The sequence below is a fragment of the Streptomyces sp. JW3 genome (assembly GCF_052216785.1).
Taxonomy (GTDB): Bacteria; Actinomycetota; Actinomycetes; order Streptomycetales; family Streptomycetaceae; genus Streptomyces.
The window spans coordinates 1-57671 of the sequence record NZ_JBQOUX010000016.1 but is presented as its reverse complement, the minus strand read 5'-3'; the positions used below and the strand labels follow the sequence as shown (position 1 = coordinate 57671).

Below are 57671 nucleotides of genomic sequence, written 5' to 3'. Positions count from 1 at the left end.
GGTCCGCGCGGCGCTGCGGGCCCGGCGCGCCGAGCGGCTGGCGGCGCGGCGGAGTGCCGCCGGGGCCGGGAGCGACCCCGGCCGGTTCCGCCGGCACCGGTTCGCCAGGGCGGCGTGAGGGCCGGCCGTGAAATCCGGTGCCGCGGTGTCAGACCCGCGTGCGATGCTCGGCGGTGTGGAGAACAGGTCCGTCAGTCCCGTGTTCGTCGGCCGCGCCGCCGAGTTGGCCGTGCTCGGCGACGCGCTCACCCGGGCGAGCGCCGGGAAGGACATGGGGAAGGACACCGGGACCGCCGCCGGAGGCGAGCCGCAGGCGCTGCTGCTCGGCGGTGAGGCCGGGGTCGGCAAGACCCGGCTGGTCGAGGAGTTCGCCGCCGGCGCCCGGCGCCGGGGCGCCGTCGTCGCCGTCGGCGGCTGTGTCGAGATCGGCGCCGACGGGCTGCCGTTCGCGCCGTTCTCGGCCGCCCTGCGCGCCCTGCGCCGCGCCCTGCCCGCCGACATGGCCGAGGCCGCCGCCGGCCAGGAGGAGGAACTCGCCCGGCTGCTGCCCGAACTGGCCGAGCAGCCGGCCGCCGCCCGCTTCGCCCGGCCCGACGAGGAGAGCACCGCCCGCCTCTTCGAGCTGACCGCCCGCTTCCTGGAGCGGATCGCCGCCCGTCAGCCCGTCGTCCTGGTCCTGGAGGACCTGCACTGGGCCGACGCCTCCACCCGCCATCTGCTCGCCTACCTGCTGCGCACCCTGCGCCGCGGCCGCCTGGTCGTGCTGGCCACCTACCGCTCCGACGACATCCACCGCCGCCACCCTCTTCGCCCCCTGCTCGCCGAGCTGGACCGGCTGCGCACGGTGCGCCGCGTCGACCTGGCCCGCTTCACCCGCGCCGAGGTGGCCCGGCAGATCGCCGGCATCCTCGCCGACGAACCCGACCTGCGCCGGGTCGACGACATCTACGAACGTTCCGACGGCAACGCCTTCTTCGTCGAGGAACTCGCCGTCGCCGCCCGCGAGGGCTGCTGCGACGGCCTCACCGACTCGCTGCGCGACCTGCTCCTGGTCCGGGTCGAGGCGCTGCCCGACTGCGCCCAGCGGGTGGCCCGGATCGTCGCCGAGGGCGGCTCCACCGTCGAGCACCGGCTGCTCGCCGCCGTCGCCCGGCTCACCGAGGACGATCTCGACGGGGCGCTGCGGGCCGCCGTCAACGCCAACCTCTTGCGGCCCGCCCCGGACGGCGACGGCTACCGCTTCCGGCACTCCCTGGTCCGCGAGGCGGTCTCCGACGACCTGCTGCCCGGCGAGCGGGCCCGGCTCAACCGCCGCTACGCCGAGGCGCTGGAAGCCGACCCGACGCTGGTCCCCGCCGACCAGCGGGTGACCCGGCTGGCCAGTTACTGGTACCGCGCGCACGTCCCGGCCAAGGCCCTGCCCGCCGTTCTGGACGCCTCCGTCGAGGCCGGCCACCGGCACGCGTACGCCGAGCAACTGCGGCTCCTGGAGCGGGCGATGGAGCTGTGGGACCAGGCCCCCGAGGAGGTCCGGGCGGACCCGTGCCCGCTGACCGGCCCGGAGACCCGCCGAGCCTACGGCTGCGATCCCGACGTCACGGCGCTGACCTTCCTGGACGTGATGGCCGAGGCCGCCGTCGCCGGCTGGCTGAGCGGGGAGCGGGAGCGCGCCCTGAAGATCACCAAGCGGGCGCTGAGCCTGCTGGAGGAGGAGCCGGACCCGCTGCGCGCCGCCTGGTTCTGGACCCAGCGCTCCGTCCTGATCCAGGCCCAGGGCCGCGGCGACGGCTGGCACGAGCTGGGCATCGCCCAGGACCTGGTGCGCGGTCTGCCGCCGTCCGAGGTGCACGCCGAGGTGCTGTCCATGGCGGCCAACTGGTCGATGCTGCGCGACCCCGGCCCGGCCGCGGTCACCGCCGCCGAGCGGGCCGTCGAGTACGCCCGGATGGTCGGCGCCGCCGACATCGAGCTGAACGCCCGGCTCACCCTGGGCGGCCTGATGGTCGACGCGGGCCGGACCGAGGCCGGGCTCGCCCAGATGCGCGAGGTCCAGGAGCGGGCGACCGCGGGCGGCCGGTCCGCCGTGGCGGCCCGCAGCCACATCAACCTCCCCTCCCACCTGGAAGGCATCGGCCGCTCCCGGGAGGCGGTCGCCCTGCTGCGCCGAGGGGTCGAACTCACCCGTGCGGCGGGCCTGCTGGAGTCCGAGGCATGGGTGTGGGGCAACCTCGCCGAGTCACTGATCTCCCTGGGCGACTGGGACGAGGCGGTACAGGCCGCCACCCGGGCCCGCACGGTCACCCTGGCCCCCAAGCCGCGCGGCAGCGCCCTGCTGCACCTCGCCGCCGTCGGCCTGGCCCGCGGGGACACGGCCGGCGCCGCCCGGCTGCTCGCCGAGGCCCGCGCCACCTTCGGCGCCCACGACCCGGTACCGCAGAACACCGTGCCGCTGGCCACCCTGACCGTGGGGATCGCCGCCGCCGAGGCCCGCGCCGCGCTGTTCCGCGCCCTGGACGCCGGTTTCCCGCCCGGCACCCAGCGGTACGCCTGGCCGCTGCTGGCCGCCGCCGTCCGCGCGCTGCCCGCCGCCGAGGAGGGCCGCGCCGAGGTACTCGCCCGCCTGCGCCCGGCCGCCAGATCGCTCACCACCGGCGCCCCCGTCTGGCACGCCCACGCGGAGTGGGTCCGCGCGGAACTCGACCGCGCCGAGGGCCGCGACGCCCCGGCGGTCTGGACCGACGCGGTCACCGCCTTCGAGGCCCTGGAGCGCCCCTACGACCTGGCCCGGGTCCGGCACCGGCTGGCCGAGGCCCTGCTCACCGCCGGCGGCGACGACGAACGGCACCGGGCCACCGAGCTGCTGCGCCTCGCCGGTGCCGCCGCCGACCACCTGGCCGCCCGCCCGCTCGCCGACGCGGTGGCCCGGCTCGCCCAGCGCGCCCGGCTCGGCCTCGGCCACCCCGGCGAGCCCGCCGACCCGGCCGGCCGGCTCGGCCTGACCGCCAGGGAGCGCGACGTGCTGCGGCTGGTCGCCGACGGCCGCAGCAACCGCCAGATAGCGGAGAAACTCTTCATCTCCCCGAAGACCGCCAGCGTGCACGTCTCCAACATCCTGGCCAAACTCGGCGTCTCCGGCCGCGGCGAGGCCGCCGCCCTGGCCCACCGGCTGGGGCTGTTCCCGCCCCTCTCCCCGCCCCTCTCCCCGCCCGTCTCCCAGTCCGTCCCGCTCGCCTCGGGCACGGCGGGCTGAGACGTACGCTGGAGGACACGGCCGAGGAGGTCATGTGTTCAACGCTTTCGAGGATCTGTTCGCACCCGGTCGCAAACACACCCGGGACGAGCAGAACCGGCTGGAGCTGACCCGGGAGGACGTCGGCGACGGCGATCCCGGGCACGGCCCGATAGACCTCACGTCGGGAAAGGTCGTGGTACGGCGGCCGGAGCCGCCGGAGGCCGGACCCGACGAGGAGTGAGCGGCGGGCCGCTCAGGTCACCGCCAGCTCCAGGATCCGGTCGTCGCCCTGCCCGGGGTCGCCCCGGCCGTCGGTGTTGCTGGTCACCAGCCACAGCTTGCCGTCGCCCGCCGCGACGACCGTGCGCAGCCGGCCGTACTCGCCCTTGAGGAAGGACTGCGGATCGGCCGCCGCCTTGGTGCCGTCCAGCGGCACGCGCCACAGCCGCTCGCCCTTCAGCCCCGCCATCCACACCGACCCGGCGGCGTAGGCGATGCCGCTCGGGGAGGCGTCGTCGGTACCCCACTGGGCGACCGGGTCCAGATAGGCGTCGTCGTCGGAGCGGCCCTCCGCCCTCGGCCACCCGTAGTTGCCGCCCGGCGTGATCGCGTTCAGCTCGTCCCAGGTGTCCTGGCCGAACTCGGCGGCGAACAGGCGCTGTTTCCCGTCCCAGGCCAGGCCCTGCACATTGCGGTGGCCGTAGGAGTAGACCGGGGAGCCGGCGAACGGGTTCCCGGGCGCGGGCTCGCCCTCCGGGGTCAGCCGCAGGATCTTGCCGCCCAGCGACGCCTTGTCCTGGGCCAGCCCGGTGTCGCCGCTCTCGCCCGTACCGACGTACAGCAGCTTGTCCGGGCCGAAGGCGATCCGGCCGCCGTTGTGGATGAAGCCCTTGGGGATGCCCCTGAACACCGTGTCCGGGGCGCCCAACTGCTCACCGGCCGGTTTGCCGGCGTCGTAGAGCATGCGGACGATCCGGTTGTCGGAGGCGGAGGTGTAGTAGGCGTAGACCATCCGGTCCGCGGCGTAGTCGGGCGACAGCGCGATGCCGAGCAGCCCGCCCTCCCCGGCCGGCGACACTCCGGACACCTCGCCGAGCACGGTCTTCTCGCCGGTGTCCGGATCGACCCGGGTGATCGTACGGTCGTCCCGGGAGGACACCAGCAGGCCGCCGTCGGGCAGCGGGGCCAGGCCCCAGGGGCTGTCCAGGCCGGTGGCGACGGTACGGGTCACCTCGACCGAGCCCTTCGCGGGGGGCGTCGGCTCGGCGGGCGATGATTGCCCGGACGTAGGGGAGGCAGGGGACGTACCGGTGGGGGAGGCGCTCCGGTTCCAGCCGTCCCCTCCGTCTCCGCCCCCGCCCCCGTCGTCGGAGGAGCAGCCGGCCGTCAGCAGCAGCGCGGCGGCGGCCAACATGGCCGGCACGGCTCGACGTCGCACGATCACGGTCCCTTCGACGCGGTGGTTCTCCCTGTCATACACCGCTCGTGCTCTTCACGTTCCCGATCGCCCCGATCCCGAACCGGTGCCGGCGCCGGTGCTGGGCCCGAAACGTCAGTCCCAGGAGCCCACCGCCCCCGGCAGCGCCGCCACCTCCGTCAAGTCCTCCGGCGTCAGCCGCAGCGCCGCCGCGGCGGCGTTCTCCGTCACCCAGCGCTCCCGCTTGGCGCCCGGCACCGGGATCACCTGCCCGCCCTGCGCCAGCACCCAGGCCAGCGCCACCTGGGCGGGCGTCACGCCGGCGCCGTGCCGGGCGGCGACCCGGCGCAGACCGGCCACGATCGGCTGGTTCGCGGCCATCATCTCGGCGGTGAAGCGGGGATGCCGCGCCCGCAGGTCGTCCGGTTCGAAGCCCTCGCCGGGCGTCAGCGTGCCGGTGAGGAAACCGTTCCCCAGCGGCATCGCGGCCAGGAACCCCACCCCGCGCGCCGCGCACCACGGCAGCAGCGCCTCCAGCGCCTGGGGCGACCACACCGACAGCTCGGCCTCCACCGCGCTCACCGGGAACACCTGCTGCACCCGCTCCAGTTGCCGGATCGTCGCGTCGTGCAGCCGCGCCCCCGCCCGCCGCGACGAACGGGCGCCCACCGCGCACAGCCCGAGCGCCCGCACCTTCCCGGCCCGGACCAGCTCCGCCATCGCGCCCCAGGTCTCCTCCACCGGGATCTCGGGATCGGCCCGGTGCAACTGGTAGAGGTCGATCACGTCGGTCTGGAGGCGGCGCAGCGACGCGTCGCAGGCCCGCTTCACATACCCGGGGCGGCCGTTGGCCACGATGTGCTGGTCGCCGACGAGCAGCCCGGCCTTCGTCGACACGAAGGCGTCCGGCCGCCGCTCCTTCAACACCCGCCCCAGCAGCAGCTCGTTGGTGAACGGGCCGTACATGTCGGCGGTGTCCAGCAGACAGGAGCCCAGGTCCAGCGCCCGGTGCACGGCCCTGAGCGACTCGTCGCCGCGCTGCCGGGAGGTGCTGTACGCCCAGCTCATCGGCATGCACCCGAGTCCGACGGCGCCCACCGCGAGTGCCGCCGCGCCGATCGTCCTGCGCTCCACGTGGTCGTGACCCTCCCTCTTGTGGCCACCCCAACCTAACCTCTGCCGGTCAAGGCCCCTGACATAGCCTCCTGGCATGACTGCTGAAGTGTGGCTGCCCATCCCGCCGGACCGGATCGACGGGCTCCCCGCGGGGCCCAGGTACCTGTTCTGGGACGGCGGCGACGACGGTGACCAGGACTTCCCCGGCGACCCCGCGCACTGTGCCTTCTACGTCGTGCCCTACATGAAGCCGCACCCGGTGCGGGTCAGGCCGCTGGAGCATCTGCGCCACGTCCAGGTCGTCCAGACGCTCACCGCCGGTGTCGACGACGTCATGGCCAAGGTGTCCGCGATCCCGCCCGGCGTCCGGCTCTGCAACGCCCGCGGCGTGCACGAGGCCAGCACCGCCGAACTCGCCCTGACCCTGACCCTCGCCTCGCTGCGCGGCGTCCCCGGCTTCGTCCGCGCCCAGGACCAGGGGGAGTGGCGCGGCGGATTCCGGCCCGCGCTCGCCGACAAGAACGTGCTCGTCGTCGGGTACGGCGCGATCGGCGCGGCGATAGAGGACCGGCTCGTGCCCTTCGAGGTCGCGCGGGTGGTGCGCGTCGCGCGCTCCGCCCGCACCACGGAGCGCGGCCCCGTGCACCCACTCGCCGAACTGCCCGCCCTGCTCCCCGAGGCGGACGTCGTCATCCTGTCCACGCCGCTCACCGAGGACACCCGGCACCTGGTGAACGCCGGTTTCCTGGCCCGGATGAAGGACGGCGCCCTGCTGGTCAACGTGGCCCGCGGCCCCGTGGTCGACACCGAGGCGCTGCTCGCCGAGCTGGAGACCGGCCGGCTCACCGCCGCCCTCGACGTCACCGACCCCGAGCCGCTGCCGCCGGGGCACCCGTTGTGGCAGGCGCCGGGCGTGCTGATCAGCCCGCACGTCGGCGGTCCCACGTCCGCCTTCCTGCCGCGCGCCAAGCGGCTGCTGGCCGACCAGCTGACCCGTTTCGTGAACCAGGAGCCGCTGCGCAACGTGATCCTGACGACGGGAGCTCCCGGCGCGTGACGCGGGGCACCGAGTGTCACCGGCGCGTATTTCACGCCGTATTGGCGCGCACGGCGCGCGCGTAGCGACAACGGCGCACTCCGCTTCGGGCACCCTCTGCGTTCCTTCGGGAGCGGTGGGTACCCGCATATCCCCTGGTCGTCACGGAGCGTAGAGAACCTATGTCCCTGAGTGACGAGACTGGTGTATCGTCCCGACGAGGGGTTGCGCCGCGCACCGTTCGGCGCCGGGGACGGACATGGAGACTGCGAGGGGGGCGACGGGCGATGCACGGCCTATGGACCAACGATCCGACGCGGCGGAGCCGCTGCCGACGGCCCTGGTGCACGGCGGCGCGCAGACGCGGTCGGCACGGCCACCACGGCGGCCGGCACGGTCATCACCAGCACCACAGTCATCATCACCACAGCCACCACAGCCACCACAGCCACCACAGTCAGCACAGGCACCACAGTCAGCACAGGCAGAGCCAGCACAGCCACCATCAGCGCGGGCCCGGCGGCCGTCGCGGGCCGGCCGGCCCGGCGCGGACCGGGAGGCCCCGGTGATGTCGCCACCGTCTCCCGCCCCCGTCCTGGACGGAGCGCCCCGGGCGCACCCCGGCCCGGCTCCGCGGCCCGCCCGGCCGCCGGCCCGTGACGGCGGGTCCAGGCTGGCCGGCCAACTGCTCCTCGCGCTGGTCTGCGCGGCCTACGCGATCGGCTCCGCGCTCGGCTGGGGCTCGCACCGGCTCGCCCTGTTCATGGGCGACTTCGGGCTGGGCGCCGCGGCCGCCGTCGCGGCCGTCTCCTGCTTCCTGCACGCCCGCGGCCGCCACGTCCGGTTCCGGCCGGCCTGGCTGCTGTTCGCCCTCTCCTCGGCGATGGCCTGCGCGGGCAACGCGGTCTGGGGATGGTACGAGGTCGTCCTGCAACGGCCGGTGCCCAGCCCCAGCTACGCGGACCTGTTCTTCCTGTGCTTCGCGCCGCCCGCCATCGTCGGCCTGCTGGTGTTCGCCAAACGGCCGGTGACCAAGGCCGGCTGGGTCTGCCTGGGCCTGGACGCCTGGCTGATCGGCGGCTCGCTGCTGACCCTGGCCTGGAGCCTGGCGCTGGCCCAGGCCACCGAGGCCGACGGGTCCAGCGTGGCGCACACCGCGCTGTCGCTGGCGTACCCGCTGCTCGACATCGCCCTGGTCAGCATCGTGCTCGCGCTGCACTTCCGGCGCTCCCCGGTGTACCGGTCCGCGGTCAACACCGCGATCGGCGCGCTGGCGCTGACGGTGATGTGCGACGCCCTGTTCACCTCGCCGCTGCTGCACAACGACTACCGCTCCGGGCAACTGCTCGACGCCGGCTGGTTCGCCGGTTCGCTGCTGCTGGCGTACGCCCCCTGGGCCGCCGCGCGGCCCGGCCAGCGGCGGACCGCCGAAGGAGACGAGGCGGCCGCCGGACCCGGCGGGGCGGACGATCCCGACGGGCACACCCGCGTGGTGCACGAGCACGTCCCCGGCCAGCGCGTCACCGCCCGCCGGCCGGTGCCCGCCCCCGCCGGCGAGCCCAGCCGCTATCCGCCGGCCGCCCGGCCCATCGCCGGGTCGCTGGCCGCCCTGACGCCCTACCTGGCCGCCGCCGTCTGCACGCTGAGCATCCTGTACAACGTGCTGAACGGCCACAGCGTCGACCGCGTCGTCCTGCTGACCGGGGGCACGGTCGTCCTGGCGCTGGTGGTGCGCCAGGGCATCATGCTGCTCGACAACATCACCCTCACCCAGGAACTGGCCCAGAAGGAGAACCACTTCCGCTCCCTGGTGCAGGGCTCCAGCGACGTCATCATGATCGCCGCGCCCAACGGCGTGCTGCGCTACGTCTCCCCGGCCGCCGCCGGGGTCTACGGCCGCCCCGCCGAGGAACTCGTCGGCGGGGAGCTGGCCGACCTGATCCACCCGGAGGACCTGGGCTGCGTGGTGCACGAGGTGCGCCGCTTCCTCGCCGCCAGCCCGGCCGAGGAGCCCACCACCCGCATCGAGTGCCGCTTCCGCTCCGGCGGCGGTGACGGACGCGACGGCGGCTGGCTCAACGTCGAGTCCACCGTCAACCGGCACCACGGCGGCCTGATCTTCAACAGCCGGGACGTCACCGAGCGGGTCCGCCTCCAGGCCCAGCTCCAGCACAACGCCGAACACGACCCGCTCACCGACCTGCCCAACCGGGCCCTGTTCACCAAGCGCGTCCAGCAGGCGCTGTCCGGCCGCCGCGCCTCCGACCGGGGCGCCGCGCTGCGCGGCACCGCGGTCCTCTTCATCGACCTCGACGGCTTCAAGGCCGTCAACGACACGATCGGGCACCAGGCCGGGGACGAACTGCTCGTCCAGGCCGCCCGCAGACTCCAGGAGGCGGTCCGCCACGGCGACACCGCCTCCCGGCTGGGCGGCGACGAGTTCGCGGCCCTCATCGTCGCAGACGGCGGCACCCGGGACCGGGCCGCCCGTGAGGGACACATCCTGGAGCTCGCCGACCGCCTCAGGCTGACCCTCTCCCAGCCCTACCTCATCGACGGCAACGACGTCCGGGTCAACGCCTCCATCGGCGTCGCCTTCGCCGAACCCGGCCTCGGCGCCGGCGAGCTGCTGCGCAACGCCGACCTGGCGATGTACCGCGCCAAGGCGGCCGGCAAGGGCCGCGTCGAGCTGTACAAGCCGCAGATGCAGCAGGACGTGGTCCGCAAGGCCGAGCTGGCCGGGCGGCTGCGGGCCGCGCTGCACGACGGCGAGTTCGCGCTGCTGCACCAGCCGGTGGTGTCCCTGGCCGACGGCCGGATCGTGTCGGTCAGCGCCCAGCCGCGCTGGCGCTCCTCGCAGGGCGTCCTGTTCACCCCCGCCGAGTTCCTCCGGGTGGCCGACGAGGGCGACAGGACCGCCGAGCTCGACCGCTGGATGCTCCAGGAGGCGGTCGAGCAGGCCGCCGAACGCGCGGCGGCCGGCGTCGGCGCGCCGGTGGCCGTCCGGATCGGCGCCCGCCGGCTGCTGGACCGCTCGATGCCGCTGGGCTCGGTGGAGGCCCTGCTGACCCGCTACGGGCTGCCGTCCGGCGCCCTGGTGATCGAGCTGTCCGACACCGACCCCCGGGTCCCGGTGGACGAGCTGGAGCGCCGGCTGAACGCGCTCAGGCGGGCGGGCGTACGCATCGCGCTGGACGGCTTCGGCAGCGGCCACGCGGCCATCACGGCCCTGCGCCGGCTCCCGGTCGACATCCTGAAACTCGACCGGAGCCTGGTGGAGGGCGTAGTCGAGTCCGCCCGGCTGCACAAGATCACCCGGGGCATGCTGCGGATCGCCGCCGACCTCGGGCTGAAGTCCGTGGCCGACGGCGTGGACCTGCCCGAGCAGGTGGTCGCGCTGCGCGCGATGGGCTGCACGCATGGACAGGGCATGGCGTTCTCCGGGCCGCTGGACGAGCACCGGCTGCGCCGGGCCCTGGCCACCGGCCGCTATCCGGTGCCGCACGGACCGGCCGAGCCGGTCTTCGCGGGCGGCCCCGGCGGCTGTCCGACCGGCGCCACGAGCACGCTCACGGGAGGGGTCAACGGGACCGTCGGCACCGGTCTCACCAGCCAAGTCTCCGGCGGCGTTGCGGCCGTTCTCGGGGGCGGCACGGCCCTGCGCTCACATAATGAGACTCCCGTCCCACCCACTTGACAGTGGGTGTGTGCCGGGGGGAGGGTCAGTTCCATGCGCACCCGAATTCTCGTACTTGGTCAGCGCGTCGGCTGAAGCTGGTGACGTCCGGACGACCCGGAACTCCCAGCGACCCACACCCGGCGCGCTCCCCTCGCTTGCCTTTTGGCACGAGGGGTTTTTTGTTGCACAGGCACCTGCCGCACACCGTACAAATGTCGTCAAACCCTCAGCAGTGAATCCCTCAGCATCGAGAAGAGAATGCCGATGACCGAGCAGGCCACCGGGGCCCCTCACCCGCAGCCGCGGCCCCGATCCGGCGGACAGCCCGCCCCCGAGCACGTCACGGGCGCGCAGTCCCTCATCCGCTCCCTCGAGGAGGTCGGGGCCGACACGGTATTCGGCATTCCCGGTGGCTGCATCCTCCCGGCCTACGACCCGCTGATGGACTCCACCCGCGTCCGGCACGTCCTGGTCCGCCACGAGCAGGGCGCGGGCCACGCCGCCGAGGGCTACGCGCTGGCCACCGGCAAGGTCGGCGTCTGCATGGCCACCTCGGGCCCCGGCGCGACCAACCTCGTCACGCCGATCGCCGACGCGCACATGGACTCGGTGCCGCTGGTCGCCATCACCGGCCAGGTCGCCTCCAAGGCGATCGGCACGGACGCCTTCCAGGAGGCGGACATCGTCGGCATCACCATGCCGATCACCAAGCACAACTGGCTGGTCACCGACGCCGACGACATCCCGCGGGTGATCGCCGAAGCCTTCCACGTCGCCTCCACCGGCCGCCCCGGCCCGGTCCTGGTCGACATCGCCAAGGACGCCCTCCAGGCGAAGACCACGTTCTCCTGGCCGCCGGTGATGGACCTGCCCGGCTACCGCCCGGTGACCAAGCCGCACGCCAAGCAGATCCGCGAGGCCGCCAAGCTGGTCACCGCCGCCAAGCGGCCGGTCCTCTACGTCGGCGGCGGCGTCCTCAAGGCCGGCGCCACCGCCGAGCTGAAGGTGCTGGCCGAGCTGACCGGCGCGCCCGTCACCACCACCCTGATGGCGCTGGGCGCGTTCCCCGACACCCACCCGCAGCACCTGGGCATGCCGGGCATGCACGGCTCGGTCGCCGCCGTCACCGCGCTCCAGAAGGCCGACCTGATCGTCGCCCTCGGCGCCCGCTTCGACGACCGCGTCACCGGCAAGCTGGACAGCTTCGCCCCGCACGCCAAGATCGTGCACGCCGACATCGACCCGGCCGAGATCGGCAAGAACCGGGCCGCCGACGTGCCGATCGTCGGCGACGCCCGCGAGGTCATCGCCGACCTGGTGCAGGCCGTGCAGAAGGAGCACAGCGAGGGCCAGCGCGGCGAGGCCGGCGCGTCGAGGTATGCAGCGTGGTGGAAGGACCTGAACCGCTGGCGCGAGACCTACCCCCTCGGCTACGACCAGCCCGAGGACGGCTCGCTCTCCCCGCAGGCGGTCATCGAGCGCATCGGCCGGCTCGCCCCCGAGGACACGATCTTCACCGCGGGCGTCGGCCAGCACCAGATGTGGGCCGCGCACTTCGTCCAGTACGAACAGCCCGGCACCTGGCTGAACTCCGGCGGCGCCGGGACCATGGGCTACGCCGTCCCGGCCGCCATGGGCGCCAAGGCCGGCGCGCCCGACCGGACCGTCTGGGCGATCGACGGCGACGGCTGCTTCCAGATGACCAATCAGGAACTGACCACCTGCGCCCTGAACAACATCCCGATCAAGGTCGCCATCATCAACAACGGCGCCCTCGGCATGGTCCGCCAGTGGCAGACGCTGTTCTACAACCAGCGCTACTCCAACACCGTGCTGCACTCCGGCCCGGACGACGTCAACCCGGCGGCCCGCGGCACCCGGGTCCCCGACTTCGTCAAGCTGGCCGAGGCGATGGGCTGCTACGCCATCCGCTGCGAGGACCCGGCCGACCTGGACAAGGCCATCGAAGAGGCGAACTCCATCAACGACCGCCCGGTCGTCGTGGACTTCATCGTGCACGAGGACGCGATGGTCTGGCCGATGGTCGCGGCCGGCACCTCCAACGACACGATCATGGCCGCCCGGGACGTCCGCCCCGACTTCGGCGACCACGAAGACGACTGAGCGAGAGAGACCGAAGAGACCATGTCCAAGCACACGCTCTCCGTCCTGGTGGAGAACACCCCCGGCATCCTCGCCCGGATCGCCGCCCTGTTCTCCCGCCGCGGCTTCAACATCGACTCCCTCGCCGTCGGCGTCACCGAACACCCCGACATCTCCCGCATCACCATCGTGGTGGGAGTGGAGGACCTGCCACTCGAACAGGTCACCAAGCAGCTCAACAAGCTGGTCAACGTGCTCAAGATCGTCGAGCTGGAGCCGGCCCAGGCCGTGCAGCGCGAACTCGTCCTGGTGAAGGTGCGCGCCGACAACGAGACGCGCTCCCAGATCGTCGAGATCGTCCAGCTGTTCCGCGCCAAGACCGTCGACGTCTCCCCGGACGCCGTCACCATCGAGGCGACCGGCAGCGGCGAGAAGCTGTCCGCCATGCTCAGGATGCTGGAACCGTACGGCATCAAGGAGCTGGTCCAGTCCGGCACGATCGCCATCGGCCGCGGCGCCCGTTCGATCACGGACCGCTCGCTGCGCGCCCTCGACCGGTCGGCCTGACCCCCCTCGGGACCCGGGCGGCCGCCCGTATCCCGAGACCCCGAACCTTCCCTTCCGCTCACCGGCATACGGTGGGACGCGACACCTGCACACAAGGAGAGAACCCAAAGTGGCCGAGCTGTTCTACGACGCCGACGCCGACCTGTCCATCATCCAGGGCCGCAAGGTCGCGGTCATCGGATACGGCAGCCAGGGCCACGCCCACGCCCTGTCGCTCCGTGACTCCGGCGTCGACGTGCGCGTCGGTCTGCACGAGGGCTCCAAGTCCAAGGCGAAGGCCGAGGAGCAGGGCCTGCGCGTGGTGAGCCCCGCCGAGGCCGCCGCCGAGGCCGACGTCATCATGATCCTGGTCCCGGACCCGATCCAGGCCGAGGTCTACGAGAAGGACATCAAGGACAACCTGAAGGACGGCGACGCGCTGTTCTTCGGCCACGGCCTGAACATCCGCTACGGCTTCATCAAGCCGCCGGCCGGCGTGGACGTCTGCATGGTCGCCCCCAAGGGCCCCGGCCACCTGGTGCGCCGCCAGTACGAGGAAGGCCGCGGCGTGCCCTGCATCGCCGCCGTCGAGCAGGACGCCACCGGCAACGGCTTCGAGCTGGCCCTGTCGTACGCGAAGGGCATCGGCGGCACCCGGGCCGGCGTCATCAAGACGACCTTCACCGAGGAGACCGAGACCGACCTCTTCGGCGAGCAGGCCGTGCTCTGCGGTGGCACCGCGGCGCTGGTCAAGGCGGGCTTCGAGACCCTGACCGAGGCCGGCTACCAGCCGGAGATCGCCTACTTCGAGTGCCTGCACGAGCTGAAGCTGATCGTGGACCTCATGTACGAGGGCGGCCTGGAGAAGATGCGCTGGTCGATCTCCGAGACCGCCGAGTGGGGCGACTACGTCAGCGGCCCGCGGATCATCAACGAGGGCACCAAGGCCGAGATGAAGAAGATCCTCGGCGAGATCCAGGACGGCACCTTCGCCAAGAACTGGATGGACGAGTACCACGGCGGTCTGAAGAAGTACAACGAGTACAAGAAGCAGGACAGCGAGCACCTGCTGGAGACCACCGGCAAGGAGCTGCGCAAGCTCATGAGCTGGGTCGACGAGGAGGCGTAAGCCTCGTCCAACGGGGCCGGAGCCGAGTGCTCCGGCCCCGTTGTCCAACCCGTCCAGCCCCGGACGGGTGATCCTTCCGCAGCGGCGCAAGACGCCACTCCGGGCGCCACTACACTGCTGCACTACATACGCGTCAGGCCCACAACGTCGTGCGTCTTCCACGCGGTAGCCAACCTCCACCGCATGCGGCCGTCGGGACGGCCGTCCGCATTGGACTTGTGAGGACTCACGTGAGCTCGAAACCTGTCGTACTCATCGCTGAAGAGCTGTCGCCCGCGACCGTCGACGCGCTCGGTCCGGACTTCGAGATCCGGCACTGCAACGGCGCGGACCGCGCCGAACTGCTGCCCGCCATCGCCGACGTGGACGCGATCCTGGTCCGCTCCGCCACCAAGGTCGACGCCGAGGCCATCGCCGCCGCCGGCAGGCTGAAGGTCGTCGCCCGCGCCGGGGTCGGTCTGGACAACGTGGACGTCTCCGCCGCCACCAAGGCCGGCGTGATGGTCGTCAACGCCCCGACCTCCAACATCGTCACCGCCGCCGAGCTGGCCTGCGGCCTGATCGTCGCCACCGCCCGCAACATCCCGCAGGCCAACGCGGCGCTGAAGAACGGCGAGTGGAAGCGCAGCAAGTACACCGGTGTCGAGCTGGCCGAGAAGACCCTCGGGGTCGTCGGCCTCGGCCGCATCGGCGCGCTGGTCGCCCAGCGGATGTCCGCGTTCGGCATGAAGGTCGTCGCCTACGACCCCTACGTGCAGCCCGCGCGCGCCGCCCAGATGGGCGTCAAGGTCCTGTCGCTGGACGAGCTGCTCGAGGTCTCCGACTTCATCACCGTCCACCTGCCCAAGACCCCCGAGACCCTCGGCCTGATCGGCGACGAGGCGCTGCGCAAGGTCAAGCCGAGCGTGCGCATCGTCAACGCCGCGCGCGGCGGCATCGTCGACGAGGAGGCGCTGTACTCGGCGCTCAAGGAGGGCCGGGTGGCCGGCGCCGGCCTCGACGTGTACGCGAAGGAGCCCTGCACGGACTCCCCGCTGTTCGAGTTCGACCAGGTCGTCGCCACCCCGCACCTCGGCGCCTCCACCGACGAGGCGCAGGAGAAGGCCGGCATCGCGGTCGCCAAGTCGGTCCGGCTCGCCCTCGCCGGTGAGCTGGTCCCGGACGCGGTCAACGTCCAGGGCGGCGTCATCGCCGAGGACGTCAAGCCGGGCCTGCCGCTCGCCGAGCACCTCGGCCGCATCTTCACCGCACTGGCCGGCGAGGTCGCCGTCCGCCTCGACGTCGAGGTCTACGGCGAGATCACCCAGCACGATGTGAAGGTGCTGGAGCTGTCCGCGCTCAAGGGTGTCTTCGAGGACGTCGTCGAGGAGACCGTCTCCTACGTCAACGCCCCGCTGTTCGCCCAGGAGCGCGGCGTCGAGGTCCGGCTGACGACCAGCTCGGAGTCGCCGGAGCACCGCAACGTGGTGACGGTGCGCGGCACCCTCGCCAGCGGCGAGGAGGTGTCGGTCTCCGGCACGCTGGCCGGCCCCAAGCACCTCCAGAAGGTGGTCGCCGTCGGCGAGTACGACGTGGACCTCGCGCTCGCCGACCACATGGTCGTGCTGCGCTACGAGGACCGTCCCGGCGTCGTCGGCACGGTCGGCCGCATCCTCGGCGAGGCGGGCATCAACATCGCCGGCATGCAGGTCGCCCGCGCGACGGTCGGCGGCGAGGCGCTCGCCGTCCTGACCGTGGACGACACCGTGGGCGCCGCGGTGCTCGGTGAGGTCGCGGCGGAGATCGGCGCGACGTCCGCCCGATCGGTCAACCTCGTCTGAGGTGACGGACCTCAAACGCCGGACGGGCTGAACTCCGCGGCCTGTCCGGCGTTTTCCCGTATCCGGATGCCCTTCAGCGCCCGTGCCGCCGGAACCGCCGCCGCCAGCAGCAGCACCGCCCCCGTCACCGCCGCGCCCCGCATCCCGCTGGTGAACGCCTCCCGCGCCGCCGTCGCCAGGGCCTCTCCCGCGGGCCCCGGCAACCCCTTGGCCACCGCCAGCGCGCCGCCCAGCGTCTCCCGGGCCGCGTCCGGCGCCGAAGCCGGCATTTGGTGGTGGTACACCGCCGTACCGATCGACCCGAAGACCGCCATGCTCAGCGCGCCGCCGAACTCGGTGCCGGTCTCCATCAGCGACGATGCCGAACCCGCCCGCTCCACCGGGGCGGCGCTCAGCGCCAGGTCGGTCAGCTGGGACATCACCGCGACGATGCCGCCGGCCAGCACCCCGCAGGCGGCCAGCACCAGCCACAGCGAGTCGGTGTCCGCGCCGGCCAGCAGCGCGTAACCGCAGGCCGCGACCGCGAAGCCGCCCGCCACGACGTGCGCCCGCGGCACCCCCCGCCGCACCAGCCCCATGGCGAGCGGCGCGGCGAAGCCGATCAGCACCGAGGGCAGCAGCGCCCACAGGGCCGCTGCCAGCGCGCTCTTGTCCAGCACCGACTGGATGTACTGGGTGGTGAAGTAGGTCGAGCCCATCATTCCGGCGGCCGACACCAGGTTGAGGGCGACGGCCGGGGTGAAGCCGCGGATCCGGAACAGGGCGGGGGAGATCATCGGGTGGGCCGCCGTGCGCTGCCGGTGCACGAACAGCGCGGCGAAGAGCAGGCCGACGGTCACCGACATCACGTACCGCACGTGCCAGCCCTCGGTCGGTATCTCCTTGAGGCCGTAGACGACCGGCAGGACGGCGGCCATCGACAGCGGCACGCTCAGCAGGTCGAAGCGGCCGGGCGCCGGGTTCCTCGACTCCGGGAGCAGGACCGGGCCGAGGAGCAGCAGCAGGGCCATCGCGGGCAGGTTGACCAGGAAGACCGAGCCCCACCAGAAGTACTCGACGAGTACTCCGCTCAGTACCGAGCCGAGCGCGATGCCGGCCGTCATCACGCCCGACCACAGGCCGATCGCCTTCGCCCGCTGACCCGGGTCGGTGAACATCGTGCGGACCAGCGCCATCGTCGACGGCATCAGCGTCGCGCCGCCGATACCGAGCACCGCGCGGGCCGCGATCAGCGTCTCGGCGCTGTGCGCGTAGGCGGCCACCAGGGAGGCCGCGCCGAACGCGGCGGCGCCGGTCAGCAGCAGCCGGCGGCGGCCGATCCGGTCGCCCACCGCGCCCATCGTCATCAGCAGGCCGGCCAGTACGAAGCCGTAGATGTCGAAGATCCACAGCTGCTGGGGGCCGGTCGGTTCGAGGTCGGCGCTGATGGCCGGGATGGCGAAGTAGAGGACCGACACGTCCATCGAGACCAGCAGCAGCGGCAGCATCAGCACACCGAGCGCGGTCCATTCACGCCGTCCGGCGCGGGGTGGGTTCGTCGTCATGGCGGAGACTGTACGCACGTCTTATACGCTTGTCTACGACGCTTGTTTAAGACGCCTGTATGTATCGACGGGTAGGGTGGCCGGATGGGACACCGTGAGGATCTGCTGGAAGGCGCCCAGCGTTGCCTGCTCGCCAAGGGGTTCGTGCGGACCACGGCCCGCGACATCGTCAAGGAGTCGGGCACCAACCTGGCGTCGATCGGCTACCACTACGGCTCGAAGGACGCGCTGCTGGCGCAGGCGTACGTGGCGATGGTGGAGAACATGTCCGAGGGCTTCGACGGCGAGATCGGGGGAGAGCCCGGCTCGCTGGAGCGGTTCGACTCGGTCTGGTCGAACATCATCGGCACCATGCGGGAGCCCGGGTCGATGTGGCGGCTCAGCATGGAGATCGTGGTCATGGGCGATCAGCTGCCGGTGGTGCGGGACCATCTCGCGCGGGCCCAGCGGGAGGGTTCGCGCGGCTTCGTGGCGATGCTCACGGGCGTGCCCGAGGAGGACCAGCCGGACGAGATGATCGACACGCTCGGCAGTTTCTACAGCACCCTCATGCTGGGGCTGATGGCCCAGTGGACCTTCGATCCGCACACCGCGCCCGAGGCCGGGCAGCTCACCGAGGGACTGCGCCGGGTGATCGAGGGGGCCGTCGCTACAGACGGTGCGCCTTGAGCGCCATGTGCAGCAGCAGCCGGTCCTCGCCGTCGGCCAGGTCCAGGCCGGTGAGCTGTTCGACGCGGGAGAGGCGGTAGTACAGGGTCTGGCGGTGGATGCCGAGTTCCGCCGCCGTGCGGCCGGCCTGGCCGGCCCGGTCCAGGTAGGTCTCGGCGGTGCGGGCCAGTTCCCGGTGCGCGGGGGAGAGCAGCGGCCGTACCGCCGGGTCCCGGGCGGTCTCCGGGGGCAGTGCCGTGAGCAGGCGGAACGGGCCGATCGACGCCCATTCGGCGACCGGCGCGAAGCGGGGCTCGGCGAGGGCCGCGCGGGCCGCCGCCGACGCCTGGCGCCAGGCCGTGCCCAGCTCGGACAGGCCGGCGCGGGCGGCGGCGACACCGGCGGCGGGGCGGGCACCTCCGTGGGCCGGCGCCCGTTCCAGCAGCCGGCCCGCCGCCGCGAGGGCCGGGGCGGACACGTCGACCGAACGCAGCCGCACCAGCAGCGCCAGCGCGTGCGCCGCGCCGCCCCACTCCACCGTGCACAGCGCCGTCGCCCCCGGCACCGTACGCACCGACGGCGCGTCGTCCGGGCCGGCGGCCGGCCAGGGCGCGACGCACACCACCGTGTGCGGCACCTCGGCGCGGGCGCCGAGGGCGGTGCTCAGCTCGGCGATCGCCATGTCCCGCTGCCAGCCCCGCTCGGCGGTCAGCACCGCGCGCAGCTCCCGGCCGAGGTCGGTGCCGTGCTGCGCCTCGTCCGCCAGCAGCGCGCCGATCCGGGCGGTGACCGTCATGGCGGCGGTGAGCTGCGCCGCGGTCGGGCCCGGTTCGGTGTCCAGCAGCCATACGTAGCCGAGGACGACCCCGCGATGCCGTACCGGCAGGCAGATCCTGCCGCGGTGCACCCCCGCCTCCGGGGTCGGCGGGATGCGGACCGGACCGATGGCCCGGGTGATGCCGAACCCCTCGAACCAGGCGCGGACCGCCGGGGTGGAGCGCCGGGTCAGGATCGAGCGGGCGCGCACCGGGTCCAGGGCCGAGGCGTCGAGGTCGCCCTCGCTGTCGTAGGCGCCGAAGGCGATCAGCTCGAAGTCCCGGTTCTCCAGGGTGGCGGGCGCCCCGAGCCGCTCCGAGATCTCGTCGACCAGCTCCTGGTAGTCAGCCTTGGAATCGGACGTCACTCGGGCATTCTGCCCCATCCCGGCCCGTCCTTCATACATCTGTCTGAGATCCGCGGCACGGATGCGTGACAGGTGTCGATGGCCCAGGATCGGGGGCATCCCTAAGTTTCACGGTGGCTGAGCTTGTTCTTTTGGTAAGTGGAGGTGCCCCGTGCTGGGTCCCGTGATTCTCGCCGCGTCGCGCAGCGACCGGATGCGCCGTCTGGTCTCCGCGGCGCCGGTGACCAAGCAGGTCGTCGACCGCTTCATCCCCGGCGAGGACGTCGACGAGATCGTCCCGATCGTCCGGGACCTCACGGCCAAGGGCCTGGAGCTGACCATGGACGTGGTCGGCGAGGACATCACCACTCCCGAGCAGGCCGCCGCCGCCCGCGACGCGTACCTGGAGCTGATCGACCGGCTGGGGCCGCTGGAGCTGGGCACGCGCGCGGAGATGTCCGTGAAGCTGTCCATGTTCGGGCAGGCGCTGCCCGGCGGCCACGAGCTGGCGCTCGCCAACGTCCGCCCGGTGGTGGAGGCCGCCGCCGGGATCGGCACCACGGTCACCCTCGACGCCGAGGACCACACCACCCTCGACTCGATGTTCGCCATCCACGAGGAGCTGCGGAAGGACTTCCCGCAGACGGGGTGCGTGATCCAGGCGTACCTGTTCCGCACCGAGGCCGACGCGCGCCGGCTCGCCGCGGCGGGCTCTCGCGTACGGTTGGTGAAGGGCGCCTACAAGGAGCCCGCCGAGGTCGCCTACCAGGACAAGCACGAGATCGACAAGGCGTACGTCCGTGTCCTGCGGACGCTGATGGACGGCGACGGCTATCCGATGATCGGGTCCCACGACCCGCGGCTGATCGCCGTCGCCCAGGAACTGGCCCACCGCGCCGGGCGCAAGCCCGCCGAGTACGAGTTCCAGATGCTCTACGGCATCCGCGGCGACGAACACCTGCGGCTGGCCGCCGAGGGCCACCGGATGCGCGTCTACACCGCCTACGGCACGGACTGGTACGGCTACTTCATGCGGCGTCTCGCGGAGAAGCCGGCCAATCTCCGGTTCTTCGCGCGGAGTGTGATCGGCCGTGGCTGATCTCACTGGGCTGTGTACCGGTGGCTGCCGGGGGTCCGGGGGTTGTCCCCCGGGATGGCACAGCATGTGGCGTCTCGCGGAGAAGCCGGCCAATCTCCGGTTCTTCGCGCGGAGTGTGATCGGCCGTGGCTGATCTCACTGGGCTGTGCACCGGCGGCTGCCGGGGGTCCGGGGGTTGTCCCCCGGGATGGCACAGCGCGCGCCCGATGGTCAGCAAGAGCCGAGCCCGCACCCGCTCGCACACCGTTCAAGTCAAGGAGTCACGAACACCATGGACGCTGTGACCCAGGTCCCCACCCCCGTCAACGAGCCGGTGCACGGCTACGCCCCCGGCTCGCCCGAGCGCGCCCGGCTGGAGGCCAAGCTCAAGGAGCTGGCCGACCACCCGATCGACCTGGTGTGCACCATCGGCGGCGAGAAGCGGATGGGCGGCGGCGAACGCTTCGACGTCGTGCAGCCGCACCACCACAAGGCCCGCCTCGGCACCGGTGCCCACGCCACCGAGCAGGACGCCCAGGACGCGATCGACGCCGCCCTCGCCGCCGCCCCGGCCTGGCGCGCGATGTCCTTCGACGACCGCGCGGCGATCATCCTGCGCGCCGCCGAGCTGCTGTCCGGCCCGTGGCGCGAGACGCTGGCCGCCTCCACCATGCTCGGCCAGTCCAAGACCGCCCAGCAGGCCGAGATCGACACGCCCTGCGAGCTGGCCGACTTCTGGCGCTTCAACGTCCACTACGCCCGCGGCATCCTCGCCGAGCAGCCCCCGGCCAACGCGCCGGGCGTCTGGAACCGCCTGGACCACCGCCCGCTGGAGGGCTTCGTCTACGCGATCACGCCGTTCAACTTCACGGCGATCGCCGCCAACCTGCCCACCGCCCCCGCCCTGATGGGCAACGTGGTGGTCTGGAAGCCGTCCCCGACCCAGACCCACGCCGCCGTGCTGCTGATGCGCCTGCTGGAGGAGGCCGGTCTGCCCAAGGGCGTCATCAACCTGGTCACCGGCGACGGCATCGCCGTCTCCGAGGTCGCCCTGGGCCACCGCGACCTGGCCGGCATCCACTTCACCGGCTCGACCAAGACCTTCCAGCACCTGTGGAAGACGGTCGGCAACAACATCGAGAAGTACCGCACCTACCCGCGTCTGGTCGGCGAGACCGGCGGCAAGGACTTCGTCGTCGCCCACCCCAGCGCCGACCGCGCGGTGCTCAAGACCGCCCTCACCCGGGGCGCCTTCGAGTACCAGGGCCAGAAGTGCAGCGCCACCTCCCGCGCCTACGTCCCGGCGTCGATCTGGAACGACGGCTTCAAGGAGGAGTTCGCGGCCGAGATCGACGGCATCGCCATGGGTGACGTCACCGATCTGTCGAACTTCATCGGCGCCGTCATCGACGAGCGCGCCTTCGCCAAGAACAAGGCCGCCATCGACCGGGCGAAGCAGGACCCGACCTGCACCGTCGTCGCGGGCGGCACGTACGACGACTCGGTCGGCTACTTCGTCCGCCCGACCGTCATCGAGTGCGCGGACCCGGAGAACGAGGTCTTCACCACCGAGTACTTCGGCCCGATCCTCGCCGTCCATGTCTATGAGGACGACAAGTACGACGAGATGCTGACGCAGATGGAGTCCGCCTCCGACTACGCCCTCACCGGCTCGGTCGTCTCCAGCGACCGCGCGGCCACGGCGTACACGATGGACAAGCTCCGCTACGCGGCCGGCAACTTCTACATCAACGACAAGTCGACCGGCGCCGTCGTCGGCCAGCAGCCCTTCGGCGGCGGCCGGGCCTCCGGCACCAACGACAAGGCGGGCGCCCCGCAGAACCTGATGCGCTGGACGCTGACCCGCGCCATCAAGGAGTCGCTGGTCTCCCCGACCGACTACCGCTACCCGCACATGGGCTGACGCCCTCCGATACCGGACGGGCCAGGTCTCCCCCCGACCTGGCCCGTCCTTCCGTCTCAGATAGTAGGAAGCCCGAGTAATTGTAGAGACAGGGGCGTGCTCCTCCCTTAACTTTGTAGGAGCCGAACGTCTCGCTCGACCCAGCGAATGGCGGTCGTGAGCCGGGCCCCGCGCAGGTGATCCCTGCGGCCCGCCGCTCCCCGCCCCTTCCGGCGTCTCGTATCCCGCCCTGTGCCGAAGGAGCCGACCCCATGGCCGAGACGACCGTCCGCCGCCGAGTCCGTCACGTCTCCCGTACCAGCGACGCCGAGCGGAAGAACGCCGCCGCCGCCCTCCAGCGCGCCCTCGACCGCCGGGACAACGGCGGCGCCACCGGACACTGAGTCACCGCCCGCGCCGCACCTCGAAGTGGTCGACGCGGTCGCCGTCCGGCGTCAGCGCCGAGACCTTCAGCCGCGGTGCCGCACCCGCCCGCGCCTCCACCCGGAGGAACGAGAAGCCCCGGTAGCGCACCCGCGACCACTCGACGGTCTCCGCCTTCCGGTCCCGGGACCGGGTCCAGCGGAAGCTGTCAACCGGCTGGTCGCGGGCGATCCGCCCCTCGTGGCTCTCCGGTACGCCCGCCGGGAAGCCGTACAGCTCCTTGCCGCCGCCGCCCGCGGTGACGTACACGGTCCCGTCCCGGGTGGGGTCGGTCCACTCGCCGACCGGCACCGGGCGGCCGACCGCGCCGTTCTTGATCGCGTCCGTGCGTTCGTAGACGTGGTTGTGCCCGTTGATGACCAGGTCCACCTGGTGACGGGCGAAGAGCGGCACCCACTCGGCGCGCACCCCGCCGTCCGAGGCGTGCGTCGACGTCGAGTACGCGCAGTGGTGGAAGAAGACGACGACGAAGTCCACCGCCGGCGCCGCCCGCAGCTTGGCCAGCGTCCGGGCCAGCCAGCGGGTCTGCCGGCCCTCCGTGCGGCCGAGGTTGGCCGGGATCTCGTAGGACACGTCGTTCGCGTCGAGGGCGACGACACCGACATTGCCGTACGTGAACGCGTACACCCCCGGCGCGGTCCGCGCATCGAAGCCGCTGTCCGGCAGGGAGAAGCGGGCCAGTTGACCGCCGTAGCCGTCCGGCGCGTACCACGCCTCCATGTCGTGGTTGCCGGTCGTCACCATCCACGGCACCGACCGCGCCACCGGCTCGGTCTGCCGCAGGAACCGGTCCCACTGGGTGGCGTCGTACAGGTCCGACGCCGTGCCGCGGCCCTTGTCGTTGGCGTAGCAGATGTCGCCGGCGTGCAGGTGGAACGCCGGGTCCTGGCGGAGCAGGACGCGGTTGTTGGCGACCGCCTCCGCGCCGACGCCCTGGTCGCCGAAGGCCGTGAACACGAACCGCTCCGGGGGTGTGGCGGGGGCGGTGCGGAAGGCGGCGATGGTGGCGCGGTGGGCGGGGGCGGCCGGGTCGAAGCCGTCGTGGCCGACGCCGTAGTAGTACGTCGTGCCGGGCCGCAGGCCGTCCAGGGCGGCGTGCACGTAGTACTGCTCGGCCGCCGGGTGGTCCCCCAGCGCGGGGGTGGTGAGGTCGCGGATCTCCGCGCCGATGCGGCGGTCCAGGTCGTCCGGACGCAGGCCCACCCGCACGAACGGGCGGCGCACCGCCAGCGGCACCTGCCAGGAGATCCGCAGCTGCCGCATCGGATCGGCGCCGAAGGCGAGGTGCCGGCCGAACGGCGCGAGTGCCGCACCGGAGGCCGTCGTGGCCGGCGCGGGTGCGTGGGCCGGCCGGACACCGCCGCCGGCGCAGCCGGTCAGCAGCCCGCTCGCCACCGCCCCCGCCGTCACCAGCGTCCGGCGCCGCGACACCCGGGTGCGCAGATACTCGTACTGCTCCGCCATGCTCAGCCGGCGCGCCAGTTCCGGCGGGACGCCGAAGTCGGGGATCTCCATGACCCCAGCCCTTCCCCGCGCCGGCCAACACCCGCACCGCACCCGGGTGAACGCCCGCCGACGGAACGGCACCGGCTGTCCGTATGGCGGACGGTGTGTGTCAGCTCATGGGACGGGGAGTAGGGTGCCGGGCATGTCTCGCAGCCTCAATCTCGCAGTCATCCCCGGCGACGGCATCGGCCAGGAGGTCGTGGCCGAAGGTCTCAAGGTCCTCTCCGCCGTCCTTCCGCAGGATGTGAAGCTGGAGACCACGGAGTTCGACTTCGGCGCCAAGCGCTACCACGCCACCGGTGAGACCCTCACCGACGCCGACCTCGACGCGCTGAAGCAGCACGACGCCATCCTGCTCGGCGCCATCGGCGACCCGAGCGTGCCCTCCGGGGTGCTGGAGCGCGGCTTCCTGCTCAAGCTCCGGTTCGCCTTCGACCACCACGTCAACCTGCGGCCGAGCAAGCTGCTCCCCGGCGTCGAGACCCCGCTGGCCGGCCAGCCGGAGATCGACTTCGTGGTGGTCCGCGAGGGCACCGAGGGCCCGTACACCGGCAACGGCGGCACCATCCGCAAGGGCACCCCGCACGAGGTCGCCACCGAGGTGTCCGTCAACACCGCCTACGGCGTGGAGCGCGTCGTCCGGGACGCCTTCGCCCGCGCCCAGGCCCGCCCGCGCAAGAAGCTCACGCTGGTCCACAAGAACAACGTGCTGACCTTCGCGGGCCACCTGTGGACGAACGTCTTCAACCAGGTGGCCGCGGAGTTCCCCGAGGTCACCACCGACTACATCCACGTCGACGCGGCCACCATCTACCTGGTCACCCAGCCCGAGCGCTTCGACGTCATCGTCACCGACAACCTCTTCGGTGACATCATCACCGACCTCGCCGCGGCCGTCTCCGGCGGCATCGGCGTCGCCGCCAGCGGGAACATCAACCCGTCCGGCGCATTCCCCTCGATGTTCGAGCCGGTGCACGGCTCCGCGCCCGACATCGCCGGCCAGGGCAAGGCCGACCCCAGCGCCACCGTGCTGTCCGTCGCCCTGCTGCTGCGCCACCTCGGCTACGACGCCGAGGCGAACCGGATCGAGGAGGCGGTCGCGGCCGACCTCGGCGAGCGGGCCGGAAAGCCCGCGCGCTCCACCTCCGAGATCGGTGACGCCCTCGCCGTACGAGTAGCCGGCTGACCGGGCCGCGCACTCGAAACTGAACCATTCGAAGCCGCCGGGTCCGGAAAAACAAGGCACCCGGCGGCTTTCACCTGTCCCCGCCGGGTGCGACCATCGAAGCTGGGCCGCATTCACCCCGTTTCATCCGTCGTTTCAGCTGTCCCCGACCGCGCGCGATAATCGAACGTGGGGCCGCGACATGAGGGAATGCTCGGACGTCCTACCACTGGCCACTGGCAGTACGGGCGTGGAAGCGGCCCGTCACGACAACCGGTGAAGGACAACAATTCATGACCACGCCCACGATCGAGCTCAAGCCCTCCGCCAGCCCGCTGTCCGCCGCCGAGCGGGACGCGATACTGGCCGCCCCGGGGTTCGGCCGCCACTTCACCGATCACATGGTGACGATCAAGTGGACCGAGGGCCGCGGCTGGCACGACGGCCAGCTCGTGCCGTACGCCCCGCTCTCCCTCGACCCGGCCACGATGGTCCTGCACTACGCGCAGGAGATCTTCGAGGGGCTGAAGGCGTACCGCCGGCCGGACGGCTCCGTCGCCACCTTCCGGCCGGAGAAGAACGCCCGCCGCTTCCAGTCGTCCGCGCGCCGGCTCGGCATGCCCGAGCTGCCGGAGGAGGCGTTCATCGCGGCCTGCGACGCGCTGGTCAAGCAGGACCAGGCGTGGGTCCCGGCGCACGGCGGCGAGGAGTCCCTCTACCTGCGCCCCTTCATGATCGCCACCGAGGTCGGGCTGGGCGTCAAGCCGGCCAACGAGTACCTGTTCCTGGTCATCGCCTCGCCGGCCGGCGCGTACTTCCCCGGCGGGGTGAAGCCGGTCTCCATCTGGGTCTCCGAGGACCGCGTCCGGGCCGTCCCCGGCGGCATGGGCGACGCCAAGACCGGCGGCAACTACGCGGCCTCCCTGCTGGCCCAGGCCGAGGCCGCCGCCAAGGGTTGCGACCAGGTCTGCTACCTCGACGCCATCGAGCGCCAGTGGGTGGAGGAGCTGGGCGGAATGAACCTGTACTTCGTCTACGGAAACAAGATCATCACCCCCACGCTGACCGGCTCCATCCTGGAGGGCGTCACCCGCGACTCGCTGCTCACCGTCGCCCGTGACCTCGGTTACGAGGCCGAGGAGGGCCGGGTCTCCGTCGACCAGTGGCAGCGCGACTCGGCGAACGGCACCCTCACCGAGGTCTTCGCCTGCGGCACGGCGGCCGTGATCACCCCGGTCGGCACGGTCAAGCGGGCCGGCGCCGAGTGGCAGCAGGGCGGCGGCGAGCCCGGCGAGGTCACGCTGCGGCTGCGGCAGGCCCTGCTGGACATCCAGCGGGGCACGGCCGAGGACGCGCACGGGTGGATGCGCACGCTGGCCTGAGCCCGACTGCGGTTTGAGTACCGCTCAAAACCTCCTTGCTTTAGAGTGCTGCTCTAAAGCAAGGAGGTGCCCTGTCGTGCGACTGACCCCGACCGAACGCGACCGGCTGCTGCTGTTTACCGCCGCCGAACTGGCCCGCGCCCGCAAGGCGCGCGGCCTGCGGCTCAACGTGCCGGAGGCGACCGCGCTGATCGCCGACGCCGTCTGCGAGGCGGCCCGGGACGGCGGGCGGCTCGCCGAGGCCGTCGAGCGCGCCCGGTCCGTCCTCGGCCCCGACGACGTACTGCCGGGCGTCGCGGACGTGGTCACCGAGGTGCAGGTCGAGGCGGTCTTCGACGACGGCTCCCGGCTGGCGGTCGTCACCGCCCCCATCGGCGGCGGGGCGGGGACGGGGGCTGCGGCGCCGGGCGCGCTGCTGCCGGGACCGGAGCACGCCGAGCCCGAGGCGGCGGTACGGATACCGGTCACCAACACCGCCACCGTCCCTGTCTCCGTCACCTCCCACTTCCACTTCTTCGAGGCCAACCCGCGCCTCGACTTCGACCGGGAGCGGGCCTACGGGACGCGGCTCGCCGTCCCCGCCGGGTCCTCCGTCCGCTTCGGCCCCGGCGAGCGCGTCGAGGTCGGGCTGGTGCCGATCGGCGGGGCGCGGATCGCGATCGGCTTCGCCGGGCTGGTCGACGGACCGCTGGACGCGCCGGGCGCGAAGGCCGAGGCGCTGCGCCGGGCCGCCGCCTGCGGTTACCTGGGAGCTGTGGCGTGAACCCGTACGAGTACGCCGCCGCCCACGGCCCCCGGGCCGGCGACCGGCTCCGGCTCGGCGACTCGGGGCTGGTGATCCGCGTCGAGTCGGACGCGCAGCGACCCGGCGACGAGTTCCTCGCCGGGTTCGGCAAGACCGCCCGGGACGGACTGCATCTGAAGGCCGCCGCCGTCCGCGACACCTGCGACGTCGTGATCAGCAACGTCGTCGTGATCGACGCGGTGCAGGGGGTGCGCAAGGTGTCCATCGGCATCCGGCAGGGCCGGATCTGCTCGATCGGCCGGGCCGGGAACCCCGACACCCTGGACGGCGTCGACGTGGTGACCGGCACCGGCACCACCATCGTCTCCGGCGAGGGCCTCATCGCCACCGCCGGGGCCGTCGACACCCACGTCCACCTGCTCTCCCCGCGGATCATGGAGGCGTCCCTCGCGTCCGGCGTCACCACGATCATCGGGCAGGAGTTCGGCCCGGTGTGGGGCGTCGGCGTCAATTCGCCCTGGGCGCTGAAGCACGCCTTCGCGGCGTTCGACGCCTGGCCGGTGAACATCGGCTTCCTGGGCCGGGGCTCGTCCTCCGACCCGGCGCCCCTGGTCGAGGCGCTCGCGGAGGGCGGCGCGTCCGGGTTCAAGGTGCACGAGGACATGGGCGCCCACACCCGCGCCCTGGACACCGCCCTGCGGGTCGCCGAGGAGCACGACGTCCAGGTCGCCCTGCACAGCGACGGGCTGAACGAGTGCCTGTCGGTCGAGGACACGCTCAGCGTGCTGGCGGGCCGCACCATCCACGCCTTCCACATCGAGGGCTGCGGCGGCGGACACGTCCCCAACGTGCTGAAGATGGCCGGTGTCCCGCACGTCATCGGCTCCTCCACCAACCCCACCCTGCCGTTCGGCCGGGACGCGGTCGCCGAGCACTACGGCATGATCGTCTCCGTCCACGACCTGAAGACCGACCTGCCGGGCGACGCCGCGATGGCCCGCGACCGCATCCGGGCCTCGACGATGGGCGCCGAGGACGTGCTGCACGACCTGGGCGCGATCGGCATCACCTCCTCCGACGCGCAGGGCATGGGCCGGGCCGGTGAGACGGTCCGCCGCACCTTCGCGATGGCCGGGAAGATGAAGGCCGAGTTCGGCGCGGACGGCGACGACGACAACGAGCGCGTCCTGCGCTACATCGCCAAGCTCACCATCAACCCCGCGATCGCCCACGGTCTCGCCCACGAGGTCGGCTCCATCGAGGTGGGCAAGCTCGCCGACCTGGTGCTGTGGCACCCGGCGTACTTCGGCGCCAAACCGCAGCTGGTCCTGAAGTCCGGCTTCCCGGCGTACGGCGTGACCGGCGACCCGAACGCGGCCACCGACACCTGCGAACCCCTCGTGCTCGGCCCGCAGTTCGGCGCGCACGGCGCGACCCCCGCCGAGCTGTCCGTCGCCTTCGTCGCACGGGCCGCCCTCGATCAGGGCGCCGACCGGATACCGACCTGCCGCCGCCGGGTCGCGGTGCGCGGCACCCGCGGCATCGGCCCGGCCGACCTGCGCCGCAACACCCGTACCGGACAGGTCGACGTCGACCAGCGCACCGGACTGGTCACCCTCGACGGCGCACCGGTCCGCTCGGCGCCGGCCGACTCCGTCTCCCTCAACCGCCTGTACTTCCTCTAGGACCCTCGATGACTTACCGCATGCCGCCGGAGTGGGCCCCGCACGAACGCACCTGGATGGCCTGGCCCGGCCCGAACCCGACGTTCTCCAACGACACGGAACTGGCCGCCGCCCGCACCGCCTGGGCGTCGGTGGCCCGTGCCGTGCGCCGCTTCGAGCCGGTGACGATGGTGCACGGCCCCGGGCAGGGCGCGGGCGCGCGCGAACTGCTCGGCCCGGACATCGATCTGGTGGAGCGCGACCTGGACGACGCGTGGATGCGGGACATCGGCCCGACCTTCGTGACCGACGGGGCGGGCGGGCTGGCCGCCGTGGACTGGGTGTTCAACGGCTGGGGCGCCCAGGAGTGGGCCCGCTGGGAGCACGACACGAAGATCGCCCGGCAGGTCGCGGACCTGTGTGCGGTGCCGGTCCTGAGCAGCGCACTTGTCAACGAGGGCGGCGCGATCCACGTCGACGGCGAGGGCACGGTGCTGCTGACCGACACCGTCCAGCTCGGCGCCGGCCGCAACCCCGGCTGGACCCGCGAGCGGGTCGAGGCGGAGGTGCACGCCCGGCTCGGCACCAGCAAGGCGATCTGGCTCCCGCACGGCCTGACCGCCGACTACGGGACGTACGGCACCCAGGGCCACGTCGACATCGTCGCCGCGTTCGCCCGCCCCGGCACCGTCCTCGTCCACACCCAGCGCGACCCGGCCCACCCCGACCACGCCCGTTCGCGCACGTACCTGGAGCTCCTGCGCGGCGCGACCGACGCCCGGGGCCGCCGCCTGGAGGTCGTCGAGGTCCCGGCCCCGGCGGTGCTGCGGGACGCGCACGGCGACTGGGTCGACTACTCCTACATCAACCACTACCTCTGCAACGGCGGCGTCGTGCTGTGCGCCTTCGACGACCCGCACGACGAGGTGGCCGCGGACATCTTCCGCCGCCTGTTCCCCGCGCGCACGGTGCTGCCGGTGGACGCCCGTACGATCTTCGCGAGCGGTGGCGGCATCCACTGCGTCACCCAACAGCAGCCGAGGGTCTGAAGGAGTCCGTAATGGCCGGTGGCCGCAGACAGGCCCCGCCGCGCGAGGACGTGCTCGCCGCCGCCATGCGGATGATCGCCGAACGCGGCCTGGAGAAACTGACCATGGCCGCGCTCGGCCGCGAGGTCGGCATGAGCAGCGGCCACCTCCTCTACTACTTCCGCACCAAGGACGAACTGCTGCTGCGCACCCTGGAGTGGAGCGAGGGCCGGCTCGGCGCCGAACGCGCCCGCCTGCTGGCCGCCCCCGGACCGGCCCGCGCCCGCCTCGACGGGTACGTCGGGCTGTACGTCCCCGCCGGCCACCGCGACCCGCACTGGACGCTGTGGCTGGAGGTGTGGAACCGCTCACAGAGCGCCGCCGTCGACTCCGACGCCCGCGACCGGCAGGCCGCCATCGAGGACGGCTGGCACCGCGACCTGGCCGCCCTGCTGGCCGAGGGCGTCGCGCGGGGCGAGTTCCGGCCCGTCGACCCGGGCCGGTTCGCCACCCGGCTGCGGGCCCTCCTGGACGGTTTCGCCATCCAGGTGGCGATCGGCCTGCGCGGCAGCGACCGGGCGGGCGTCCTCGGCCACGTACGGGAGTTCCTGGCCGAGAGCCTGCTCGCGGACGCCTGACCGGCGCGGCGCTCGCATCCTGAGACGGGCGGTGAACACGGGGGCGGGTTGTGCCAGACTGCCCCCGTGCTCTCGTTCGCCATGATTATTGGCAGCAGGCGCGCCGGTCCGCAGTGACCGCCACGTACGACCAGGTACGGGCGGACACCGTCGTCCTCGACCCGCGCGCAGACCTCTCGCACCCGCGAGAGGTTTTTCTGTTTCCTGGCCCACCCCAAGCCGGGAAGAGAGCGCGGGGGATCATTGACGGACGGTGGAACCGGTCATTCCGGTAGACCGAGATCCCATACAGGAGCCCTGAAGATCATGACCGCACCCAGCGAGCTGCTCGACGATTCGTTCCACGTCTTCGACACCACCCTGCGCGACGGCGCGCAGCGCGAGGGCATCAACCTCACCGTCGCGGACAAGCTGGCCATCGCACGGCACCTGGACGACTACGGCGTGGGCTTCATCGAGGGCGGCTGGCCCGGCGCGAACCCCCGCGACACGGAGTTCTTCGCCCGCGCGCAGAAGGAGATCGACTTCCGGCACGCCCAGCTCGTCGCGTTCGGCTCCACCCGCCGGGCCGGCGCCAAGGCGTCCGAGGACCCGCAGGTCAAGGCACTCCTGGAGGCCGGCGCCGAGGTGATCTGCCTGGTCGCCAAGTCGCACGACCGGCACGTCGAACTCGCCCTGCGCACCACCCTGGACGAGAACCTCGCGATGATCCGCGACACCGTCTCCCACCTGCGCGAGCAGGGCCGCCGGGTGTTCCTCGACTGCGAGCACTTCTTCGACGGCTACCGGGCCAACCCCGAGTACGCCAAGGCGGTCGTGCGCACCGCCGCCGAAGCCGGCGCCGACGTGGTCATCCTCTGCGACACCAACGGCGGCATGCTGCCCGCGCAGATCAGCGCCGTGGTCGCCACCGTGCTGGCCGACACCGGCGCGCGGCTCGGCATCCACGCCCAGGACGACACCGGCTGCGCGGTCGCCAACACCCTGGCCGCCGTGGACGCGGGCGCCACCCACGTGCAGTGCACCGCCAACGGCTACGGCGAGCGGGTCGGCAACGCCAACCTCTTCCCGGTCGTCGCCGCGCTGGAGCTGAAGTACGGCAAGCAGGTGCTCCCCGAGGGCCGGCTCCGCGAGACCACCCGTATCTCGCACGCCATCGCCGAGGTGGTCAACCTCACCCCCTCCACCCACCAGCCCTACGTCGGTGTCTCCGCCTTCGCGCACAAGGCCGGCCTGCACGCCTCCGCCATCAAGGTCGACCCGGACCTGTACCAGCACACCGACCCGGCGCTGGTCGGCAACAGCATGCGGATGCTGGTCTCCGACATGGCGGGCCGCGCCTCCATCGAGCTGAAGGGCAAGGAACTCGGCATCGACCTCGGCGGCGACCGCGAACTGGTCGGCCGGGTCGTGGAGCGGGTCAAGGAACGCGAGCTGAAGGGCTACACGTACGAGGCCGCCGACGCCTCCTTCGAACTGCTGCTGCGCGCGGAGGTGGCGGGCGCCCCGCTGAAGTACTTCTCCGTCGAGTCCTGGCGGGCGATCGTCGAGGACCGCCCCGACGGCACCCACGCCAACGAGGCCACGGTGAAGCTGTGGGCCAAGGGCGAGCGGATCGTCGCCACGGCGGAGGGCAACGGCCCGGTCAACGCCCTGGACCGGGCGCTGCGGGTCGCCCTGGAACGGATCTACCCGCAGCTCGCCAAGCTGGACCTGGTCGACTACAAGGTCCGCATCCTGGAGGGCGTGCACGGCACCCAGTCCACCACCCGCGTCCTGATCAACACCTCGGACGGTTCGGGCGAATGGTCGACGGTCGGCGTCGCGGAGAACGTCATCGCCGCGTCCTGGCAGGCGCTGGAGGACGCGTACACGTACGGGCTGCTGCGGGCCGGGGTGACGCCGGCCGAGTGAGGTGTCCGGTGAGCGGCGCCCGTCCGGACGGGCGCCGCCTGCGGGATGTCTTGACTGGGGTGCGGGGCGTTAGTTAACTCACGGCTCAAGATAAGTCTGAGGTCGGCTTACGAGAGTCGAGGGACGTTCCATGCGAAGAACCGCCCTGCTCGTCTGCGCCACCCTGCTCACCGGACTGATTCCGCTCACCGCCGCCGGCGCCGCCGCGGCCGACGACCCCGCGGCCGACGACCCCGCCCCGGTCGCCGTCGACCGCTTCGAGGGCGAGGTGCCGTTCGCCGCCCCGCCCGCCGAGGGCCTCTCCACCTGGGGCGGCGACAGCGACGACCCGCCCACCCTGTCGCTGGCCGACCGCGCCGACGCCCCCGAAGGGGACAAGGTGCTCGCCGGCACCTACGACATCAGCGGCTACGGCGGCTTCACGCACCAGTACGCGAACGCCGGGCCCGCCCACGACTGGTCCGCCCACCAGGGCGTCCGGTTCTGGTGGGAGGGGCACGGCAGCGGCAAGCGGGTCGCCTTCGAGATCAAGGACGGCGGCGCGAACGGTGACGCCTCCGAGCTGTGGACCACGTCCTTCGCCGACGACTTCACCGGCTGGCAGCAGATCGAGATCCCGTTCTCCGACTTCACCTACCGCGCCGACTACCAGCCCGTCGGCGGCATCGACCAGGTGCTCGGCCTGACGGAGGTGTGGGGGTACGCCGTCACGCTCCCGGTGGGCGTCAAGGGCGAGTTCGCCATGGACGGCGTCGAACTGTACGGGCGCGCGGACCAGTCGCTGCGGGCGTCCGTGACGACCGGGGCCGCCGTGTACTCGGTGGCCGAGGGCAGGACGGCGTCGGTGGCGATCACGGTCGGGACGACGGGTTCGGCTCCGCTGGAGGAGCCCGTGACGGTCGGTTACGAGACGGCGGGCGGCGGTGGTGCGGTGGCGGGGAAGGACTACACGCCGGTCAGCGGGACGGTCGCCTTCCCGGCCGGCACCGCCTCCGGCACCACCCGCACGGTGCAGGTCGAGACGCTGAAGGACCGTACGGCCGAGGAGGCCGAGACGGTCCCGCTGAAGCTGACCGTCACCGGCGCCAAGGCGCCCGCCGAGAACCCGGTGGTGGTCGTGGACGCGCACGGGCTGCCGTACCTGGACACCCGGCTGCCGGTGAAGAAGCGGGTCGCGGATCTGGTCTCCCGGATGACGTTGGCGGAGAAGGCCGGGCAGATGACGCAGGCCGAGCGCGGTGCCATGACCGTGCCCGGTGACGTCGCGTCGTACGGGCTCGGCTCGTTGCTGTCCGGCGGCGGTTCGACGCCGACGCCGAACACGGCCGAGGCGTGGGCCGCGATGATCGACTCCTTCCAGTCGCGGACGCGCGCCACGCGGCTCCAGATCCCGCTGATCTACGGCGTGGACGCGGTCCACGGGCACAACAACCTGGCCGGTGCGACGCTGATGCCGCACAACATCGGGCTGGGCGCGACCCGGGACGCCGAACTGGTGCGGCGCACCGGGGAGGTGACCGCCGCGGAGACCCGGGCGACGGGTGTCCCGTGGACCTTCGCGCCCTGTCTGTGCGTCGCGCGCGACGAGCGGTGGGGGCGGACGTACGAGTCGTTCGGCGAGGACCCGGCGCTGGTGGAGTCGCTGGAGACGGTGATCCAGGGGTTGCAGGGCCGCGCCGATGGCCGGGACCTGGACCGGTCCGACCAGGTGCTGGCGACCGCGAAGCACTTCGTCGGGGACGGCGGGACGACCTACGGGTCGTCGACCACCGGTACGTACACCGTCGACCAGGGTGTCACCGAGGTGACCCGGCAGGAGCTGGAGGCGGTGCACCTCTCGCCGTACCAGGGCGCCGTCGACCGGGGCGTCGGCTCGGTCATGCCGTCGTTCTCCTCGCTCGACATCGCCGGGGACGGGCAGGGCCCGGTGAAGATGCACGCCCGCGCCGACATGATCAACGGGGTGCTCAAGGGGCGGATGGGCTTCGACGGGTTCGTGATCAGCGACTGGGACGCGGTGTACCAGCTCCCCGGTGACTTCGGCGCCCAGGTCCGTACGTCGGTCAACGCGGGCGTCGACATGATGATGGTGCCGTACAGCTACAAGGAGTTCGCCGGGACGCTGGTCGACGAGGCCGAGGCGGGGAGGGTGAGCGAGGAGCGGATCGATGACGCCGTCGCCCGGATTCTGACCCAGAAGTTCAAGCTGGGACTGTTCGAGAAGCCGTACGCCGACCCGGACGGCGTCGCGGACATCGGTTCGGCGGAGCACCGGGCGGTGGCCCGGAAGGCGGTGGCCGAGTCGCAGGTGCTGCTGAAGAACGCCGGCGGGGTGCTCCCGCTGAAGAAGAACCAGAAGGTCTACGTCGCCGGATCGAACGCCGACGACATCGGCAACCAGGCCGGGGGCTGGACCATCAGCTGGCAGGGGTCGTCCGGGGAGATCACGGACGGTACGACGGTGTTGGAGGGGATGCGGCGGGCCGGTGGTGACGTCACGTACTCCGCGGACGCGTCGGCGTCGGTCGGCGGCTACGACGTGGGGGTGGTCGTGGTCGGTGAGACGCCCTACGCGGAGGGTGCCGGGGATGTGGGCAACGGCCATGACCTGGAGCTGTCGGCCGCGGACCAGGCGGCGGTGGACAAGGTGTGCGCGGCCATGAAGTGCGCGGTGCTGGTCGTCTCCGGGCGTCCGCAGCTGGTGGGCGACCGGCTCGGGGGGATCGACGCGCTGGTCGCGTCCTGGCTGCCGGGCACGGAGGGTGACGGGGTGGCCGACGTGCTGTACGGCAAGCGGGCGTTCACCGGGCAGTTGCCGGTGACCTGGCCGAAGTCGGAGGCGCAGTTGCCGATCAACGTCGGTGACGCGGCGTACGACCCGCAGTTCCCGTACGGGTGGGGGCTGACCACGCTGACGCGGGTGCCGGAGGGTGGTGCGGCGACGTTGCGGGCGCTGGGTGTCGCCGCGCGGGCCGCCGAACGGGCCGGGGCCGATGCGGCGGGGCGTGCGGTGGTCACCAAGGCGCGGCTGATCGTGCAGCGGGAGGTGGGGGAGCGGATCGTTCCGGCGGTGGCCGGGCCGTTCGCGGAGGCTGATCACCTGGCGGTGAGCAGGAAGTACGGTGCGGCGGTCGCGAAGCTGTTGGTGGCGTACCGGGCTGCGTGAGGCTCCGGAGAGGCTCGGATGGCTGGTCGGCCCCGGCGGGGTTTTCTGCCGGGGCCGACGTACCTTCTGTTCCGTTTGGGGTGGTTTTTAAGGTACTTTCGAACGTATGAGGCTCGCACTGGTGCGCATGCTCGTCCGTCTTCTGATCGTGCCGGTCGCCGCGGTGATGGCGGTCCTGGTGGCTGGTGCCTCCGGGGCGCATGCGGCGACGGATGTGTCGGAGATCGCAGAGGGGCTGCGGGAGAGCCCGGTGTACGTGGATCCGGCCGCATCCGATCAGTTGTCGAAGGCGGACGCGGACGCGCTGGCCGACAAGATCGAGGACGCGGACAAGCCGGTCTTCGTCGCGGTGCTGCCCGCTGATCAGCCGACGACGGATCTCTTCCAGAACCTGCGCACCGAGACGGGTGTGACCGGGCTGTACGGGATCCGGTTGGGCGACCGCTTCGACGCGCGGGCCGACAGCAGTGTGATGAGCCGGCAGGGTGTGGCGAACCTGGTGTCGGCCGTGCAGGGCGCGGGGGACACCAAGGCCCAGTTGAACGACTTCGTGGACGACGCGCTGCGGAACACGGGCGGTGCGGCGCCGAGCGGCTGGAGCGACGGCTCGGGCGACGGTGTGCCGGTGGGCGGACTGATCGCCACGGGTGCGGTGGTGGTCGTGGGTGGGGCCGGTGTGTACGCGCTGTCCCGGCGGAACCGGCGGCGGCACGAGGAGGAGCAGCGGGCCGCGCTGGAGAAGCTGCGGGTGGTGGTGGACGAGGACATCACCGCGTTCGGGGAGGAACTGGACCGGCTGGACTTCCGGCCGGGGGAGCCGGGCGCGGACGACGCGATGCGAGCGGATTACGAGCGGGCACTGGACGCGTACGACCGGTCGAAGGCGCTGATGGCCGGGGCGCGCCGGCCGGAGGATGTGCGGGCGGTGACGCAGGCGGTGGAGGACGGGCGGTTCGCGCTGGCGGTGCTCGCGGCGCGGCGGGAGGGGCAGCCGCTGCCGGATCGCCGGCCGCCGTGCTTCTTCGATCCCCGGCACGGGCCTTCGGTGGCGGACGTGGCGTGGACGCCGGTGGGTGGGGCGACGCGGGAGGTGCCGGTGTGTGCGGCGGACCGGGCTCGGCTGGCGGACGGTCTTGAGCCGGTGGTGCGTGAGGTGGATACGGCGGGTGGGCGGCGGCCGTACTGGGAGGCGGGGCCGGCGTACGGGCCGTGGGCGGGCGGTTACTTCGGTGGCGGGATTCTGCCGGGGTTGCTGGTCGGGACGATGCTGGGGAGTGTGATGGCGGGGCCGGCCTACGCCGCTGACTATGGGGCCGGGTACGGCGACTTCGGGGGCGGGTATGCGGGCGGTGATGTCTCCGGGGCGGACTTCAACTCCGACGACTTCGGGGGCGGGTTCGGCGGAGGGGACTTCGGGGGTGGAGGTGGCGGCAACTTCGGTGGGGGCGGGGACTTCGGTGGCGGCTTCTGAGGGAGTGCCGGGGGTGGTCGGGGCCGCCCGCTTCTTGGCCAGTGTCGTGCTTCCGCGCCCCGAGCAAAGGGCGCTCCCTGCGGTCGCGTCGCCTGCGGCGATGGCCCTGCGGGCCACCCTTGACTCGGGCCGCTCCAGCACGGGTCGGAAGCGAGCGGGCGGCCCCGGGGAAACGGGGGCCCAGGGACGCGGCCCCTTCGGCGGACCGAGCACTCACCCGGCGTGCGGGGTGCGCGACGGCGCCTCGCATGCACGCCGGGCCGGTTCGGCGGCTAACGGTCTGCTGTGGCGCGTGAGCACTTCGGGTTCAGATGCTCACGGCGCGCTCAAACGAGCCGACCGCGGCCGATCACCGAGAAACCCGCCCCAGGCGGCAGGGGAGACGGTGACTATCGGCCCGCCGGGGTTCTTGGAGTCGCGGACGTGGATGGCGGCGGGATGGGCGGCCACCTCGACGCAGTCGCCGCCCTCGCTGCCGCTGTACGTGGACCTGCTCCAGACGTAGGCGAGTTCAACGCAGTCGCCACCCTGGCTTCCGCTGTGGCTGGACTTGAACCACAGTGCGGTGCTCACGACAGATGCTCCGGCCTATCACCCAGGAAATCGGCCCAGGCGGTGGGGGAGACGGTGACTATCGGCCCGCCGGGGTTTTTCGAGTCGCGGATGTGGATGGCGGCGGGATGAGTGGCTACCTCTACGCAGTTGCCGCCCTCGCTGCTGCTGTAGCTGGACTTGACCCAAGTCAGTGCGGTGCTCACGACTCTCCTAGCGATCCGTTCAAGAGATGCGCGCTCTCGTCGGGTGAGAGGGCCTGAGATCGCAGCATTCCATACTTGTGGTGATAGCCGCTGATCTCATCGGGATCTTCGACGAGGAAGCTGGCGCGTTGCACCTCCAGATAGACCAGTCGCTCATGGTCGGGTGTCTCCAGCAGCAACATGGGCCCACCGAGGCTTGCGTGCGGTGTCCGGTCCATGGGCATGATCTGCAAGCTCATGTGGACGGGCTCGGTGAACTTCAGTAGCTGTTGGATCTGCTGCCGCATCACCTCCGGGCCGCCGACCTCGCGTCGCAGAATGCTCTCCTCCAGGATGAAGTGCCCCACGGGCGGGCGGTCCCGTTGCCAGATCAGCTGCCGTTCCATTCGAGCGTTCACCCATTGCTCGGCTGCTTCGCTCTCGATGGCCGGGTAGCGGTAGTCGAAGATGGCTCGGCAGTAGTCCTTGGTCTGCAACTGACCGGGAATCACCTGAGTCTCGTACGACAGGATGCCCACCGCCTCCTGCTCGTGATCGACCAGGCCCTGGGCAAATTGAACGATCCGTTCCCGTACCGGCATCTTCTTTACCAGGATGGTCAACGCCCCGCCCGTGCCCAACAACTCATCGAACTGCTCGGCCCGGTCCGGCTGAAGAGCCAACCGCCCCTGCTCGATGGACCGCACCGTGTCCACATGAAGGCTGACCATCTCGGCGAACTGTTCCTGCGTCAGGCGGAGCTGCTTGCGGTAGTGGGCGACCAGGGCCCCGACCGCCTGCCAGGAGCTGACCTTCTTGGACTTCTCGCGCACGGCGGAGCCTCCTCGTAGCGGAGTGGTAGGGACGAGCGTTACGAACTCACTCACTGCCAAACACTAGTGACCGACGGTGACACTGGCCGTATGAACCCGGAATCCCAAGCCCCCCACACCCGCTGGGCGTTCTACCGCCGCGACCGCAGGTCGGTGCAGCATGCCCGCGAATACACCCGCGCCGCCCTCGCCGACTGGGACCTCCACGCACGCACCGACGACGTGCTGCTGTGCGTCAGTGAGCTGGCCACCAACGCCCTGCTGCACGGCGTCCCCCCGGGCAGGGGCTTCGCGCTGTCTCTCGTCCTGCACCCGGACGGAGTCCTCCGCGTCGAGGTGCACGACAGCGGCGGCGGCCGGGTGCGCGTGCCCGACCCCGCGCCGGAGGCCGAGTGCGGGCGTGGGCTGCTGCTGGTCAGCGCGCTCGCTGACAAGTGGGGGACGGGGGAGCGGAGGCCGGGGAAGAGTGTGTGGGCCGAGTTCGAGACGGGGCGCGACGGACGATGACGACGGCCGCGAGGCCGATCGCCAGGCCGACGGCGGTGGTCACACCGAAGTGCTCGCCGAACATCAGGGCGCCCCAGACGGCTGTGACGGGGGCCATGAGGAACATCAGGGTGTTGACCTCGGTGACCCCGGAGCGGCGCAGGGTCAGCCAGTACAGGCCGTAGCCGCCGAAGGTCGGCAGGATCACCAGCCAGGCGGTCGCCAGCCAGAAGGAGGAGGTGGCGGGCGGGGTCGCGGCCCCGGTTGACAGGGCGAACACGGAGAACAGCACCGCGCTGGTCGTGCAGTGGATGGTCATCGCCTGACGGGGAGCGACCGGAGTCCGGTCGCGGGCCTCCAGGAACGTCGCCGCGACCAGGGACAGCATGCCGAGGAAGGGGATGAGGTACGCCCACCAGGCGACGTCCGTGCCCGCCGCCCCGGCGTCCGCCAGGGTGACCGTCGCGACGCCGGCCAGGCCCAGGCCCAGGCCGAGCCACTGGCGCCGGGAGACGTACTGCCGCAGCAGCGGGCCCGCGAGCGCGCCGGCCACGAGGGGCTGGACGCCGTCGATGAGGGCGGTCGTGCCGCTGGCGACGCCGAGCTGGATGGCGTAGTAGACGCTGAGCAGGTAGCCGCTCTGGGATAGCGCGCCGATCAGTGTCTGCCGGCCGATGTCCCGGGCCGTCAGGCCGCGCCGGACCGACGTCCAGGACACGGCCAGCAGGGCCACGGCCAATGGCAGGAAGCGCCACATCAGCAGGGTCGTCGCGGGTGCCGTGCCCGCGCCGAGCTTGGCGCCGATGAAGCCGGAACTCCAGCAGACGACGAACGCGACCGGGAGGAGTACGGCGGTCATGTGGATCACCCTTAGTAGACAGATCGGTTTACTGTCGTCCTCGGGTGTCACTATACAGATCGGTATACAGTGGGGACATGGGAGAGAAGGTGGAGCGGGTGCGGATGACGCCGGCCGCGCGTCGCGTGCTGGAGGCCGCCGAGCGGCTGTTCTACGCGCACGGGATTCACGCCGTGGGGGTGGATCTGATCGCGGCCGAGGCGGGGGTGACGAAGAAGACGATCTACGACCGGTTCGGGTCGAAGGAGCAGGTCGTCGTGGAGTATCTCGCCGGGCGGGACGAGCGGTGGCGGGCGTTCCTGGATGCCTGTCTGGAGCAGGCGGAGCCCGGGGTGCTCGCCGTGTTCGACGCCTCGCGGGAGTGGGCCGGGGAGCATGGGGCCAAGGGGTGCGCGATGATCAACGCGCACGCCGAGATCAGTGATCCGGGGCATCCGGCGTACGCGGTCATCGCCGCGCAGAAGGCGTGGATGCTGGAGCTGTTCGTCCGGCTGGCGGGGGAGGAGGGGGTGGGGCGGGTGTTGATGCTGCTGCATGAAGGGGCGCTCGTGGCGCATGGGATGGGGGTGTTCCCGGACCCGTTCGGGGTCGCCCGTGAACAGGCCCGGGAGCTGCTCGGCGGTGGCGTCAGGCGTTCTTGATCGCCGAGATGTCGAAGACCAGCTTGATCTTGTCGGAGACCAGCACGCCGCCGGTCTCCAGCGCGGCGTTCCAGGTCAGGCCCCACTCCGAGCGCTTGATCTCGGCCTTGCCCTCGAAGCCGACCCGGTCGTTGCCGAACGGGTCCTTCGCGGCGCCGTTGAACTCCAGGTCGATGCTGAGCTGTTTGGTGGTGCCGAGGATCGTCAGGTCGCCGGTGACGCGGTAGTCGTCGCCGCCGAGGGACTCCGCCGAGGTGGAGCGGAAGGTCATCGTCGGGTACTCGTCGGTCTTGAAGAAGTCGGCGCTCTTGAGGTGGCCGTCGCGGTCGGCGTTGCCGGTGTCGATGCTCTGCATCACCACGTCCAGGGTGGCGGTGGATTTGACCGGGTCGGAGCCGTCCAGGTGCAGGGTGCCGCTGAAGTCGCGGAACTGTCCCTTGACGTTGGTCACCATGGCGTGCCGGGCCACGAAGCCGATCGTGGTGTGCGCCGGGTCCAGGGTGTAGTCACCGGTGAGGGCGGTCGGCTCGGGGGTGGTGCTCATGGCGGATCTCCTTTGGTTGAATGTTCAATGAAGTTCAACGGGAACGACCGTAGACCTATTCCGTACAAGGTTCAACATCATTCGCAAGGGTCGGTCGCGGAGCACTGGGACCGTATTCCCGTGCCGGGGTGGGAGGTCACCGCGCGGGCCCGCCGGGTACGCCGCCTGGCGCACCCGGTGGCGTCCCGAGGCGGGTGATTCGCCGACGTGTTCGAGGGAGTGTCCGTGTGTGCCGCCGGTGACGACGGGCCGCCGACTGCCGCACCGCTTCGGCTGACAGGGGCGGGCGGGTCCTTTCCCGGCCGGCGCATACGTGGTAGACGGCATGAGCATGACCTTGTCGTCGTCCCGTCGTTCCGTGCTGTTCGCCGCCGCTCTGGCCGCCCTTCTGACCCCGGCGCTTCCCGTCCGCGCCCGCGCCGCGGAGGACTCCTACGACGTCCTGCGCCGACGCTGGCTCGACCTCTCCCTCGGCTCCGGCTACGACCCCGCCGCCGAGCCGTACGCCACCCGCCTCGCCCGCACCGGCGCGACGGCCCGCGCCCACCGGGCGGCGATGGCGCCGACGGCCAGCTCGCTGTGGCCGGGCGTTCCCTTCGACCCGTCCGCCGGGGTGACCACCAGCTACGGCCGGCTGTGGACGATGACCCAGGCGTACGCCCAGCCCGGCACCGGCTGCACCGGCGACGAGACCCTCCTCGCCGACCTTCTGCGTGGCCTCGACCACCTCGCCGCCACCGTCTACCACCCCGGCACCACCCCCTACGGCAACTGGTGGGACTGGCAGATCGGCAGCTCCCGCCTCCTCACCGACATCACCGCCGCCCTGTACGACCAGCTGGGCGCCGACCGGATCGCCGCCGCCTGCGCGGCCGTCGACCACTTCATTCCGGACACGGCGCTCACGGCGTACACGGGGACGTCCACCGGGGCCAACCGCGTCGACCTGTGCCGTTCGGTCGCCCTGCGCGGCGTCCTCGGCCGGGCCCCGCAGAAGATCGCCCTGGCCCGCGACGCCCTCTCCCCGGTCTTCCCGTACGTCACCGAGGGCGACGGGCTCTACGCCGACGGGTCGTTCGTGCAGCACACCTGGGTCGCGTACTCGGGGACGTACGGCCAGGTCATGCTCGACGGGCTCGGGCGGCTGTTCGCGCTGCTGGCCGGGTCCGAGTGGGAGGTGACCGATCCGAACCGGCAGATCGTCTTCGACAGCGTCGAGCACGCCTACGCGCCGCTGATCCTGGACGGGCTGGTCATGGACTGCGTCAGCGGGCGGGCCGTCAGCCGGGGACTGGCCAAGGGGGGTGGGAGCGTGCTGCGCGGTGATCACTACCACGGGCAGCAGCTCATCGCCGCGATCGCGGTCCTGGCGAGTGGCGCGAGCGCGGCGGAGCGGGAGCGCTGGTACGCGCGGATCAAGGGATGGATCGAGCGGGACGCCGTGTCTCCCGTTCTTACGGCTCCGCAGTTCGGGGTGGCTGAGCTGGCGCGGCTGCGGGCCGTCGCCGAGGCGCCGGTCGCGGCGGCGCCCGAGCCGGTCGGGCACCGGCTGTTCGCGGCGATGGACCGGGCCGTCCACCGCCGGCCCGGCTTCACCGCCGCCCTGTCCATGGCCAGTGACCGCATCGCCCACTACGAGTGCGGCAACGGCGAGCACCCGCGCGGCTGGCACACCGGGGCCGGGTGGCTGGCCTGGTGGCCGGCCGGGCGGCACGGGGACCAGTACACCGACTGGTACTGGCCGACCGTGGATTGGTACCGGCTCCCCGGTACGACCGTCTCCACCCGCCGGCTGGCCGACCGGGCGGGCGGCGAGTGGGGCGAGCCCAAGCCCGACGTGCGCTGGGTCGGCGGGACGACGGACGGCGAGTACGCGGTGGTCGGGCAGCATCTGAAGGGGCTCGGGTCGTCGCTTCAGGCGCGCAAGTGCTGGGTCTTCGTCGACGACGCCGTGGTGTGTCTGGGGGCCGGGATCGGCTGCGCGGACGGCGTGCCGGTCGAGACGGTCGTCGACAACCGGAACCTGGGGGAGGGCGGGTCGGCGGCCCTCACCCGGGGCGCCGACTGGGCGCACCTGGACGGCCACGGCGGCTGGATCGTGCTGGACGGCGCCGCGCTGCACACCCTGCGCGAGGACCGCACCGGCGCCTGGTCCGACATCAACGCCACCGGCTCCGCCGAGCGCCGCACCCGGCGCTGGGAGACCCTCTGGCTGGACCACGGCACCGACCCGGCCGACGCGACGTACGCCTACGCGGTGCTGCCGGGGGCGTCGCGGACGGCTGTCGTCCGGCGTGCCGCCGACCGGAGCCGGCTGTCGGTTCTCGCCAACGACCGGGACCGGCAGGCGGTGCGGGTGCCCGCGCTGGGTCTGACGGCCGCCGTCTTCTGGCGGGCCGGTGTTGTGGGGCCGCTCGGCGCGAGCGGCGGGGCCAGTGTGCTGGTCCGCCGCCGGGGCCGGACCGCCACGCTGCACATCAGTGAGCCGCCCCGGACGGGACGGCCGCTGGAGATCACCTGGGACCACCCGGTGGGCGCGCCGGTCCGGGCCGACGAGACGGTCGAGATCCTGGCCACGGGCCGCCGGCTGCGGCTGCGCGTCACTCCGGGGACGGTATGCGCCACGCATGAATGTGAGGTGACTCTCAGCTGACGGCTTTGTGCGACCCCTACAACGAGCGGACCCTCTGAGCAGTCGAAACGGCTGCATACCGCGATGGTTCTGTTCAGGTGTACCAGGAAAACCCGCCGGAGACTGTACGGAGTCGACGGCGTGCTTTCCTTGGTCGGCTTCGTAAGGTCGCTACATGACCGTTTTGGATGAGGCGCCGGGTGAGTCGACGGGCGAGCCTGCGGACGCGCGCGGGCGGGTCGCCGAGCTGCACGAGATCCGTGCGCGGGCGCTGGCCGGACCGAGCGAGAAGGCCACGGCGGCGCAGCACGCCAAGGGCAAGCTGACCGCGCGGGAGCGGATCGAACTCCTGCTGGACCCCGGTACGTTCCGGGAGGTCGAGCAACTGCGCCGGCACCGGGCCACCGGGTTCGGCCTGGAGGCCAAGAAGCCGCACACCGACGGTGTGATCACCGGCTGGGGGACGGTCGAGGGCCGCACGGTCTTCGTCTACGCGCACGACTTCCGGATCTTCGGCGGCGCGCTCGGCGAGGCGCACGCCACCAAGATCCACAAGATCATGGACATGGCCATCGCGGCCGGCGCCCCGCTGGTCTCCCTGAACGACGGCGCGGGCGCCCGGATCCAGGAGGGCGTCTCCGCCCTCGCCGGGTACGGCGGCATCTTCCAGCGCAACACCAAGGCGTCCGGGGTCATCCCGCAGATCAGCGTGATGCTCGGCCCGTGCGCGGGCGGCGCGGCCTACAGCCCCGCCCTGACGGACTTCGTGTTCATGGTCCGCGAGACGTCCCAGATGTTCATCACCGGCCCGGACGTGGTCAAGGCGGTCACCGGCGAGGAGATCACCCAGAACGGCCTGGGCGGCGCCGACGTGCACGCCGAGACGAGCGGGGTCTGCCACTTCGCCTACGACGACGAGGAGACCTGCCTCGCCGAGGTCCGTTACCTGCTGTCGCTGCTGCCCCAGAACAACCGGGAGAACCCGCCGCGCGCCGAGTCCTCGGACCCGGTCGACCGCCGCTCCGACGTCCTCCTCGACCTGGTCCCGGCCGACGGCAACCGCCCGTACGACATGGCCAAGGTCATCGAGGAGCTCGTCGACGACGGCGACTACCTCGAGGTCCACGAGCGCTGGGCCCGCAACATCATCTGCGCGCTGGCCCGCTTCGACGGCCAGGTCGTCGGCATCGTCGCCAATCAGCCGCAGGCCCTCGCGGGTGTCCTGGACATCGAGGCCAGCGAAAAAGCTGCGCGCTTTGTCCAGATGTGTGACGCTTTTAACATCCCGATCGTCACCCTCCTGGACGTCCCCGGGTTCCTGCCGGGCGTCGACCAGGAGCACGGCGGGATCATCCGGCACGGAGCGAAGCTGCTCTACGCGTACTGCAACGCGACCGTGCCGCGGATCTCCCTGATCCTGCGCAAGGCGTACGGAGGTGCGTACATCGTCATGGACAGTCAGTCCATCGGAGCGGACCTCACCTACGCCTGGCCGACCAACGAGATCGCCGTGATGGGCGCGGAGGGCGCCGCGGGCGTCATCTTCCGGCGGCAGATCGCCGCGGCCGAGGACCCCGAGGCCACGCGGCAGAAGATGGTCAAGGAGTACAAGGCCGAGCTGATGCACCCGTACTACGCGGCCGAGCGCGGCCTGGTCGACGACGTCATCGACCCGGCCGAGACCCGCGAGGTGCTCATCAGCTCCCTGGCCATGCTCCAGACCAAGCACGCCGACCTGCCCTCGCGCAAGCACGGCAACCCCCCGCAGTGACCCCGAGGAGTCTGTCGTATGTCCATGCCTGACATCCGTGTCGAGAAGGGCCACGCCGAGCCCGAGGAAGTCGCCGCCATCACGGCGGTCCTGATGGCCCGCGCCGCCGCCCGCCCCGCCGAGATCGCCCCGGCCCGAGGCGGCAGCGTCCGCGCGGGCTGGCGCCGCCTGGAGCGGGAACCGGGGTTCCGGGCGCCGCACAGCTGGCGGTAGCGCCGGGCTCAGACGACGGTGACCTCGACGCCGGGGAAGTCCACGGCGCCGGGGTCTTCCGGCAGTACACAGTCGTACAGCTTGAGCCGCCGCACCTTCGGCGGTACGAAGTCGGGGGACGACAGCCAGGCGGCGATGTCGACGTCGTGCAGGGACAGGTCCAGGCCGGGCAGTGACATCGCCGCGCTCAGATTTCTGGGCAGGCAGATCTCGTCGGCCACCACTTGGAGGTGCTCCAAGTGGGCGCAGCCCCCGAGCGCGGCCAGGTCCGTGGTCTTGGTGACGTTCCACAGGACGAGACGCACCATGTCTGGTCCAAGACGCAGGCCGTCGAGAGAGGACGTGCCGCGCACGCCGAGGTACAGCAGCCTCAGGTGCTCCAGGTCGGCGAGCACATCGAGGTGGCGCAGCGTCATGTTGTCGCCCATCAGAAGCGCGTACATGAGCCCAGGCAAATGCCGCAGCGCCCGCAGGTCGACCTCGCCGCGCAACTCGTGCAGCCGCAGGTCGACCAGGGACGGTACTTCGCCCACGGCGGTGAACCGGGTGAAGGGATACCTGACGCTCAGCCCGGTCACCGATGCCAGCCCGGTGACGGCCCGCCACTGGGCGGAATGAGTGAGCGTGACGGTGTAGTGGCTGAGCGGCAGTCGAGACAGCACCCGATCGGCGTACCCAACGGCCTCGAAATATCCCCACGCGTCGATAAGAGCCTCGACCACCCGGTCCCGCCCGTCCCCCGTGAACCCCTCCAACACCCCCAACGCGTCCTCGCCGCCGATCAAAGCCGCCGTCTCCACGGTGTAAGCCGCCGCCTTCTCCGACAGCCCCGCCCCCGACCGCGGCAGCCACCGCAGCAGGCTCGGTCCCACCGCCGCCAGCGCGGCCGGGTCGGTCGCCCGGCGGGCCGGGAGCAGGGCGGCCACCGCCGTGTCCAGCCGGGCGGCCAACTCGTCGGAGACCTCCGGGAGCGTCTCCTGACAAGCCGCCGCCACCAGCCGCAGCGCACGCGCGTGGCGGGGTTCGGTCTCCGCCCGGTCCAGGATGCCGCCGAGCAGTTCCTCCCGCTGCCGGGCGTTGGCGTGGCCGGCCGCCATGATGACCGTCTCCCGCCACAGGTCCAGGTGGGCCCGCCCGACCAGGTTGCCCATCCGGTCCTCCTGGGCGGCCTCCTCGGCGGCGAGGTACTCCTGGAAGGTGCGGTGTACGAAGTCCAGTCGTCCTTGCGCGGGGGAGCGCAGCACTCCGGAGCGGTCCCGTAGCCGGCGCAGGACCTGCTCACCGTCGAGCGGGTCCAGGTGCCGCATCGCCCTGAGCTTGGCCCCGACGTGCACGGCGGCCTGCTCCAGGGCGATCTCGCTGCGGTTGTTGTCCGACAGCCGCCAGGCCAGGTCGCGCAGCAGGATCAGTTTGTCGCCGAGGCTCAGCGCGCTGTCCATCGCGCTGGGTACGTTGCGGTCCGCGTCCCGGTCGTGGACCAGCGTGTGCAGCGCGCTGCGGTACAGCTCCATCCGGTCCCGCGGCAGGTGCCGCCCCCGGTTCAGGTGCATCGCGCACAGCATCGCGGCCAGCAGCGGGGTGCCCGCCAGCGACTGGAGGTGCGCCCGGTCCTTCAGGCTCGCCAGCAGCGACTGCTCGTACTGCGGGAGGTCCTCCACCGGGCACGGCAGTTCCTCGCCCAGTTCGCGTACCGCCTGGTGCCACTGCCGGACGAACGCGGTCAGGTCCGGCGGGGTCATCCGGTCCAGGTGCAGCGCGGTGAAGTCCTCGCGCCGCAGCCAGTCCGCGCCGGCCGCGGCGGGCCGGGAGGTGATGACGGCCCGCACCTCGGGGTACGCCGACAGCAGCCGGCGCAGCCAGTCCCGCACCGCCCGGCGCTCCCGGTCGAGCAGTTCGTCCACCCCGTCGATCAGCAGCAGGGTCCGGCCGCTGTCGAGTTGCCGCTCCACCCAGCCCCTGGGCATGATCCCGGTGAGCGGCGCGGCCACCCCGTCGAGCATCGCCTCCGGCGCGGGCAGCGGGCGGCCGCTGTACTCGCGCAGCTTGACGACTACCGGGGTGAGCCCGTTCCAGTCGGCCAGTTCGCCGGTGAAGGCGCCGCGGGCCGCCGTGACGGCCAGCCAGCGCAGCAGGGTGGTCTTGCCGGAGCCGGCCTCGCCGCGCAGCAGCACCCGGGCCGAGCCCCGGAGCGCGGACTCCACCCGCATCCCGGAGCCCTCGCCGCCCGGCGTCTCCTCCCAGTCGCTCATGTCGGCCCGCAGCCGGGGCAGTGCGGGGGCGGTGCGCCGCCATGCCGTGTCGTCGCCGGTGGCGCGCAGACTGACGTACGCCACCGACAGCCTCACCTGCGCCGCCGCGCGGTCGGAGGCGCGGCGGAACAGCTCGACCTCGTCGAGGCTCTCGCTGACCAGCTCCAGGTACCGGCGCCGGAACGCGGTGTCCTGGTCCGTGCCGTCCGGGGCGAACAGGGCGCGGTCGGGGAGCCGTTCGAGGATGCGGGCCACCTCGCCGCCCAGGGTGGAGGTGCGGACCAGCAGTTCGGCCGCCGCGCGTTCCTCGAAGACCGGCAGGCTGCGCACGATCCGCACGTAGTACTCGACGCACTCGGTGAAGAGCCGCTCGTACAGGCTGCCCTCCGCCTCGCCGAGACCGATCGGGGCGCTTACCGCCCGGGTGATCCGCCGGATCAGCTCGGCGGGCTGGGCGTCGGCGGCCAGCAGTGCCTCGTCCGAGAGGTCGGCCGCCGCGAACGTGTCGCAGACCGCGTCGATCACCGCCTGCCGCCCGGCCTCCTCCAGCGCCCGGAACTCATGCTCCAGGAACGGTTCCAGCCGGTCGAACACCGCGTCGGCGATCTGCTCGAACTGCCGCTTCACGCTCCGAGAGAACTTCACCCCGGGCACCCGCACCCGGGCCAGTTCCTCGATCGGCAGGTCGCGTTCCTGCGCCCGCCGCTTTCCGCCGAGCCAGATCTGTGCCGCCGTGCTCGCCACGGTCGTCCCCAGCCGCAGCGCGGCCGCCTCTGCGCTCATCCCAGTTCCCCCACCACGACACCACGACGTACGGCCCCCATCCCTCCCACAGGAGGAACGAGGGCCGCAAGTGATGCGTGCCGATCGCTAGCGCAGGCGCGCCATCAGCGCGTGCTCGACCAGCGTGATCAGCGCGGACTTGGCGTCGGCCCGGTGCCGGGCGTCGGTGGTGATGATCGGGGTGTCCGGGCCGATCTGGAGCGCCTCGCGGACCTCGTCCGGGTTGTACGGCTGCTGCCCGTCGAAGCCGTTCAGCGCGATCACGAACGGCAGTCCGCTGTTCTCGAAGTAGTCGACCGCCGGGAAGCAGTCGGCCAGCCGGCGGGTGTCGACCAGCACGATCGCGCCGATCGCGCCGCGTACCAGGTCGTCCCACATGAACCAGAAGCGGTCCTGGCCGGGCGTACCGAACAGGTAGAGGATCAGGTCCTGGTCGAGGGTGATGCGGCCGAAGTCCATGGCGACCGTGGTGGTCGTCTTGTCCCCGGTGTGGGTGAGGTCGTCGATGCCCGCTGACGCGGATGTCATCACGGCCTCGGTGCGCAGCGGATTGATCTCCGAGACGGCGCCGACGAACGTGGTCTTACCCACGCCGAAACCGCCTGCCACCACGATTTTCGCGGACGTGGTGGAGCGGGAAGGCCCTCCGCTAGAGCTTGCGAAGTCCACTGAGCACCCTTTCGAGCAGTGTCACGTCTGGCTGGCCGCCGGCGCTTTCGTCGCCGCCGGGCTGATGGATGGCGACCAGTCCCGCCTCCGCCAAGTCGGCGACGAGAATCCTGGCCACACCGAGAGGGATGGTCAGCAGGGCCGAGATCTCGGCCACCGACTTGATCTCCCGGCAGAGCTGGCAGATCCGCTGATGCTCGGGCAACTGGCCCTGCATCTGGTGCGGCTGCGCGGTGGTGTGCACCAGTGCCTCGATGGCGAGCTGGTAGCGCGGGCGGGTCCGGCCGCCGGTCATGGCGTACGGACGCACCAGGGGGTTGTTCGACGCCCCGGCGGGCGCGGGCTCGGGGGTGCGGCGCTGCGGCTGCACGGGCTGGATGCGCGGGGCCGGCGGCTGGTCGTACGGCGACGGGCCGGGACCCTGCGGCGGGTACGGCTGCCGGTGGCTGGGCGTGGAGGGGAAGCCGTACGGGTTCGCACCGTCGCCGTGGCCCTGTGCGGGGCCGTACGACCAGTTGCCCGCTGACGGACCGCCTGGGGGTGTTGCCACTTTCTCCTCCTCCGACTGTGCCTGGCACCCATCACTGTGGAGCCGCGTCCCGAAACCTTACGGTGCCGGGGCGCCAAAACGCACCGTCTGCCCGTTAGTTGAGAAGGCTCCCTTGAAGCTCGGCGCGCAGGTCCGGCGTCAGGACCGTACCGGCCCGGTCGACCAGCAGGGCCATCTCGTACCCAATGAGACCGATGTCCGCTTCGGGGTGTGCGAGAACCGCGAGCGACGAACCGTCGGAGATGGACATGATGAAGAGGAATCCCCGCTCCATCTCCACAACCGTCTGGTTCACATGGCCGCCCTCGAAGATGCGCGAGGCACCGGCGGTCAGCGAGGTCAGACCGGAGGCGACGGCGGCGAGCTGGTCGGCGCGATCGCGCGGGAAACCTTCGGACATCGCCAGAAGGAGTCCGTCGGCGGAGACCACCACGGTGTGGGACACCCCCGGGGTGTTGTCCACGAAGTTGGTGATCAACCAGTTCAGGTTCTGTGCCGCCTGGCTCATCGGGCTCACACTAACGCTCCTGGTCGTAGGTGCTGTCAGGACCACTGTGGTGAGACCCAGTGGCCTGGCCGTTGTTCGTTTCACTGCCCGCGTTGCGGCCCCGTTCGACACCGCGACGCAGGTTGCTCAGCCTGCCCCGGACATCCTCCGGAGCGCGGGAGACCTGGGGGCCGCCCTGGGGGGTGGACTCGGCGGTGCCCTCGACCAGGTTGGCCTTGGGCACCCGCCGGGGCAGACCGGAGGGGGTCACTCCGCCCGCCTTCGGCTTCTTCAGCTGGGACGCCTGCTGCCAGCGCTCGTCGTTGGCCGACCGCCAGTCGCTCTGGCTCTCGCGGTCACCGCCGAGGCTGTCGCCGCCGAACACGGAAGCGGAACCCGGCGCCGACGGCTCCGGTGCCGCGCGGTGCGTGCCGCCCCCGGCGGAACCGCGGCGCGGCAGTCCGGCCTCGGTCAGGTCGTGCACGGCGGACGGCGCCGGTCCCGGCCGGTCGAAGCCTACGCGGTCGGTTTCGTCCACGTCGGCGGCCGGTGCGGACTGGGCCTCGGCCGCCTCCTGCGCAGGGTACTGGGCCGGGTAGCCGTTCTGGTAGCCGTCCTGCCGCGGCCAGTCGTCCTGCGGACGCTGCTGCTCGAAACCGGTGAAACCGTCCTGTGCCGCGCCGCCGCCCGCGACCGGCCGCTCCGGCAGACCCGCATCGGTATAAGAAGACGGCTGCGCGGTCTGCGGGTAGCCGCCGTCGGCCGCGTAGTACTGCTCGTCGTACGCCTGCTGCTGGGGGGCGTCGTACGCGGTCTGCTGCTGGTCGGCGTACGGCTGCTGCTGGTCGTAACCCTGCTGGTAGCCCTGGTCGTACTGCTGCTCGTAGCCGGGCTGCCCGGTGAACGGGTCCTCGGCGGCGGGCTGGGCCTGGGACTCCAGCGCGGCGCGCCGCTCCTCGCGCATCAGGGAGCGGCCGACCGGGTCCAGCTCGCGGATGTCGTCGGGCACGTCCGCGTACCGGCTGTCGTCGAAGCCCAGCTCAGCGGCGGTGCGCGGGGGCTGCTGCTGCGGGGCGAAGTTCTCGCCCTGGAACTGCTGCTCGGGGATGATCTGGGAGACGGTGAAGTCGTCGCGCCGCTCCGGAGTCTCGCCGCCGCCGCCGTGCGTGATGGCGTCCGGGAGCATGACCAGCGAGGTGGTGCCGGCCTGCTCGCCGGAGGGGCGCAGCTGGACCCGGATGCCGTGCCGGTCGGAGAGCCGGCCGACCACGAACAGGCCCATCCGCTGGGAGATCGCGGCGTCCACGGTGGGCGGGTTGGCCAGCTTGTGGTTGATGTCCGCGAAGTCCTCGGCGGTCAGGCCGATGCCCTTGTCGTGGATCTCGACCATCACCCGGCCGTCGGGCAGCCGGGTCGCGGTGACCCGGACCTTGGTCTGCGGTGAGGAGAACGTGGTGGCGTTCTCGAGCAGCTCGGCGAGCAGGTGCACCAGGTCGGTGACCGCGCGGCCGTGGATCTCGGCCTCCGGGACGCCGGACAGCTCGACGCGCTCGTACTGCTCCACCTCGGAGGAGGCGGCCCGCAGCACGTCCACCAGCGGGACCGGCTGGTCCCAGCGGCGGCCGGGCTCCTCGCCGGCCAGCACCAGCAGGTTCTCGCCGTTGCGGCGCATGCGGGTGGCGAGGTGGTCCAGGCGGAACAGGTTCTCCAGCTGGTCCGGGTCGGCCTCGCTGTTCTCCAGCTCGGTGATCACCGTCAGCTGGCCCTCGATCAGCGACTGGTTGCGGCGCGAGAGGTTGGTGAAGATCGCGTTGATGTTGCCGCGCAGCAGGGCCTGCTCGGAGGCGAGCCGGACCGCCTCGCGGTGCACCTGGTCGAAGGCGCGGGCCACCTCGCCGATCTCGTCGGTGGTGGTGATCGGGATGGGCGAGACCCGGGTGTCGACCCGGCCCGGGTCGGTACGCGAGAGCTGGTCGACCAGCATCGGCAGCCGCTGCTCGGCGATGCCGAAGGCGGCGTTGCGCAGGCTGCGCATGTTGCGGCTCATCTGGCGGGCCACCATGCCGGCCAGGATGAACGCCGCGAGCAGCGCGATCACCACGATGGCGCCGGTGATGTAGGCGTCCTGCTCGGCGTCGTCGGCGATGCCGGACGCCTCGGTCACGGCCTTGTCGGCCATGTCCGACTCGATGGTGCGGTACGCGTCGAACTTGAGGGTGGTCACCGCCCACCAGTTGGCCGGCGTGATGCCCTGCTGGGCCAGCGAGGCCCGGTCACTGGCGTCGGTGGAGTCCAGCTGGGCCAGCTCGGAGACCATCGTGGTCGGGTTGGACGGCGGCGGCACGTAGTCCGGGTCCTTGGCCGCGGCCTCCTTGGCCAGCGCCGCGCCGTCCGCCTTGACCTGGGCCTCCAGGTCGTCCAGCTTCCTGGCGTCCGCCTCGGTGCCGCCGCCGATGTACTCCTCTACGGCGATGCCCTCCAGGTAGGCGTAGGAGGACAGGGCGACGCGCTGACTGGCCAGATGGCTGGGCTCCGGGCCCGGCTTGGTCAGCATGTGCATGCCGATGGAGCGCTCCAGCGACAGCGACGCCTTGGTCAGCGAGATGGCGTAGACGGTCCGGCCGTAGGAGGTGATGTTGCCGGTGCCCAGACCGAGTTCGTTGGCGAACTCCATCAGCGGGTGGGCGACGCCGACGTACCCCTCCTCGGTCTCCACGCCCTTGAGCTTGTCGGTGTAGGCGGTGGTGCGCAGCGTCTGGAGCCCCGGCTCGACGTCCCGGAACTGCTTCAGCCGGCGCTCCAGGCCGGCCTTGGCGGGCATGTTCCGCGCCGCGGCGTCGAAGTCGTCGGCGGCCTGGTCGGAGGCGGCTCGGGCCTTGGTGACGGTCTCGTCGTCGTCCTTGCCCTGGAGCAGCGGGGCGGCGGAGACGTCCCGCTCGTTGTAGAGGGCGTTGGCGTAGGTGAGGGACGCCTGGACCAGCTTCGCGGTGTTCTCGGCGTCCTCGGCGTCCTGCCAGGTGTCGATCGAGCCCTTCACCTGGAAGCCGCCCATGACCAGGCCGACCAGCACGGGTATGAGAAGGATGGCGTTGAGGCGGGTCGCCACCCGCCAGTTGCGCGGCGACATGCGCCCGCCGCTGGGGGCGGGGGCGGCCTTGGGCTGCGGACCGGGCACGGGGGCGGGCGCCGCTGTACGCGGCGGCGGGGTGAAGTTGCCCCGGGCCGACGGCTCGGGACTGTTCTTGCTTCGCCTCACTCGACCAACAACCTCTCGGCGGTCGGCACCTAGCTCGTGCCGCTGTGTATCAGAGCCCACTACGCCATGGAGTACGCATGGCACGGGAGTACGTCTTCGACCATTGGGCAGTTCTGGCATTCCAGCATGACGACCTGCGCTCTTCCAAACAGTGTGACGGCAGGATTACATGTGAGGTAAGCCCCAGATAAAACGGTCATAAAGAGCGAGGGGCGCCAAATGCCGGGTCTTTCGTGAGCGCAGTGAGACCAGATGTGCGCGACGCGTGGCCGTGCCCGGCGATTCCTCTGCCGAAACGTTATGAACACCGGAGCCGGCCGTGTCGCAGGACACAACCGGCTCCGTGGCGGCTACGGCAACTGCCGTAGACGACTGTCGACTTGTCGGCTACCGCAGCCGCGCCATCAGCGCGTGCTCGACCAGCGTGATCAGCGCGGACTTCGCGTCCGCCCGGTGCCGGGCGTCGGTGGTGATGATCGGGGTGTCCGGGCCGATCTGCAGCGCCTCGCGGACCTCGTCCGGGTTGTACGGCTGCTGCCCGTCGAAGCCGTTCAGCGCCACGACGAAGGGGAGACCGCTGTTCTCGAAGTAGTCGACGGCGGGGAAGCAGTCGGCGAGCCTCCTCGTGTCGACCAGCACGACCGCGCCGATCGCGCCGCGCACCAGGTCGTCCCACATGAACCAGAAGCGGTCCTGGCCGGGCGTACCGAAGAGGTACAGGATCAGGTCCTGGTCGAGGGTGATGCGGCCGAAGTCCATGGCGACCGTGGTGGTCGTCTTGTCCCCGGTGTGGGTGAGGTCGTCGATGCCCGCGCTGGCGGACGTCATGACGGCCTCGGTGCGCAGCGGGTTGATCTCCGAGACGGCGCCGACGAACGTGGTCTTGCCCACGCCGAAGCCGCCGGCCACCACGATCTTGGCGGAAGTCGTCGCGCGACCCCCGTCAGAGCTTGCGAAGTCCACTGAGCACCCTTTCGAGCAGTGTCACGTCCGGCGCGCCGCCGTTGTTCTCGTCGCCGCCCGGCTGATGGATGGCGACCAGGCCGGCTTCCGCGAGGTCCGCGACCAGGATCCTGGCCACCCCCAGCGGCATCGCCAGCAGGGCCGACACCTCGGCCACCGACTTCACCTCGCGGCACAGGTGGCAGATGCGCTGGTGCTCCGGGAGCAGCCCCATCAGCGCTGCCGGGTCGGCCGTCGTGCTGATCAGCGCCTCGATGGCGAGCTGATAGCGGGGCCGGGTCCGGCCGCCGGTCATCGCGTACGGACGTACCAACGGCTGGTCGCCCTCGTCCTCGTACGGCTCCGCGTACGGATCATGAGAGGCGGTGGGCGGGGTCATGGGTCCTCCGGGCGGGGCGGCATGTCGGTAAGTCAAGCCGTCTGATGTGGCCGGTGGGGGGATTGTGGCGGCCGGACGGTGATTTGGTGAGACGGGTGGTGCCGGGGCCGATCAGTGGAGCAGACTTCCTTGTAGTTCGGCGCGCAGGTCGGGTGTGAGCACCGCACCCGCGCGGTCGACGAGCAGCGCCATCTCGTAGCCGACCAGGCCGATGTCGCACTCCGGGTGGGCGAGCACCGCCAGGGACGAGCCGTCCGAGACGGACATGAGGAAGAGGAACCCGCGTTCCATCTCCACGACCGTCTGCGCCACGTTGCCGCCCTCGAAGATCCGGGACGCCCCGGCCGTGAGTGAGGTCAGCCCCGAGGCGACGGCCGCGAGCTGGTCGGCGCGGTCGCGCGGGAAGCCTTCGGACATCGCCAGAAGGAGTCCGTCGGCGGACACGACGACGGTGTGGGACACCCCGGGGGTGTTGTCCACGAAATTCGTGATCAACCAGTTGAGGTTCTGTGCCGCCTGGCTCATCGGGCTCAACTAACGCTCCTGCTGGTGAGTGGGCCTCGGGAAGTTGCCGGTCTGGCCGCTTCCCGCCTGACGGCCCTGTGCGATACCCCGACGGAGATTGGTCAGCCGGCCGCGTACCTCGTCGGGTGCGCGCGAGACCTGCGGACCGCTCTGGTGGGACTGCTGCTGAGCTGTGCCCGGCACGAGGTTCGCGCGGGGCACCCGGCGCGGCAGGCCGGAGGTGGTGATGCCGCCCGCGGCCGGCTGCCGGACGCGCTCGGCCTGCCGGACGAGTTCGTCGTTCGGCGAGCTGCGCCAGGAAGAGGTCGCGGGACGCTGGGGTGCGGCGGGCTGCGCTGCCGCGGGGGTCTGCTGCTCGGGGACCCGCTGCTCCGGGGTCTGCTGCTCCGGGGCCTGGGCCTGCCGTTCGCCGCGGAACCAGTTGGTCTCCAGCGTGTCGAACAGCGGCGTACGGCCGTCTCCCGGCCCGGCCGGGGGCAGCGCCTCGGGCTCCTGCCGCACCGGCCGCTGCGGCCGCTGGAGGTGGGTTCCGCCGAAGCCGTTCCCACGCCCGGCCGGCCGCTCGAACTGGCCGGTGGCGGCCGGGTCCTGGCGGTCGTACTGGTCCTGGCGGTCGTACGGGGCGGCGGGCGCCGCTTCCGGCCGGCCGTACTGGCCGGTGCCGTTCAGGTCGGGCCGGTCGAACTGGCCGGTGGCGGCCGGGTCGCGGGGCTCGAAGCCCTGCGACCCGAACGGGTCCTCGGACGGCTGGCCCGGCCGCTCGTACCGGCCGTTGGCCGCCGGATCCTGGCGGTCGTACTGACCGGTCTGGGCCGGGGCCGGCCGGTCGTACTGGCCGGTGGAGGCGGGGTCCGGGCGGTCGTACTGGCCGGTGGCGGAGGCGTCCTGGCGGTCGTACTGACCGGCGCCGTTCAGGTCAGGCCGCTCGAACTGGCCGGTGGCGGCCGGGTCCTGGTGGCCCGGGAGGCTGTGCCGCCCGGTGCTGGAGCCGCCCTCGTACGCCTGCGGGGCGAACCGGTTCTGGTCGGCGCGGTCGCCGGCCGGCCCGGCGGACGGGGTGCCGAAGACGTCGGAGCGGACGAACGGGCCGTTGTCCTGCGCCCCGTCCTGGCCGCCGCCCTGCGGCGGGTAACCGCCGGGGCGGGCGAACTGATCGGCGGGCGCCGGACCGTTCTGCTCCGGCGCGGCGTACCGGCCGGAGTTCCGGGTCTCGCCGGTGCCCGGCGCGGGCGCGTCGAAGTCCGGACGCGGGAACTCGGCCGTGGCGGGCCCCGGCTGCTCGTCGTACCGGCCGATCACCGGCATCTCGGCGGTCGCCGCCGGACCCTGCCGGTCGTCGACGCGCGGGACCGGCGAGGTACGGGCGACGTCCGGCTCCTCGTGGCCGCGCGGGGCGTCCAGCGCGGCACGGTCCACCGACGGCTGCGCGTTCTCGTCGCTCCAGCTGGGCACCCGGGGCTGCGGGTTGCCGCCGGGCAGCTCGGCCCGGGGACCGCCGCGCGGCGGGAGCTGCGGCCGCCGGCCGCGCTCGTTGCCGCCGCCGGAGCCGCCCTTGCGG

Annotated in this window: 45 protein-coding genes and 1 pseudogene (1 of these 46 running past the window's edge); 27 read left to right on the top strand and 19 right to left on the bottom strand. The window is 72.0% G+C overall.

The features are described 5' to 3' along the window. The 3 genes in view from ACTT8P_RS09745 to ACTT8P_RS09735 are tightly spaced (at most 45 nt apart) and all read left to right on the top strand, a layout consistent with a single transcriptional unit that may run on beyond the window. A protein-coding gene (locus ACTT8P_RS09745) for a hypothetical protein (protein ID WP_442831146.1) crosses the window boundary here: on the top strand, positions 1-118 show its end. 140 nt of this gene lie to the left of the window's left edge; the window shows 118 of its 258 coding nt (coding positions 141-258); its start codon lies beyond the left edge, outside the window; the stop codon is at positions 116-118. Between the two features lie 45 nt (positions 119-163). Beyond that, a complete protein-coding gene (locus ACTT8P_RS09740) occupies positions 164-3250 on the top strand; it encodes a helix-turn-helix transcriptional regulator (RefSeq protein ID WP_442831186.1) in 3087 nt (1028 codons plus the stop codon). A 34-nt stretch (positions 3251-3284) separates the two neighbouring features. Then, positions 3285-3473 carry a DUF6191 domain-containing protein gene (locus ACTT8P_RS09735; protein WP_442831145.1) on the top strand — a complete coding sequence of 63 codons (189 nt, stop codon included), beginning with the start codon at positions 3285-3287 and terminating at the stop codon, positions 3471-3473. A gap of 12 nt (positions 3474-3485) precedes the next feature. Here ACTT8P_RS09735 and ACTT8P_RS09730 read toward each other — a convergent pair whose 3' ends face one another. Then, positions 3486-4676, bottom strand: coding sequence for a PQQ-dependent sugar dehydrogenase (locus ACTT8P_RS09730; protein WP_442831144.1), 1191 nt, complete (start codon positions 4674-4676; stop codon positions 3486-3488). Between the two features lie 108 nt (positions 4677-4784). Then, positions 4785-5783, bottom strand: coding sequence for an aldo/keto reductase (locus ACTT8P_RS09725; protein ID WP_442831143.1), 999 nt, complete (start codon positions 5781-5783; stop codon positions 4785-4787). Between the two features lie 76 nt (positions 5784-5859). On the opposite strand from ACTT8P_RS09725, the gene ACTT8P_RS09720 reads away from it, so the two are divergent. From ACTT8P_RS09720 to serA, 6 genes are all read left to right on the top strand, one after another. Further along, positions 5860-6822 (top strand): 2-hydroxyacid dehydrogenase, encoded by a 963-nt coding sequence (locus ACTT8P_RS09720; protein WP_442831142.1) that lies wholly within the window; start codon positions 5860-5862, stop codon positions 6820-6822. A gap of 544 nt (positions 6823-7366) precedes the next feature. Then, positions 7367-10498 carry a putative bifunctional diguanylate cyclase/phosphodiesterase gene (locus tag ACTT8P_RS09715; RefSeq protein ID WP_442831141.1) on the top strand — a complete coding sequence of 1044 codons (3132 nt, stop codon included), beginning with the start codon at positions 7367-7369 and terminating at the stop codon, positions 10496-10498. 240 nt (positions 10499-10738) lie between these two features. Next, positions 10739-12604, top strand: coding sequence for an acetolactate synthase large subunit (locus tag ACTT8P_RS09710; RefSeq protein WP_442831140.1), 1866 nt, complete (start codon positions 10739-10741; stop codon positions 12602-12604). Positions 12605-12625: 21 nt separating this feature from the next. Next, positions 12626-13150 (top strand): acetolactate synthase small subunit, encoded by a 525-nt coding sequence (ilvN, locus tag ACTT8P_RS09705; RefSeq protein ID WP_189419818.1) that lies wholly within the window; start codon positions 12626-12628, stop codon positions 13148-13150. 109 nt (positions 13151-13259) lie between these two features. Next, the gene (gene ilvC, locus ACTT8P_RS09700) at positions 13260-14258 is read left to right on the top strand and encodes a ketol-acid reductoisomerase (protein WP_442831139.1); all 999 of its coding nucleotides are present in this window, start codon (positions 13260-13262) and stop codon (positions 14256-14258) included. A gap of 230 nt (positions 14259-14488) precedes the next feature. Beyond that, on the top strand, positions 14489-16078 hold the full coding sequence (gene serA / locus ACTT8P_RS09695) for a phosphoglycerate dehydrogenase (RefSeq protein ID WP_442831138.1): 1590 nt from the start codon (positions 14489-14491) through the stop codon (positions 16076-16078). An 11-nt stretch (positions 16079-16089) separates the two neighbouring features. On the opposite strand, the gene ACTT8P_RS09690 is transcribed toward serA, so the two are convergent. Beyond that, on the bottom strand, positions 16090-17622 hold the full coding sequence (locus tag ACTT8P_RS09690) for an MFS transporter (RefSeq protein ID WP_442831137.1): 1533 nt from the start codon (positions 17620-17622) through the stop codon (positions 16090-16092). A gap of 84 nt (positions 17623-17706) precedes the next feature. Between ACTT8P_RS09690 and ACTT8P_RS09685 the strand changes: the two genes are divergently transcribed. Continuing rightward, a complete protein-coding gene (locus ACTT8P_RS09685; protein WP_442831136.1) occupies positions 17707-18291 on the top strand; it encodes a TetR/AcrR family transcriptional regulator in 585 nt (194 codons plus the stop codon). On the opposite strand, the gene ACTT8P_RS09680 is transcribed toward ACTT8P_RS09685, so the two are convergent. Further along, on the bottom strand, positions 18272-19471 hold the full coding sequence (locus ACTT8P_RS09680) for a PucR family transcriptional regulator (protein ID WP_442831135.1): 1200 nt from the start codon (positions 19469-19471) through the stop codon (positions 18272-18274). The genes ACTT8P_RS09685 and ACTT8P_RS09680 overlap by 20 nt on opposite strands. Before the next feature lie 133 nt (positions 19472-19604). Between ACTT8P_RS09680 and ACTT8P_RS09675 the strand changes: the two genes are divergently transcribed. From ACTT8P_RS09675 to ACTT8P_RS09665, 3 genes are all read left to right on the top strand, one after another. Beyond that, entirely contained in the window at positions 19605-20531 is a 927-nt protein-coding gene (locus tag ACTT8P_RS09675; RefSeq protein WP_442831134.1) for a proline dehydrogenase family protein, read from the top strand. Between the two features lie 271 nt (positions 20532-20802). Continuing rightward, positions 20803-22434 (top strand): L-glutamate gamma-semialdehyde dehydrogenase, encoded by a 1632-nt coding sequence (gene pruA / locus ACTT8P_RS09670; protein WP_442831133.1) that lies wholly within the window; start codon positions 20803-20805, stop codon positions 22432-22434. Positions 22435-22685: 251 nt separating this feature from the next. Further along, positions 22686-22817, top strand: coding sequence for a hypothetical protein (locus ACTT8P_RS09665; protein ID WP_442831132.1), 132 nt, complete (start codon positions 22686-22688; stop codon positions 22815-22817). 1 nt (position 22818) lies between these two features. Here ACTT8P_RS09665 and ACTT8P_RS09660 read toward each other — a convergent pair whose 3' ends face one another. Next, positions 22819-24372, bottom strand: a complete 1554-nt coding sequence (locus ACTT8P_RS09660) for a purple acid phosphatase family protein (RefSeq protein ID WP_442831131.1) — start codon at positions 24370-24372, stop codon at positions 22819-22821. Positions 24373-24505: 133 nt separating this feature from the next. On the opposite strand from ACTT8P_RS09660, the gene ACTT8P_RS09655 reads away from it, so the two are divergent. The 9 genes from ACTT8P_RS09655 to ACTT8P_RS09615 all read left to right on the top strand — a co-directional run bounded on the left by ACTT8P_RS09655 (position 24506) and on the right by ACTT8P_RS09615 (position 37536). After that, positions 24506-25549: a 3-isopropylmalate dehydrogenase gene (locus ACTT8P_RS09655; protein ID WP_442831130.1), complete on the top strand. Its 1044-nt coding sequence runs from the start codon at positions 24506-24508 to the stop codon at positions 25547-25549. A 272-nt stretch (positions 25550-25821) separates the two neighbouring features. Continuing rightward, positions 25822-26910, top strand: a complete 1089-nt coding sequence (locus ACTT8P_RS09650; RefSeq protein ID WP_442831129.1) for a branched-chain amino acid aminotransferase — start codon at positions 25822-25824, stop codon at positions 26908-26910. Between the two features lie 76 nt (positions 26911-26986). Then, positions 26987-27673 (top strand): urease subunit gamma, encoded by a 687-nt coding sequence (ureA, locus tag ACTT8P_RS09645; protein ID WP_442831185.1) that lies wholly within the window; start codon positions 26987-26989, stop codon positions 27671-27673. After that, a complete protein-coding gene (locus tag ACTT8P_RS09640; protein WP_442831184.1) occupies positions 27646-29340 on the top strand; it encodes an urease subunit alpha in 1695 nt (564 codons plus the stop codon). The genes ureA and ACTT8P_RS09640 overlap by 28 nt, the downstream gene beginning before the upstream one ends. An 8-nt stretch (positions 29341-29348) precedes the next feature. Then, the gene (locus tag ACTT8P_RS09635) at positions 29349-30368 is read left to right on the top strand and encodes an agmatine deiminase family protein (protein ID WP_442831128.1); all 1020 of its coding nucleotides are present in this window, start codon (positions 29349-29351) and stop codon (positions 30366-30368) included. Positions 30369-30379: 11 nt separating this feature from the next. After that, positions 30380-30985, top strand: a complete 606-nt coding sequence (locus ACTT8P_RS09630) for a TetR/AcrR family transcriptional regulator (RefSeq protein ID WP_442831127.1) — start codon at positions 30380-30382, stop codon at positions 30983-30985. Positions 30986-31291: 306 nt separating this feature from the next. After that, entirely contained in the window at positions 31292-32899 is a 1608-nt protein-coding gene (gene cimA, locus ACTT8P_RS09625) for a citramalate synthase (RefSeq protein ID WP_442831126.1), read from the top strand. Between the two features lie 130 nt (positions 32900-33029). Then, positions 33030-36065, top strand: coding sequence for a CIA30 family protein (locus ACTT8P_RS09620; protein ID WP_442831125.1), 3036 nt, complete (start codon positions 33030-33032; stop codon positions 36063-36065). Positions 36066-36171: 106 nt separating this feature from the next. After that, entirely contained in the window at positions 36172-37536 is a 1365-nt protein-coding gene (locus ACTT8P_RS09615) for a hypothetical protein (protein WP_442831124.1), read from the top strand. Between the two features lie 315 nt (positions 37537-37851). Here ACTT8P_RS09615 and ACTT8P_RS09610 read toward each other — a convergent pair whose 3' ends face one another. Genes ACTT8P_RS09610 through ACTT8P_RS09600 form a run of 3 tightly spaced genes read right to left on the bottom strand, consistent with a single transcriptional unit; the run spans position 37852 to position 39106 of the window. After that, complete coding sequence (locus ACTT8P_RS09610; RefSeq protein WP_442831123.1) at positions 37852-38109, bottom strand: DUF397 domain-containing protein; 258 nt, start codon at positions 38107-38109, stop codon at positions 37852-37854. Next, complete coding sequence (locus tag ACTT8P_RS09605) at positions 38106-38309, bottom strand: DUF397 domain-containing protein (RefSeq protein WP_442831183.1); 204 nt, start codon at positions 38307-38309, stop codon at positions 38106-38108. Before ACTT8P_RS09605 ends, ACTT8P_RS09610 begins: the two co-directional genes overlap by 4 nt. Beyond that, on the bottom strand, positions 38291-39106 hold the full coding sequence (locus tag ACTT8P_RS09600; RefSeq protein WP_442831122.1) for a helix-turn-helix domain-containing protein: 816 nt from the start codon (positions 39104-39106) through the stop codon (positions 38291-38293). Before ACTT8P_RS09600 ends, ACTT8P_RS09605 begins: the two co-directional genes overlap by 19 nt. A 90-nt stretch (positions 39107-39196) precedes the next feature. Between ACTT8P_RS09600 and ACTT8P_RS09595 the strand changes: the two genes are divergently transcribed. Continuing rightward, a complete protein-coding gene (locus tag ACTT8P_RS09595) occupies positions 39197-39613 on the top strand; it encodes an ATP-binding protein (protein ID WP_442831121.1) in 417 nt (138 codons plus the stop codon). Here ACTT8P_RS09595 and ACTT8P_RS09590 read toward each other — a convergent pair. Beyond that, complete coding sequence (locus ACTT8P_RS09590; RefSeq protein ID WP_442831120.1) at positions 39522-40451, bottom strand: DMT family transporter; 930 nt, start codon at positions 40449-40451, stop codon at positions 39522-39524. The genes ACTT8P_RS09595 and ACTT8P_RS09590 overlap by 92 nt on opposite strands. A gap of 77 nt (positions 40452-40528) precedes the next feature. On the opposite strand from ACTT8P_RS09590, the gene ACTT8P_RS09585 reads away from it, so the two are divergent. After that, positions 40529-41092: a TetR/AcrR family transcriptional regulator gene (locus ACTT8P_RS09585; protein ID WP_442831119.1), complete on the top strand. Its 564-nt coding sequence runs from the start codon at positions 40529-40531 to the stop codon at positions 41090-41092. On the opposite strand, the gene ACTT8P_RS09580 is transcribed toward ACTT8P_RS09585, so the two are convergent. After that, a complete protein-coding gene (locus ACTT8P_RS09580; RefSeq protein WP_442831118.1) occupies positions 41079-41636 on the bottom strand; it encodes a YceI family protein in 558 nt (185 codons plus the stop codon). The two genes, ACTT8P_RS09585 and ACTT8P_RS09580, sit on opposite strands and share 14 nt — an antisense overlap. 325 nt (positions 41637-41961) lie before the next feature. Between ACTT8P_RS09580 and ACTT8P_RS09575 the strand changes: the two genes are divergently transcribed. The 3 genes from ACTT8P_RS09575 to ACTT8P_RS09565 all read left to right on the top strand — a co-directional run bounded on the left by ACTT8P_RS09575 (position 41962) and on the right by ACTT8P_RS09565 (position 46252). Continuing rightward, complete coding sequence (locus ACTT8P_RS09575) at positions 41962-44289, top strand: polysaccharide lyase 8 family protein (RefSeq protein ID WP_442831117.1); 2328 nt, start codon at positions 41962-41964, stop codon at positions 44287-44289. Positions 44290-44443: 154 nt separating this feature from the next. Continuing rightward, positions 44444-46039 (top strand): acyl-CoA carboxylase subunit beta, encoded by a 1596-nt coding sequence (locus ACTT8P_RS09570; RefSeq protein ID WP_442831116.1) that lies wholly within the window; start codon positions 44444-44446, stop codon positions 46037-46039. A gap of 18 nt (positions 46040-46057) precedes the next feature. Continuing rightward, positions 46058-46252 (top strand): acyl-CoA carboxylase subunit epsilon, encoded by a 195-nt coding sequence (locus ACTT8P_RS09565; protein ID WP_442831115.1) that lies wholly within the window; start codon positions 46058-46060, stop codon positions 46250-46252. Positions 46253-46260: 8 nt separating this feature from the next. On the opposite strand, the gene ACTT8P_RS09560 is transcribed toward ACTT8P_RS09565, so the two are convergent. The 9 genes and pseudogenes from ACTT8P_RS09560 to ACTT8P_RS09520 form a co-directional block, all read right to left on the bottom strand. Further along, positions 46261-49284: an NACHT domain-containing protein gene (locus tag ACTT8P_RS09560; RefSeq protein ID WP_442831114.1), complete on the bottom strand. Its 3024-nt coding sequence runs from the start codon at positions 49282-49284 to the stop codon at positions 46261-46263. A gap of 87 nt (positions 49285-49371) precedes the next feature. Continuing rightward, positions 49372-49953: a GTP-binding protein gene (locus ACTT8P_RS09555; RefSeq protein WP_009314218.1), complete on the bottom strand. Its 582-nt coding sequence runs from the start codon at positions 49951-49953 to the stop codon at positions 49372-49374. Next, complete coding sequence (locus ACTT8P_RS09550; RefSeq protein WP_442831113.1) at positions 49934-50503, bottom strand: DUF742 domain-containing protein; 570 nt, start codon at positions 50501-50503, stop codon at positions 49934-49936. Before ACTT8P_RS09550 ends, ACTT8P_RS09555 begins: the two co-directional genes overlap by 20 nt. A 94-nt stretch (positions 50504-50597) precedes the next feature. Next, positions 50598-51011 (bottom strand): roadblock/LC7 domain-containing protein, encoded by a 414-nt coding sequence (locus ACTT8P_RS09545; protein ID WP_189419756.1) that lies wholly within the window; start codon positions 51009-51011, stop codon positions 50598-50600. 10 nt (positions 51012-51021) lie between these two features. Continuing rightward, positions 51022-54246 carry a nitrate- and nitrite sensing domain-containing protein gene (locus tag ACTT8P_RS09540; RefSeq protein WP_442831112.1) on the bottom strand — a complete coding sequence of 1075 codons (3225 nt, stop codon included), beginning with the start codon at positions 54244-54246 and terminating at the stop codon, positions 51022-51024. Between the two features lie 387 nt (positions 54247-54633). Continuing rightward, positions 54634-55209, bottom strand: a complete 576-nt coding sequence (locus ACTT8P_RS09535) for a GTP-binding protein (protein ID WP_215170007.1) — start codon at positions 55207-55209, stop codon at positions 54634-54636. Beyond that, a complete protein-coding gene (locus ACTT8P_RS09530; RefSeq protein ID WP_003973454.1) occupies positions 55190-55588 on the bottom strand; it encodes a DUF742 domain-containing protein in 399 nt (132 codons plus the stop codon). Before ACTT8P_RS09530 ends, ACTT8P_RS09535 begins: the two co-directional genes overlap by 20 nt. A 111-nt stretch (positions 55589-55699) precedes the next feature. Further along, positions 55700-56113, bottom strand: a complete 414-nt coding sequence (locus tag ACTT8P_RS09525) for a roadblock/LC7 domain-containing protein (RefSeq protein ID WP_003973453.1) — start codon at positions 56111-56113, stop codon at positions 55700-55702. Between the two features lie 9 nt (positions 56114-56122). Continuing rightward, positions 56123-57671, bottom strand: a pseudogene (locus ACTT8P_RS09520) (nitrate- and nitrite sensing domain-containing protein); the annotation flags it as partial.

What these genes read in the sequence shown, in the direction of transcription:
- ACTT8P_RS09580 (WP_442831118.1), bottom strand. Translation starts at nt 41,636, where the DNA reads ATGAGCACCACCCCCGAGCCGACCGCCCTCACCGGTGACTACACCCTG.
- ACTT8P_RS09630 (WP_442831127.1), top strand. Translation starts at nt 30,380, where the DNA reads ATGGCCGGTGGCCGCAGACAGGCCCCGCCGCGCGAGGACGTGCTCGCC.
- ACTT8P_RS09590 (WP_442831120.1), bottom strand. Translation starts at nt 40,451, where the DNA reads ATGACCGCCGTACTCCTCCCGGTCGCGTTCGTCGTCTGCTGGAGTTCC.
- ACTT8P_RS09575 (WP_442831117.1), top strand. Translation starts at nt 41,962, where the DNA reads ATGAGCATGACCTTGTCGTCGTCCCGTCGTTCCGTGCTGTTCGCCGCC.
- ACTT8P_RS09720 (WP_442831142.1), top strand. Translation starts at nt 5,860, where the DNA reads ATGACTGCTGAAGTGTGGCTGCCCATCCCGCCGGACCGGATCGACGGG.
- ACTT8P_RS09560 (WP_442831114.1), bottom strand. Translation starts at nt 49,284, where the DNA reads ATGAGCGCAGAGGCGGCCGCGCTGCGGCTGGGGACGACCGTGGCGAGC.
- ACTT8P_RS09685 (WP_442831136.1), top strand. Translation starts at nt 17,707, where the DNA reads ATGGGACACCGTGAGGATCTGCTGGAAGGCGCCCAGCGTTGCCTGCTC.
- ACTT8P_RS09690 (WP_442831137.1), bottom strand. Translation starts at nt 17,622, where the DNA reads ATGACGACGAACCCACCCCGCGCCGGACGGCGTGAATGGACCGCGCTC.
- ACTT8P_RS09635 (WP_442831128.1), top strand. Translation starts at nt 29,349, where the DNA reads ATGACTTACCGCATGCCGCCGGAGTGGGCCCCGCACGAACGCACCTGG.
- ACTT8P_RS09565 (WP_442831115.1), top strand. Translation starts at nt 46,058, where the DNA reads ATGTCCATGCCTGACATCCGTGTCGAGAAGGGCCACGCCGAGCCCGAG.
- ACTT8P_RS09655 (WP_442831130.1), top strand. Translation starts at nt 24,506, where the DNA reads ATGTCTCGCAGCCTCAATCTCGCAGTCATCCCCGGCGACGGCATCGGC.
- ACTT8P_RS09530 (WP_003973454.1), bottom strand. Translation starts at nt 55,588, where the DNA reads ATGACCCCGCCCACCGCCTCTCATGATCCGTACGCGGAGCCGTACGAG.
- ACTT8P_RS09615 (WP_442831124.1), top strand. Translation starts at nt 36,172, where the DNA reads ATGAGGCTCGCACTGGTGCGCATGCTCGTCCGTCTTCTGATCGTGCCG.
- ACTT8P_RS09585 (WP_442831119.1), top strand. Translation starts at nt 40,529, where the DNA reads ATGGGAGAGAAGGTGGAGCGGGTGCGGATGACGCCGGCCGCGCGTCGC.
- ACTT8P_RS09595 (WP_442831121.1), top strand. Translation starts at nt 39,197, where the DNA reads ATGAACCCGGAATCCCAAGCCCCCCACACCCGCTGGGCGTTCTACCGC.
- ACTT8P_RS09650 (WP_442831129.1), top strand. Translation starts at nt 25,822, where the DNA reads ATGACCACGCCCACGATCGAGCTCAAGCCCTCCGCCAGCCCGCTGTCC.
- ACTT8P_RS09545 (WP_189419756.1), bottom strand. Translation starts at nt 51,011, where the DNA reads ATGAGCCAGGCGGCACAGAACCTGAACTGGTTGATCACCAACTTCGTG.
- ilvN (WP_189419818.1), top strand. Translation starts at nt 12,626, where the DNA reads ATGTCCAAGCACACGCTCTCCGTCCTGGTGGAGAACACCCCCGGCATC.
- pruA (WP_442831133.1), top strand. Translation starts at nt 20,803, where the DNA reads ATGGACGCTGTGACCCAGGTCCCCACCCCCGTCAACGAGCCGGTGCAC.
- ACTT8P_RS09570 (WP_442831116.1), top strand. Translation starts at nt 44,444, where the DNA reads ATGACCGTTTTGGATGAGGCGCCGGGTGAGTCGACGGGCGAGCCTGCG.
- ACTT8P_RS09620 (WP_442831125.1), top strand. Translation starts at nt 33,030, where the DNA reads ATGCGAAGAACCGCCCTGCTCGTCTGCGCCACCCTGCTCACCGGACTG.
- ACTT8P_RS09710 (WP_442831140.1), top strand. Translation starts at nt 10,739, where the DNA reads ATGCCGATGACCGAGCAGGCCACCGGGGCCCCTCACCCGCAGCCGCGG.
- ACTT8P_RS09740 (WP_442831186.1), top strand. Translation starts at nt 164, where the DNA reads ATGCTCGGCGGTGTGGAGAACAGGTCCGTCAGTCCCGTGTTCGTCGGC.
- ACTT8P_RS09665 (WP_442831132.1), top strand. Translation starts at nt 22,686, where the DNA reads ATGGCCGAGACGACCGTCCGCCGCCGAGTCCGTCACGTCTCCCGTACC.
- ACTT8P_RS09680 (WP_442831135.1), bottom strand. Translation starts at nt 19,471, where the DNA reads ATGGGGCAGAATGCCCGAGTGACGTCCGATTCCAAGGCTGACTACCAG.
- cimA (WP_442831126.1), top strand. Translation starts at nt 31,292, where the DNA reads ATGACCGCACCCAGCGAGCTGCTCGACGATTCGTTCCACGTCTTCGAC.
- ACTT8P_RS09525 (WP_003973453.1), bottom strand. Translation starts at nt 56,113, where the DNA reads ATGAGCCAGGCGGCACAGAACCTCAACTGGTTGATCACGAATTTCGTG.
- ACTT8P_RS09660 (WP_442831131.1), bottom strand. Translation starts at nt 24,372, where the DNA reads ATGGAGATCCCCGACTTCGGCGTCCCGCCGGAACTGGCGCGCCGGCTG.